The 55,795-nt window shown below is 61.0% G+C and carries 54 protein-coding genes (1 of these 54 cut by a window edge); 34 read left to right on the top strand and 20 right to left on the bottom strand.

Going from position 1 to position 55,795, the window contains the following annotated elements; translation table 11 throughout:
- From CRO18_RS17255 to CRO18_RS17230, 6 genes are all read right to left on the bottom strand, one after another.
- A protein-coding gene (locus CRO18_RS17255) for an SPFH domain-containing protein (RefSeq protein ID WP_097083038.1) crosses the window boundary here: on the bottom strand, positions 1 to 1,105 show its 5' portion. 23 nt of this gene lie to the left of the window's left edge; only the first 1,105 of its 1,128 coding nucleotides appear in the window; it begins with the start codon at positions 1,103 to 1,105; its stop codon lies off the left edge, out of view.
- A gap of 9 nt (positions 1,106 to 1,114) precedes the next feature.
- Positions 1,115 to 2,080, bottom strand: coding sequence for a DUF2927 domain-containing protein (locus CRO18_RS17250; protein ID WP_097083037.1), 966 nt, complete (start codon positions 2,078 to 2,080; stop codon positions 1,115 to 1,117).
- 2 nt (positions 2,081 to 2,082) lie between these two features.
- Entirely contained in the window at positions 2,083 to 3,243 is a 1,161-nt protein-coding gene (locus CRO18_RS17245; protein WP_097083036.1) for a toxic anion resistance protein, read from the bottom strand.
- A gap of 27 nt (positions 3,244 to 3,270) precedes the next feature.
- Complete coding sequence (locus CRO18_RS17240; RefSeq protein WP_097083035.1) at positions 3,271 to 3,972, bottom strand: hypothetical protein; 702 nt, start codon at positions 3,970 to 3,972, stop codon at positions 3,271 to 3,273.
- Positions 3,973 to 4,094: 122 nt separating this feature from the next.
- Entirely contained in the window at positions 4,095 to 4,988 is an 894-nt protein-coding gene (locus CRO18_RS17235) for a 5-bromo-4-chloroindolyl phosphate hydrolysis family protein (protein WP_097083034.1), read from the bottom strand.
- 203 nt (positions 4,989 to 5,191) lie between these two features.
- Positions 5,192 to 7,006, bottom strand: coding sequence for a pseudouridine synthase (locus tag CRO18_RS17230; RefSeq protein ID WP_097083033.1), 1,815 nt, complete (start codon positions 7,004 to 7,006; stop codon positions 5,192 to 5,194).
- Positions 7,007 to 7,125: 119 nt separating this feature from the next.
- On the opposite strand from CRO18_RS17230, the gene CRO18_RS17225 reads away from it, so the two are divergent.
- The gene (locus tag CRO18_RS17225; RefSeq protein WP_097083032.1) at positions 7,126 to 7,575 is read left to right on the top strand and encodes a nucleoside deaminase; all 450 of its coding nucleotides are present in this window, start codon (positions 7,126 to 7,128) and stop codon (positions 7,573 to 7,575) included.
- 51 nt (positions 7,576 to 7,626) lie between these two features.
- On the opposite strand, the gene CRO18_RS17220 is transcribed toward CRO18_RS17225, so the two are convergent.
- The 3 genes from CRO18_RS17220 to CRO18_RS17210 form a co-directional block, all read right to left on the bottom strand.
- Positions 7,627 to 8,391: an ABC transporter permease gene (locus tag CRO18_RS17220; protein WP_076484068.1), complete on the bottom strand. Its 765-nt coding sequence runs from the start codon at positions 8,389 to 8,391 to the stop codon at positions 7,627 to 7,629.
- On the bottom strand, positions 8,391 to 9,179 hold the full coding sequence (locus CRO18_RS17215; RefSeq protein WP_076484067.1) for an ABC transporter ATP-binding protein: 789 nt from the start codon (positions 9,177 to 9,179) through the stop codon (positions 8,391 to 8,393). Before CRO18_RS17215 ends, CRO18_RS17220 begins: the two co-directional genes overlap by 1 nt.
- A gap of 108 nt (positions 9,180 to 9,287) precedes the next feature.
- Entirely contained in the window at positions 9,288 to 10,292 is a 1,005-nt protein-coding gene (locus CRO18_RS17210) for an ABC transporter substrate-binding protein (RefSeq protein WP_097083031.1), read from the bottom strand.
- Positions 10,293 to 10,548: 256 nt separating this feature from the next.
- Between CRO18_RS17210 and nudC the strand changes: the two genes are divergently transcribed.
- The 3 genes from nudC to CRO18_RS17195 all read left to right on the top strand — a co-directional run bounded on the left by nudC (position 10,549) and on the right by CRO18_RS17195 (position 14,452).
- Positions 10,549 to 11,499 carry an NAD(+) diphosphatase gene (gene nudC, locus CRO18_RS17205; protein WP_249276097.1) on the top strand — a complete coding sequence of 317 codons (951 nt, stop codon included), beginning with the start codon at positions 10,549 to 10,551 and terminating at the stop codon, positions 11,497 to 11,499.
- A 75-nt stretch (positions 11,500 to 11,574) separates the two neighbouring features.
- The gene (locus CRO18_RS17200) at positions 11,575 to 12,033 is read left to right on the top strand and encodes an SRPBCC family protein (RefSeq protein WP_076484065.1); all 459 of its coding nucleotides are present in this window, start codon (positions 11,575 to 11,577) and stop codon (positions 12,031 to 12,033) included.
- 313 nt (positions 12,034 to 12,346) lie between these two features.
- The gene (locus tag CRO18_RS17195; protein ID WP_170952718.1) at positions 12,347 to 14,452 is read left to right on the top strand and encodes a hypothetical protein; all 2,106 of its coding nucleotides are present in this window, start codon (positions 12,347 to 12,349) and stop codon (positions 14,450 to 14,452) included.
- 59 nt (positions 14,453 to 14,511) lie between these two features.
- Here CRO18_RS17195 and CRO18_RS17190 read toward each other — a convergent pair whose 3' ends face one another.
- Positions 14,512 to 15,348, bottom strand: coding sequence for a prephenate dehydratase (locus CRO18_RS17190; RefSeq protein WP_083951998.1), 837 nt, complete (start codon positions 15,346 to 15,348; stop codon positions 14,512 to 14,514).
- Positions 15,349 to 15,575: 227 nt separating this feature from the next.
- On the opposite strand from CRO18_RS17190, the gene CRO18_RS17185 reads away from it, so the two are divergent.
- From CRO18_RS17185 to CRO18_RS17160, 6 genes are all read left to right on the top strand, one after another.
- The gene (locus CRO18_RS17185; protein WP_212710174.1) at positions 15,576 to 16,148 is read left to right on the top strand and encodes a cytochrome c family protein; all 573 of its coding nucleotides are present in this window, start codon (positions 15,576 to 15,578) and stop codon (positions 16,146 to 16,148) included.
- Between the two features lie 148 nt (positions 16,149 to 16,296).
- Entirely contained in the window at positions 16,297 to 18,189 is a 1,893-nt protein-coding gene (locus tag CRO18_RS17180; protein WP_097083028.1) for an extracellular solute-binding protein, read from the top strand.
- Between the two features lie 49 nt (positions 18,190 to 18,238).
- Entirely contained in the window at positions 18,239 to 19,390 is a 1,152-nt protein-coding gene (locus CRO18_RS17175; protein ID WP_097083027.1) for a microcin C ABC transporter permease YejB, read from the top strand.
- Positions 19,390 to 20,496 (top strand): ABC transporter permease, encoded by a 1,107-nt coding sequence (locus CRO18_RS17170; RefSeq protein ID WP_097083026.1) that lies wholly within the window; start codon positions 19,390 to 19,392, stop codon positions 20,494 to 20,496. Before CRO18_RS17175 ends, CRO18_RS17170 begins: the two co-directional genes overlap by 1 nt.
- Before the next feature lie 8 nt (positions 20,497 to 20,504).
- Entirely contained in the window at positions 20,505 to 22,094 is a 1,590-nt protein-coding gene (locus CRO18_RS17165) for an ABC transporter ATP-binding protein (RefSeq protein ID WP_097083054.1), read from the top strand.
- Positions 22,094 to 23,320, top strand: a complete 1,227-nt coding sequence (locus CRO18_RS17160; RefSeq protein ID WP_097083025.1) for a glycosyltransferase — start codon at positions 22,094 to 22,096, stop codon at positions 23,318 to 23,320. Before CRO18_RS17165 ends, CRO18_RS17160 begins: the two co-directional genes overlap by 1 nt.
- Positions 23,321 to 23,473: 153 nt before the next feature.
- Here the strand turns inward: CRO18_RS17160 and hemN are convergent, their stop codons facing one another.
- Complete coding sequence (gene hemN / locus CRO18_RS17155; RefSeq protein ID WP_097083024.1) at positions 23,474 to 24,829, bottom strand: oxygen-independent coproporphyrinogen III oxidase; 1,356 nt, start codon at positions 24,827 to 24,829, stop codon at positions 23,474 to 23,476.
- Between the two features lie 57 nt (positions 24,830 to 24,886).
- Between hemN and fnrL the strand changes: the two genes are divergently transcribed.
- Together fnrL and CRO18_RS17145 are read left to right on the top strand one after the other, a co-directional pair.
- On the top strand, positions 24,887 to 25,633 hold the full coding sequence (gene fnrL, locus CRO18_RS17150; RefSeq protein ID WP_076484056.1) for a transcriptional regulator FnrL: 747 nt from the start codon (positions 24,887 to 24,889) through the stop codon (positions 25,631 to 25,633).
- On the top strand, positions 25,605 to 25,991 hold the full coding sequence (locus CRO18_RS17145; protein WP_212710168.1) for a DUF4087 domain-containing protein: 387 nt from the start codon (positions 25,605 to 25,607) through the stop codon (positions 25,989 to 25,991). The genes fnrL and CRO18_RS17145 overlap by 29 nt, the downstream gene beginning before the upstream one ends.
- A gap of 120 nt (positions 25,992 to 26,111) precedes the next feature.
- Here the strand turns inward: CRO18_RS17145 and CRO18_RS17140 are convergent, their stop codons facing one another.
- Positions 26,112 to 27,938, bottom strand: coding sequence for a M3 family oligoendopeptidase (locus CRO18_RS17140; RefSeq protein ID WP_097083053.1), 1,827 nt, complete (start codon positions 27,936 to 27,938; stop codon positions 26,112 to 26,114).
- Between the two features lie 214 nt (positions 27,939 to 28,152).
- Here CRO18_RS17140 and CRO18_RS17135 point away from each other — a divergent pair, with 214 nt between their 5' ends.
- The 4 genes from CRO18_RS17135 to CRO18_RS17120 are packed head-to-tail and all read left to right on the top strand — an operon-like array spanning position 28,153 to position 32,097.
- The gene (locus tag CRO18_RS17135) at positions 28,153 to 29,565 is read left to right on the top strand and encodes a circularly permuted type 2 ATP-grasp protein (protein ID WP_076484054.1); all 1,413 of its coding nucleotides are present in this window, start codon (positions 28,153 to 28,155) and stop codon (positions 29,563 to 29,565) included.
- A gap of 4 nt (positions 29,566 to 29,569) precedes the next feature.
- Positions 29,570 to 30,523 (top strand): alpha-E domain-containing protein, encoded by a 954-nt coding sequence (locus CRO18_RS17130; protein ID WP_076484053.1) that lies wholly within the window; start codon positions 29,570 to 29,572, stop codon positions 30,521 to 30,523.
- The gene (locus CRO18_RS17125) at positions 30,520 to 31,332 is read left to right on the top strand and encodes a transglutaminase family protein (protein ID WP_076484052.1); all 813 of its coding nucleotides are present in this window, start codon (positions 30,520 to 30,522) and stop codon (positions 31,330 to 31,332) included. Before CRO18_RS17130 ends, CRO18_RS17125 begins: the two co-directional genes overlap by 4 nt.
- A gap of 39 nt (positions 31,333 to 31,371) precedes the next feature.
- A complete protein-coding gene (locus tag CRO18_RS17120) occupies positions 31,372 to 32,097 on the top strand; it encodes a proteasome-type protease (RefSeq protein WP_097083022.1) in 726 nt (241 codons plus the stop codon).
- Positions 32,098 to 32,116: 19 nt separating this feature from the next.
- Here the strand turns inward: CRO18_RS17120 and CRO18_RS17115 are convergent, their stop codons facing one another.
- Positions 32,117 to 33,076: an alpha/beta fold hydrolase gene (locus CRO18_RS17115; protein ID WP_097083021.1), complete on the bottom strand. Its 960-nt coding sequence runs from the start codon at positions 33,074 to 33,076 to the stop codon at positions 32,117 to 32,119.
- Positions 33,073 to 33,360, bottom strand: coding sequence for an SCP2 sterol-binding domain-containing protein (locus tag CRO18_RS17110; RefSeq protein WP_076484050.1), 288 nt, complete (start codon positions 33,358 to 33,360; stop codon positions 33,073 to 33,075). Before CRO18_RS17110 ends, CRO18_RS17115 begins: the two co-directional genes overlap by 4 nt.
- Positions 33,361 to 33,421: 61 nt before the next feature.
- Between CRO18_RS17110 and CRO18_RS17105 the strand changes: the two genes are divergently transcribed.
- The 5 genes from CRO18_RS17105 (at position 33,422) to CRO18_RS17085 (ending at position 38,469) form a co-directional block, all read left to right on the top strand.
- The gene (locus CRO18_RS17105; protein ID WP_097083020.1) at positions 33,422 to 33,982 is read left to right on the top strand and encodes a tetratricopeptide repeat protein; all 561 of its coding nucleotides are present in this window, start codon (positions 33,422 to 33,424) and stop codon (positions 33,980 to 33,982) included.
- Positions 33,983 to 34,014: 32 nt separating this feature from the next.
- Positions 34,015 to 36,831 carry a helicase-related protein gene (locus tag CRO18_RS17100; RefSeq protein WP_097083019.1) on the top strand — a complete coding sequence of 939 codons (2,817 nt, stop codon included), beginning with the start codon at positions 34,015 to 34,017 and terminating at the stop codon, positions 36,829 to 36,831.
- 3 nt (positions 36,832 to 36,834) lie between these two features.
- Positions 36,835 to 37,131 carry an RNA-binding S4 domain-containing protein gene (locus CRO18_RS17095; protein ID WP_076484048.1) on the top strand — a complete coding sequence of 99 codons (297 nt, stop codon included), beginning with the start codon at positions 36,835 to 36,837 and terminating at the stop codon, positions 37,129 to 37,131.
- A 136-nt stretch (positions 37,132 to 37,267) separates the two neighbouring features.
- Complete coding sequence (gene fdxA, locus CRO18_RS17090) at positions 37,268 to 37,606, top strand: ferredoxin FdxA (RefSeq protein WP_097083018.1); 339 nt, start codon at positions 37,268 to 37,270, stop codon at positions 37,604 to 37,606.
- Between the two features lie 353 nt (positions 37,607 to 37,959).
- Positions 37,960 to 38,469, top strand: a complete 510-nt coding sequence (locus CRO18_RS17085; RefSeq protein WP_076484046.1) for a CarD family transcriptional regulator — start codon at positions 37,960 to 37,962, stop codon at positions 38,467 to 38,469.
- A 148-nt stretch (positions 38,470 to 38,617) separates the two neighbouring features.
- On the opposite strand, the gene groL is transcribed toward CRO18_RS17085, so the two are convergent.
- A complete protein-coding gene (groL, locus tag CRO18_RS17080; RefSeq protein WP_097083017.1) occupies positions 38,618 to 40,261 on the bottom strand; it encodes a chaperonin GroEL in 1,644 nt (547 codons plus the stop codon).
- A 47-nt stretch (positions 40,262 to 40,308) separates the two neighbouring features.
- The gene (locus CRO18_RS17075; protein ID WP_076484044.1) at positions 40,309 to 40,596 is read right to left on the bottom strand and encodes a co-chaperone GroES; all 288 of its coding nucleotides are present in this window, start codon (positions 40,594 to 40,596) and stop codon (positions 40,309 to 40,311) included.
- 270 nt (positions 40,597 to 40,866) lie between these two features.
- Here CRO18_RS17075 and CRO18_RS17070 point away from each other — a divergent pair, with 270 nt between their 5' ends.
- Entirely contained in the window at positions 40,867 to 41,787 is a 921-nt protein-coding gene (locus CRO18_RS17070; protein ID WP_097083016.1) for a manganese-dependent inorganic pyrophosphatase, read from the top strand.
- Between the two features lie 138 nt (positions 41,788 to 41,925).
- Here CRO18_RS17070 and CRO18_RS17065 read toward each other — a convergent pair whose 3' ends face one another.
- Positions 41,926 to 43,503 carry a DEAD/DEAH box helicase gene (locus CRO18_RS17065; RefSeq protein WP_097083015.1) on the bottom strand — a complete coding sequence of 526 codons (1,578 nt, stop codon included), beginning with the start codon at positions 43,501 to 43,503 and terminating at the stop codon, positions 41,926 to 41,928.
- 284 nt (positions 43,504 to 43,787) lie between these two features.
- Between CRO18_RS17065 and argS the strand changes: the two genes are divergently transcribed.
- From argS to CRO18_RS17035, 6 genes are read left to right on the top strand one after another with little or no spacing between them, the layout of a single operon-like run.
- The gene (argS, locus tag CRO18_RS17060) at positions 43,788 to 45,533 is read left to right on the top strand and encodes an arginine--tRNA ligase (RefSeq protein WP_097083052.1); all 1,746 of its coding nucleotides are present in this window, start codon (positions 43,788 to 43,790) and stop codon (positions 45,531 to 45,533) included.
- Between the two features lie 59 nt (positions 45,534 to 45,592).
- Positions 45,593 to 46,585: an SPOR domain-containing protein gene (locus CRO18_RS17055; RefSeq protein WP_249276096.1), complete on the top strand. Its 993-nt coding sequence runs from the start codon at positions 45,593 to 45,595 to the stop codon at positions 46,583 to 46,585.
- Positions 46,582 to 47,580, top strand: coding sequence for a beta-N-acetylhexosaminidase (gene nagZ / locus CRO18_RS17050; protein ID WP_097083014.1), 999 nt, complete (start codon positions 46,582 to 46,584; stop codon positions 47,578 to 47,580). The genes CRO18_RS17055 and nagZ overlap by 4 nt, the downstream gene beginning before the upstream one ends.
- Positions 47,573 to 48,376, top strand: a complete 804-nt coding sequence (locus CRO18_RS17045) for a ScpA family protein (RefSeq protein ID WP_076484040.1) — start codon at positions 47,573 to 47,575, stop codon at positions 48,374 to 48,376. The genes nagZ and CRO18_RS17045 overlap by 8 nt, the downstream gene beginning before the upstream one ends.
- Entirely contained in the window at positions 48,369 to 49,010 is a 642-nt protein-coding gene (gene scpB / locus CRO18_RS17040) for an SMC-Scp complex subunit ScpB (RefSeq protein WP_097083013.1), read from the top strand. The genes CRO18_RS17045 and scpB overlap by 8 nt, the downstream gene beginning before the upstream one ends.
- 3 nt (positions 49,011 to 49,013) lie before the next feature.
- On the top strand, positions 49,014 to 49,223 hold the full coding sequence (locus CRO18_RS17035; protein WP_097083012.1) for a hypothetical protein: 210 nt from the start codon (positions 49,014 to 49,016) through the stop codon (positions 49,221 to 49,223).
- Between the two features lies 1 nt (position 49,224).
- Here the strand turns inward: CRO18_RS17035 and CRO18_RS17030 are convergent, their stop codons facing one another.
- Complete coding sequence (locus CRO18_RS17030; protein WP_097083011.1) at positions 49,225 to 50,013, bottom strand: enoyl-CoA hydratase; 789 nt, start codon at positions 50,011 to 50,013, stop codon at positions 49,225 to 49,227.
- 53 nt (positions 50,014 to 50,066) lie between these two features.
- Between CRO18_RS17030 and CRO18_RS17025 the strand changes: the two genes are divergently transcribed.
- On the top strand, positions 50,067 to 50,501 hold the full coding sequence (locus CRO18_RS17025) for a PaaI family thioesterase (protein ID WP_097083010.1): 435 nt from the start codon (positions 50,067 to 50,069) through the stop codon (positions 50,499 to 50,501).
- On the opposite strand, the gene CRO18_RS17020 is transcribed toward CRO18_RS17025, so the two are convergent.
- Complete coding sequence (locus CRO18_RS17020; protein WP_097083009.1) at positions 50,498 to 51,958, bottom strand: DASS family sodium-coupled anion symporter; 1,461 nt, start codon at positions 51,956 to 51,958, stop codon at positions 50,498 to 50,500. The genes CRO18_RS17025 and CRO18_RS17020 overlap by 4 nt on opposite strands.
- Before the next feature lie 280 nt (positions 51,959 to 52,238).
- Here CRO18_RS17020 and rplM point away from each other — a divergent pair, with 280 nt between their 5' ends.
- From rplM to pssA, 5 genes are all read left to right on the top strand, one after another.
- The gene (gene rplM / locus CRO18_RS17015) at positions 52,239 to 52,703 is read left to right on the top strand and encodes a 50S ribosomal protein L13 (protein WP_076484034.1); all 465 of its coding nucleotides are present in this window, start codon (positions 52,239 to 52,241) and stop codon (positions 52,701 to 52,703) included.
- A gap of 2 nt (positions 52,704 to 52,705) precedes the next feature.
- Positions 52,706 to 53,203 carry a 30S ribosomal protein S9 gene (gene rpsI / locus CRO18_RS17010; protein WP_076484033.1) on the top strand — a complete coding sequence of 166 codons (498 nt, stop codon included), beginning with the start codon at positions 52,706 to 52,708 and terminating at the stop codon, positions 53,201 to 53,203.
- Between the two features lie 129 nt (positions 53,204 to 53,332).
- A complete protein-coding gene (locus CRO18_RS17005; RefSeq protein WP_097083008.1) occupies positions 53,333 to 53,683 on the top strand; it encodes a hypothetical protein in 351 nt (116 codons plus the stop codon).
- Positions 53,684 to 53,732: 49 nt separating this feature from the next.
- Positions 53,733 to 54,512, top strand: coding sequence for a phosphatidylserine decarboxylase (locus CRO18_RS17000; protein WP_097083007.1), 780 nt, complete (start codon positions 53,733 to 53,735; stop codon positions 54,510 to 54,512).
- A 12-nt stretch (positions 54,513 to 54,524) separates the two neighbouring features.
- Positions 54,525 to 55,259, top strand: coding sequence for a CDP-diacylglycerol--serine O-phosphatidyltransferase (gene pssA / locus CRO18_RS16995; protein WP_076484030.1), 735 nt, complete (start codon positions 54,525 to 54,527; stop codon positions 55,257 to 55,259).
- Positions 55,260 to 55,476: 217 nt separating this feature from the next.
- On the opposite strand, the gene CRO18_RS19040 is transcribed toward pssA, so the two are convergent.
- Positions 55,477 to 55,795: hypothetical protein (locus CRO18_RS19040; RefSeq protein ID WP_212710166.1), on the bottom strand; the 319-nt coding region annotated here is incomplete at its 5' end.

The following is a 55,795-nucleotide window of genomic DNA, read 5'->3' as shown; positions in this document are numbered from 1 at the left end:
GGGGCGCAATGGTGAAGAGCTGCGCCAGTTCGGGCACCATGCCCGCTTTTTGCCAGCCGTCTTGCCCCGCGGTCCAAACAAGCGTGTCGCGGCTAAAGCTGCCTTCGCTCACCATGCGGCCCAGATGGCCCCGGCCATAAGGCCCTTGCGTTTGCCCATTCACGGCCAGATGCCAGACCTTTTCCACCGGCGGCGGGGGGGGTGGTGGCGGGGCCATCGCAGGCGCCGTCACAGGCTGCGCGGCGGCAGGTGCCCCCCAAGGGCCCGCGGCCATTGCACCAATTCCGGCGGCCATGCCCGCACCCATCGTGGCGCCCATCGTCGCCCCCATGGCCGAGCCCGGCTGGGCCAGCGCTTGGGCGGCGTTGAACTGCATATAACGGTTGAGATCGCCCACCACCCCCATCGAGGTGCGTTGATCCAGAACCGCTTCCACCGCCTCGGGTAGGCTGATGTTTTCGATGTAAAATTCGGAAATCGACAGCCCATAGGCCGCCACCAGCGGGTCAATCGCCTTGGTCACGAGCCGCCCCAAATCGGCGGTGTTGGCGGCCATGTCGAGCACCGGCACCCCGGCGCTGGCCAGCACGCGTGAAAACTCTTGCACGATCACATTGCGGATCTGGAAGGAAATCTCATCCGACGTGAATTCGCCATCGGTGCCCACGATTTCAGTGAGGAACTTAGCCGGGTCCGTGACCCGCATCACATAGGTGCCAAAGGCGCGCAGCCGCACCGGGCCAAATTCCGGATCCCGGCAGATGATCGGGTTTTTCGTGCCCCATTTCTGGTCGGTGAACCGGGTCGTGTTGATGAAGTAAATTTCGGATTTGAAGGGCGAGTTGAAACCATGATCCCAATGCTGGAGAGTGGTCAGCACCGGCATGTTGTTGGTTTCCAACATATAAAGGCCGGGGCCAAAGACATCCGCCAATTGCCCTTCATGCACGAAAACGGCGGCTTGCCCCTCGCGCACGGTGAGCTTGGCGCCGTATTTGATTGCATGGCCCTCGCGCTCAAACCGCCAGACCATGGTGTCGCGGGTGTCATCGGTCCAGTGAATGACGTCGATGAATTCGCCGGTGAGAAAGTCGAAAATGCCCATCTGGTCCTCTTAGCTGCCGCCCATCAATTCTCTGGCGATGGTGGTCACGATCGGGCGCGCCTCGGCCTCGGCCATGCCGGGGCGCAGACGCGGGTCGTAAAGCATGCGCAACAACAGCTCATCATGGCGGGTGAGCAGTGCGAATTCTTCGTCATCATTGAAGATCGAGGGGCGGGCATGGGGGTAATCATTGGCAAGGCCAAGGCCTTGGGCCAGTTCCTCATGCACGCAAGAGCGGCGCAGCGTGGGCGGATGCTCTGCCCGGATCACGGCAACAGCGCGCGAATAGGCCGGGGCCGCCCCTTCCGAGAAGGCAAAAACCACGCAGAAGGTGGAGGGGGCAAGATTGGTGATCGCATCGACCGACCCCGGGTCGATGCCCGGCACCAACTGCTGTAGCCGTGGGCCAAGGTCGCGACGCTCATCTTCATTGACGACAAAGACGGTAAAGTTGCCGCCTGCGGGAACCACTTGCACCGGGTGGCGGCTGGCGCTTGCCAATTGCCCGGCATAGGCGGAAATCACCGCATGGTCTTGGCTGCGCTGTTCCAGCGGCACCGAGGCGCCAAATTCCACCGACATCCGCACCGGCACCTGCCAGCGCCGTAGCCGCGAGGGCGTTGGGCGGGCAATATAGGTGCCGCCGAAAGAGGAATATTCGTCATAAAGTGCGATATGGATGAAATCATCGATCAGCTGATGCGTGGTGATCGGCGCATCGCGCGGGGCGACATCGGTGCGCAACAGCCCGCGGCCCTTCAGCGTGTCTTCAATCTGCTGGTAATAAGCGGCCACGGCCAAGCTTTCGGGGCTTTGCGGGGTCACAACATCGGGCGCGGGGGCGGGGCGGGGCGATTGCCGCATTCCCCCCTGCCCGAAAGGCGCCTCGATACAGCCCGCAAGCGCCAAGCAAAGCGCCGCAGTGCTTACGCCCCGGCCCAAAGCAGAAATGCGCCCCCGCGCGCGCTGTTGCATGATCAGCCCTGCACCGGCTTTGCGCGCGCCGAGGCGAGCGTGTCGCGCAAAGCGCCTTCGAGCCGCACAAGTTCGGTTTCCGCCTCGGCCCGCTTGCGCTTGCCTTCATCGGCGATCCGCAGACTGTCCTCGATCGTCGCGATCAACTCTTCATTCGCGGCTTTTACGGCCCCAATATCGAACACGCCGCGTTCCATTTCATTGCGCACCATCTGGTTGGCCGAGCGCAAGGTTTTGGCATTTGCGGTCAAAAGCTCGTTCGTCAGATCAGAGGCTTCCTTCACCGCCGAGGCGGCCTCAGCCGAGCGTTGAATGGTCACCGCCTGTGCCAGTTGCGTTTCCCACAGCGGCACGGTGTTGACCAATGTGGAATTGATCTTGGTGATCAGGCTCTTGTCGTTTTCTTGCACAAGCCGGATCGAGGGCAGGGATTGCATGGTGACTTGACGCGTGAGCTTCAAATCATGCACCCGGCGTTCAAGGTCGTCGCGTGCAGCGCGCAGATCGCGCAGTTCCTGCGCACGCAGCACTTGCTCGGCTTCCGGCGCGGCGGCAACGGCCGCCTCTTTGGCCGGGATCATTTCAGCGTCAACTTCGGTCAGCTTCGCCTCGCCCGCTGCGATGTAAAGCGCGAGTTCATCGTAGAATTTCAATGTCTTGTCATAAAGCCGATCAAGCGCTTTGATGTCGATCAGCAGCCGTTGTTCATGGCTCAAGAGCGTATCGGTGATCGTGTCGATCTGGCCCTGCACCGCTTCGTAACGGGCGAGGAACCGGGCAAAGGGGGCGGCGCGCCCGGTGATTTTTTCCCAAAGCGAACGCTCCCGGCGCACGTCCAATTCGCCTTCGGAAAAGCCGCGCAAAGCGCTGACCATTGCGCTCAGGCTATCGCCCGCTGCGCCAAGGTCTTTCGCTTTCACATCCGCCAGCATTTCTTGGCTGATCGCTTGTAAATCCGTCTGCGCCCGCGCGCCAAATTGAATGATCGAGCCAGTATCGCTGAGGTCAATTTCCGCCATCCGGTTGCGAATATCTGCGGCCACAGGCGCGGGCGCGGCCTCAAGCGGCACAAGATCCGCTGTTGGTTCCGGCAATGTCAGCGCGGCAACGGCTTCAATTTCAGCCCCGGCCTGCGCAGCCTGCACGCGGATCGTTTCGGTCATGCTTCACCCCCATTTGGGGGCGGCCTGTCAGGCGTGATGCGCCTCGCCCCCGATCTGCATCCCCTGCGGCGCCCCCTTGGCATGGGCGCGTAGCGCAATCAGGCAATCTAATGTGTCGCCCGTCACTTTTTCGAGCGTATCCACGAAGTTGCCAAACGTATGTTCCTTCGTCGCGTCGTCAAGAACAAGCGAAAGTTTGCGCGTTGCCGTCTCGATCTGCACCAACCCGCCGATCAGCATCCGCTCGGCCTCTGGCAGGCCCTCTTCATGCTGCCGGGCTTGAGACAAAAGGCGGGCCTGTGCGGCGCGACAATCAGCAAAGACGGGCAACAATTCGGGCGCACGCGCGCGCAACTGCCGATGGACTTCGGTCATGCGCAATTTCACCTCATGGTCGATGTGACCACCTTGGGCGAGGTGTTTCGCCGGGGCGAGGGGCGTGGGCTCATCGACTGGGGCTGGGCGTAATGCCGAGGCGCGGATCGACACGCGCAGAATGAGCGCATGCGCATGGCTGATCAGGTTGCGGTGCCAAAACAGCATCGCCAGTGCCACAGGGGCCACAAAAAACACTGCCGCACTGCGCAAAAAACCAAAAATTGCGCTGGGAAGATTGGCCAGCGTGTCCGCCTCGGTGCTGGCGGAGGCTTCGGCATCCAATGCCACAAAGGCGGAAAGCGCCAGTGCAAGAGCAACGGAAACGGCGGGGGGCGGAAGGGTCTTCAACATGGTTCACCTGCTACGATTTTTCGTAAACTTACGGCCAAGCGGGGCCAGATTATGGCTTGGACAGGGTGAATCCTTGAGGGATGAAAAACGCTCGGTTTCCGGCTTGGAAACGGAAATCGCGCTTAGGCAGTATGGTCCGATGCTGGGGTAAGGCCCTCGCGTGCCAACCGCTCGCGTAGAACTTCTATTTCAATTTCAAGACCTTCGCGCCCATCTTCCAAAAGCTGTGCGGTGCGGGCCGTGTAATTGGCCTCCAGATCATCCAAAAGCGCCTCAAAGTCTGCGCGGGCTTTGGCATCTTGGCGGCTTGCCCAAAGATCGGCAAATTTCTCCGCGGCGGCGCGCGCGCCAGACAGATACACCGTCATATAGCGCCGCGCGGCATTGAGATCGCCGGGGTCTTCCTCAACGGCCCGGAAGAGCTTCCGTGCCGTCTGCGCAAAATCGGCCACGCGAGCGGTCAACCGGGCATCGCCTGCGCGGGCGATCGCGTCATTAAGCGCCGCGAGCTGTTCTTCGCCAGCGGCCACCACTTTGGCGACGCGATCTTGCTGAAACGGGTCGATCCCTTCCATACCCTTGTCGCGCATCGGGTCGAGGCCAAAGGCAAAAAGGCTCAGCGCTGCGCCAATCATGCCAATCACGGCGGCCCCGATGATCCCAATTTCCGGGGCTTGCGCGCCGGTGGCGAGGCCAAGGCCCAAGATCACCGCGCCAAGCGCCTTGCGGGGCAGGGCGGGGCGGCGGGCCACTTTGCGCGCGGCCCAAGCGGCCTCGGCCTTGAGCCCTTCGCGGATCAGCACCACCGCGCCTGCCACCAGTGCAAAACCGCCAAGCCCACGAGCAAGCGCCACCGGCCCCCCGCCAAAGGCATTGAATAAAAACGGCACCGCCGCGACGCCCACCCAAACGAGGCGGCGGGTCATCGGATGGCTGGGCGCGGTTTCCGGCAACCGGTCGGGGGCCACCCCCGCATAGCCTTTGGGCGAGTATTTGCCGCCAAAACGCTGCGCCATTTTAGACCGTGCCTTTCAGCGCGACCGAGAAGGTCAGCGCAAGCAGCAGGTAAAAAGCAATGCTCTGAAGCGTCTTGCGCGACATGGGGCCTCCGGTTTTCGGGCGCTTTCCTCAAAGGTAAGCGCAGCCGCCGCGCAGGAAAAGGGGCCGCGACAAACAAAGGGCGGGGTATTGCCCCGCCCTTGTGCTTTAAATGCTGCTCTTAGCCCCGTTTCGGGCCGGGTTTGCCGCCTTTCGGCCCGCCTTTGAACCCGCTCGGTTTGAAGTCTCCGCCTTTGCGGGCCCCGTCGCCGTGGCTTTTGAACCCTTCGGACCGCGGCTTGCCGCCGGGTTTGCCACCGTGGCTTTTGAAACCGGCCGATTTGAAGCCCGGCTTGTCCCCGCCCGAACGGCTACCAAAGGGCTTACGGTCGCCATCTTCCCGGCGGGCATAAGGCTTACGATCCCCGTCGTCACGGCGCGGGTAGGGCTTGCGGTCGCCGTCTTCGCGTTTCGCGTAGGGTTTGCGATCTCCATCCTCGCGCTTGGCGTAAGGTTTGCGGTCCCCGTCTTCGCGGCGGGCATAGGGTTTCCGGTCGCCATCTTCACGCCGGTTGAAGGGCTTGCGATCCCCATCGTCGCGCTTGCCATAGGGTTTTTTCTCGCCATCAAAACGCGGCTTGAAGGAGCGATTGCCTTCGCCGTCTTCGCGGCGCTGGTAAGGCTTCCGGTCACCGTCTTCGCGTTTGGCATAGGGCTTCCGGTCACCATCTTCGCGGCGCGCATAGGGTTTGCGATCCCCGTCTTCGCGACGGTTGAACGGTTTGCGCTCGCCATCCTCACGCCGACCGAACGGTTTGCGGTCACCGTCATCGCGTTTGCCGAACGGTTTACGATCCCCATCGTCACGCTTGCCGAAAGGTTTTTTCTCGCCGTCAAAGCGCGGTTTGAACGGGCGTTTGCCCTCGCCATCTTCGCGGCGGCCAAAGGGTTTGCGGTCCCCATCGTCCCGACGGGCGAAGGGCTTGCGGTCCCCGTCCTCGCGGCGCGCGAAGGGTTTGCGATCATCATCGTGATGCGATTTCGAGCCAAACGCGCGCGGCTTGCGCGCCTGCGGCTCCGCGCCTTCCGAGAAATCGCGCTGGCGGCCAAAGCCTTTTTTCGGGGCCTCGCCATCTTCGCCACGCGCGTCACGCGGTTTGAACTCGCCTCTGCCGCCCGGTTTCGGGCCACGACGGGCGCCGCGCGCCTCTTCACGCTCAGCGCGGGAGGGTTTGCCATCTTCAATGCCAAACAGTAGTCGGTCGCCCAACTGATCGCGCAGCAATTTGCGCTTCACTTCCATCACATCGCCGGGCTGCATGTCATTGAGGCGGAACGGGCCGTAGCTGACCCGGATCAGCCGGTTCACCGTCATCCCCACCTCGGCCATGGCGCGACGAATTTCGCGGTTTTTGCCTTCGCGAATGCCCACGGTTAACCACGCATTCGCGCCTTGCTGACGGTCGAGCGAAACTTCCATCGGTTGGAAATCTTCGCCCTCAATCGTCAGCCCTTCGCGCAGCGGGTTGAACGTGTCAGACAGCGGGCGGCCATTCACCCGCACGCGGTATTTGCGCAGCCAGCCGGTTTCGGGCAGTTCCAACCGGCGCTTCAGCCCGCCATCATTGGTGAGCAGCAGCAGCCCTTCAGAGTTGAGGTCGAGCCGGCCCACATTCAACACGCGCGGCATACCCTCGGGCATTTCATCAAAAATCGTGCGGCGGCCTTGTTCGTCCTTTTCGGTCGTCACAAGGCCAAGGGGTTTGTAATAAAGCCACAGCCGGGTTTCTTGCGGCGCATCAATCGGCTTGCCGTCAATCGCCACTTTGTCATTGGGCAGTACGTCAAGCGCGGGGCTTTCGATCCGCTTGCCATTCACGGTAACGCGGCCTGAGAGAATCATTTTCTCAGCATCGCGGCGCGAGGCCACACCAGAGCGGGCGATCACTTTGGCAATACGTTCAGCGGATTCGGGGAGATTGGGGGCATCAGCCATATCTGATCCTTCAAGGGGAGGGGGCGCGCGACCATCGCGGGCGAAGGTGCCTCCCTACACCTTTCGCGGTGACTTGGAAAGCGGCTTGATGGGGAATGGTTTGCGCGCGATGAAGGGGGATGAATTTTCGCAGCTATATGGATGAGGCGCTGGCCGAGGCGCGCGCGGCGGCAGAGCGGGGCGAGGTGCCGGTGGGCGCGGTGGTGGTTGCGCCATCGGGCGTGGTGGTCGCGCGCGCAGGTAACCGCACGCGCGAACTTTGTGACCCCACCGCCCATGCCGAAATTCTTGCCATGCGCGCGGCTTGCGTGGCAGCGGGCTCTGAGCGGCTGCCGGGGCATGATCTTTATGTGACGCTGGAACCCTGCCCGATGTGCGCGGCGGCGATTTCAAACGCCCGGATCGCGCGGGTTTATTATGGCGCGGCGGATCCAAAATCGGGCGGCGTCGCGCAAGGCCCGCGGATTTTTGCGCATTCCCAATGCCATCATGTGCCAGAGGTCTATGACGGCATCGCCGCTGAGCCCGCCGAAAAGCTGCTCAAAGATTTCTTCGCCGCGAAACGTTAAGGCCCGAGCGAAGCGCCCGGGCCTTAGTGTGTTTGTTCTTTGGCGTGGGGATCAGCCCGGATTGCGCTCTGCCCAGCCTGCAAAGATCCGCTCCAGCGCGACCACGGCGTAATAAAGCACGATCCCAAGTGCGGCGAGCGCGATCAGCACCGCAAACATCAGCGGATAGTCAGAGTTTGTTTGGCCAGAGAGGAACAGCGCCCCGAGGCCGCGCCCATGCGGGCTGACAATTTCCACCAGATTGGTGCCGATGAAAGCGAGCGTGACCGAAACCTTCAGCGCGCCAAAAAATTCTGGCAAGGTTTTGGGCAGCGCGATCTTACGAAAGATCGTGAATTTGGAAGCCCCGAGGGCTGCCAGAATATCGCGATATTCGGGTTCGAGCGTCGAGAGGCCGATGCCGACAGAGACCGCAATCGGGAAGAACGAAATCAAGAACGCCATCAAGACGGTGTTGAAGTCATATTGCCCAATGAACACCAGCGCGATCACCGGAACGAGTGTCGCCTTCGGGATCGCGTTAAAGCCCACAAGCAGCGGGTAAAGCCCGGCGCGGGCAATACGCGAAAAGCCCATGACCATGCCAAGCCCGGTGCCAAAGATCACGGCAAGCACCAGCCCCGCGACGGTGCGCCAAAGCGTTTCCCATCCACCCGAGATAAAGAGCGCCTTATATTTCATGAAGGCAGGCGGCAGGTCGGAGGGGGAGGCCATTTTGTAATCTGGCCAATTGTTGATCCAGACCAGCGCCTCCCACAGACCCAAAAAGATCAAGATCGCCAAGAGCGGCACAAGGATTTTTTGCGCGGTTTCCATCAGTGCATGTCTCCGTCGCGGCCCTGTGCCATGCGGATTTGGTCGCGCAACAGGTGCAGCATCTCCACGGCTTTGGGTTCGTACAAAATATCAATCGTGCGGTCGGCGGGCAGATCAACGTCGAGCACATATTGCGTGCGCGCAGGCCGTCCCGAAAGCACCACCACTTGGTCGCCCAAGAACACGCTTTCGCGCAGGTCATGGGTGATCAGCACGCAGGTGAAAGGCTCTGCCGCGCGCAGATCGCGCATCGTTTGCCACAAGTCTTCACGCGTGAAGTTATCCAGCGCGCCAAAGGGTTCATCCATGATGAGAACTTGCGGTTTATGCACCAAAGCGCGGCACAGGCTGGCACGTTGGCGCATCCCGCCCGAAAGCTCAGAGGGTTTCTTGTTCTCAAACCCTTTCAGCCCCACCATGTCCAGCAAATGCGCCGCGCGGCCCTCAGCCTCCGCTTTCGCCATGCTGGGGGCGACGATTTCCAGGGGCAGCATTACGTTTTGCAAGATCGTGCGCCATTCCAGCATGACCGGGTTTTGAAACGCCATGCCCACCGTTTTGCGCGGGCTTGCCACTTCTTCACCGGCCAGCACCACCGCGCCGCTATCGGGCTTCATCAGCCCCGAAACGAGCCGGGTGAGGGTGGATTTCCCGCAGCCCGAGGGGCCAACAACGGCGCAAAACGTGCCTTCTGGCACCTCGATATCCAGCCCGTCCAGCACCGGAAGCGGGCCGTTCTTGGTGCGATAGGCGTGCTTCACGCCTTTGATGTCTATGAATTTTGTCATGTAAGCCCCAAAGGCAACGGGCGCGCTTGACGCGCGGCCCGGAATTCGTCGGGGCGACACAGCGGAAGGAACAAGGCCGTGCCGCCCCTATGACCACATCCCGTGGTCTTATTGCAGGTTCAGGCTGCCATCCGTCGGCAAGAAGGAGGCGTCAAAGATATCGCCCATCGACGGTTTGGTGGTGAACTCATAGGTGGTCGAAAGCTGGTCGATCGCTTTGGCAAAGCGCTCGGCATCCACGCCGCCCAGACCGTGCTCTTTAACGTAATCGGTCAGCACGTTGCCCGAGATCGCCAAGCCAAGACGACGTTCCTCAAGGCTCGCATCGGCAGCGGGGTTTTTGCCCACCAGTGCCTCCACGGCCGCCGCCGGGTCTGCGATGGCATCTTTCCAGCCCATCGCAGTGGCGCGGAGGAAGCCAGTCACTTCGGCCGGGTGGTCCGCGGCGAAATCGGTGTTGACGATGATCGCATTGCCGTAAAGCGCCACGCCATAATCGGCCATCAGGATCAGGCTCACATCATCCGCGGGCACGCCCAGACGCTCTGCATTCAGTGTCGAGGTGAAAGAAAAGCCGGTGATCGCAGCGACCTTACCTTCGGCCAGCATCGGTTCGCGCACCGGGAAGCCAACGGGTTCCACGGTGATTTTGCTCATATCGAGGCCGTTTTCGGCGGCAAAGATCGGGAATTGCGCCCAAGCGCCATCCGGCGGCGGTGCGCCAAGCACTTTGCCTTCCAAATCAGCGGGGGCTTCCACGCCCAAAGATTTACGGCCCACCACGGCAAAAGGCGGCTTGTCATAGATCATCATGATCGCTTTGACCGGCGCGCCGGGGTTTTGGTCCAAAAACTTCATCAAGCTGTTGATGTCGGTGAAGCCCACCGGATAGGCGCCTGTGGCCACTTTCGGAATCGCGTCAAGCGAGCCCGCGCCTTCGGTCACGGTCACGTCCAGCCCTTCGGCCGCGTAATACCCTTTGTCGGCGGCCAGCACATAAGGCGCGGCCGGGCCCTCGAATTTCCAGTCGAGTGCGAAGGGCATGGCGGTTTCGGCGGCAAGCGGCGAGGCGGTCAGCAGCAGCGCCGCGCACAGGCCAAGGCGGTGGAACATAATGTATCCCCTATTGGTTTTTGTTCGGGCAATGCTTGCCCGTGGCTGCGGAAGTCGGAAGAGGGCGCTGCCTCAAGAAGCAGCAAAAGAGGAGAGAATGTGCGGCCTGCGGGCAAAAACGCGGCGGCTGCCTGATTTTTGGGCCATTCGGTAAAAGTTATGCGGAATTCGCCGACGAATCTGCGCCGGGAGGGGCTCTGGCCAATGCGAATGCGAAGTGCCACAAGACGTCAGATTGACGTGAGGGCAGAACGATATGGCGGCGCAGCAAAAAGAGGCGATGGCTTTTGTCGGAGCAAGCGACGAGGCCGGGCTAGAGCGCGCGGCGCATCTGCGCAACGATACGGTGGCCCTTGCGGAGATGGCGGCGCAGCCTAGGGCGCGGTTTGTGGCTTTTTGCCAAGGTGCGGCGTTGCTGGCTCCCGAAGGTGCTGCGCCCGACAAGGTGGTTGGTGCGGGGCTTCAGGCGCTCGGCCCGGAAGATCGCTTGGTTCAGGGCGCGGGCGCGCCGATATTTTTGGGACTGGCCGAGGGTGCGCCGGTTTTCGTTCTCAATTTGCCTGAGGGCACCGCTGCGCCCGAAGGTGCCGACTGGGCCGACTTGCGCGGGGTGTTGCCACGGCTCGACCCGCGCGCGGGCGAAATTGCCGCCACGGCGCGCGCGCTGATCGCTTGGCATCAATCGCATCAGTTTTGTTCAACCTGCGGCGGCCCAAGTGTATTGGCGCAGGGCGGTTGGCAGCGGCTTTGCCCGAGTTGCGGGGCGAGCCATTTCCCGCGTACCGACCCGGTGGTGATCATGCGCATCACGCGCGGCGATAGCGTATTGCTCGCCCGCTCGCCTGGATGGCCCGAAGGGATGTATTCTTGTCCGGCGGGGTTCATGGAGCCCGGCGAAACCCCGGAAATGGCGGTGCGGCGAGAGGTGTTGGAGGAAACCGGGGTGCAGGTTGGCACCGTGCGGTTTTTGGCAGCGCAACCTTGGCCGTTCCCCGGTTCGCTGATGCTCGGCTGCGCGGGCGAGGCGACAAGCGAAGCGATCACCCTTGATCCGGCTGAAATCGAGGCCGCGCTTTGGGTGCCGCGCGATCGACTTGCGCGCATCTATGCAGGCGAAGACGCAGAGATCCGCGCCGCGCGCCTCGGCACCGTGGCGCGGTGGATGCTGTCAGATTGGCTTTTTCCAGATGTGACGGCGGACAATTGACACCAGCCCCTCGCTTGGGCCAAGCACGGGGGCAGAGCATGCCGCGCGAGCGTGCGCGCGCATTTGGAGACAGCCATGAAATTTTCGAACCGCGTCGATGTGGCCTTGAGCGCCGATCAGCTTTTTGAGCAACTGACGGATCTGGCGGCAATCGAGCGTGCCGCACGGCGCAAGGGCGTTTCCATGCGCCGCTTGGATACGCTGCAAGCCAAAGGCGCGGGCATGTCTTGGGATGTGGGCTTCATGCTGCGTGGGCGCGCGCGGCAGATGATTGTCGATGTGACCCGGTTTGAGCCAGCCGCGTTGGTCGATTACGCGGGCACTTCGTCGAGCTTTGAATTGACGCTTTCGCTTGGCTTCACCACCCTTGCGCCGAACCGTACCCGGCTGACCACAGGGCTAGAGGTGCGCCCGCGCACCTTGGGCGCGCGGCTCTTGCTGCAATCGGCGCGGCTTGGGCGGGCCAATCTTGATCGCCGCTATGACGAGCGGATCAAATCCTTCCTGCGGGAATTGGAGACCCGGGCCGTTTAAGGTCTGAAATTCTCTCACATTAATCGGCACGCGTGCACGCCGCGCGTGTGCTTTTGTGCGCCGTGTCAACTGGTGGCGCTGCGTCATCTTGTCCGGGCAACACCGGGGTTCCTTCGGGTTTAGGCTAAACAAAAGTTTAAAATGCTGCGCTTTCGCGCAAGTTTCATTGCTTTTGCGCAGTCCTGTCGGCGGTTTGCCGGCGCTCTCGCCAAGTCGACAGGTCTTGGCGGCAGAAAGGAGCAAGATGATGCAAGACCTATTTCACCAGTCAACCCGCCGATTGTCAGCACCGCCGCGCCGCCCGCTTAAAGGCTTGCTCCTCGCATCCATCTTGGCCTGTAGCCTGCTGCCCGGACTATCGTTCGGGCAGGCGGCCCCGATCACCATGACCGAACTTGAGGCACTCGATAATTCTACGACTGATGCCCTGGCGGTAAGCGCCGATGGGTCGGTGATTGCGGGCACAAGCTTCGGGGGCACACCGTCTATCAGATACGCCGTGCGCTGGACCAATGGCGCGAATGTCACAGCGCTTGATCACTTGGGATCTCATGCGATGGTCAATGGCGTCAGCGCGGACGGCAGCACAATTATCGGCGCAAGCTATAATTCTTCGGGTCGGTTTCACGCGGTCCTCTGGCGCGGCACGGGCGTGACAGATTTAGGCCTACTAGAGACCGGAGAGTTTTCTACCGCGACGGATGTAAGTGCCGATGGCAGTGTGGTGGTCGGGCAAAGCAGGATAAATTCCACCTCAATTTATCACGCCTTTCGATGGCAAGATGGGGTGATGACCGATCTTGGCGTGATGAACGGTAATGGCTCTGAAGCCACTGCGGTTAGTGCCGACGGTGCTGTTGTGGTCGGCAATCTCCATAACGTTCTTCCAAATTATAATACACGTGCTTTTCGGTGGGATTCTAGCGGGATGGTCGAGCTTGGCACATTTGGAGGCAATGAGTCCCGGGCTTTTGACGTGAATCTAGATGGCAGTGTTATCGTAGGCGAAGCGCAGATCGCTTCGGCGCAATATCGTGCGTTCCGTTGGGAAGGCGGCGTGATGGGCGATCTTGGCACTTTGGGCGGAGACGGCAGCCGCGCTCTTGTTGTGAGCAGCGATGGATCTGTGGTGGCAGGGTGGAGCTACACAGTTGGCTCATCTCAGCAACATGCGTTTCGGTGGACGCAAGCGGAGAATATGGTGGATTTGGGCACCCTTGGCGGGCTGACTTCCGAAACCACCGACATGAGCGCGGACGGGGCTGTGGTTGTGGGGAACGCGCTCACGAGCGGAAATCAGACGCACGCCTTTCGTTGGGTTGATGGGGTGATGACCGATCTGGGGGTGCTAAATGGCACGTCTTATTCTTACGCGCGCGCGGTCAGTGACGATGGGACCACCGTTGTCGGTCTAAGCGGAACGCGCGCCTTCATCTACCGCGACACCTCGGGGATGCTTGATCTGGAGAATACCGGCGCGTCGATGGCTGCGACGGCGGGCGATTTGGGCGCCGCTGGGGCGCAGCAATTGATGAAAGTTGCGCAGGTTGGCACCAATGAAATTCGGCTGATCAACGCCGGGCCGCGGCTTTCGTCGAAAGGGGTGGCAGGTGTGGCGCCGGTGCCGGTCGGGCTGCGCCTTGGGGCTGGTGTGGTGGATGCCTCTGGCTCCGGCACGCTCAGCTTTGGCGATATCGGGGTTGCGGCGGCCGTCGCGCCCGGTTTCACGCTTGGTGGCGCGCTGAGCCTGTCGAGCGGCTCGTCCGATATTGAGACCGTCGATTATGACGGGCAAATGGTGGCGGGGGCGCTGTATCTGCGCCATGAGCCCGCCAATGGTCAGGGGCTGACGTGGAAACTCGCGCTGGCGCATGGTGCGGGCGATGTCGAGGTGATGCGCCCGGCCACGCTTTCCAACACCGAGGCGGGCCATGGGACGACCCGGTTGAGTGCCTCGACGGCGGCGGTTGAACTTGGCTGGCGTAAGCCGCTTGCCCAAGGTGAGGTGACGCCGTATCTGCGGCTTGAGCGCAGCCGGATGAAACGTGCGGGCTATACTGAGGCGAATGATATTGGCTTCCCGGTCACGTGGGAGGGGCAATCGGTTGATCTTTGGGCGGCGACGCTCGGCGTCTCTGGCCGCCAAGTGCTGAGCCCGCGTGACACACTGCGCTACGATATCGGCTTGTCTGTCGATCTGGATCGCGATGCCGATGATATCAGTGGCACGAGCGGCGCCGGGGCGATCACCGCGCCGGCGCTTGCAGTCAATCACAAGGCGCGGCTTGAGGCATCAATTGGCTATGACCACCGTCTTGCGGCGGGCGGGACCGTCAATCTTGATCTGGGGGTGGCACAAACCGCTTATTCGGCAGGGCTGACGAAGACGCTACGCATCGGCTACGAGACCCGGTTCTAAGCCGCTTAAAGCCAATTATTCATTGGGGTTTTGAAAAGAAAAGGGGGCTTCGGCCCCCTTTAGTCATAGCGTTTGGGGTCTGCCGGATAGGTGCCCAGAATATGCATATGCGAGGTGAAATAGCGCAATTCGTCCAGCGCGAGTTTCACATTCGCATCGTCGGGGTGGCCTTCGATATCGGCGTAAAACTGCGTCGCGGTGAAGGAGCCATCCAGCATATAGCTTTCCAGCTTGGTCATGTTAACGCCGTTGGTCGCAAAGCCACCCATCGCCTTGTAGAGCGCGGCGGGAATGTTGCGCACTTCAAAGACGAAGGTGGTCATCATCTTGTCCGCACGGGCGCGTGGATCGGGTTCGCGGCCCATCACCAAAAAGCGGGTCGTGTTGTGGCCGTGGTCTTCAATATCGCGGGCCAGCACCTCTAACCCGTGGATGCCAGCCGCGAGTTCGGAGGCCAGAACCCCCTCTCCGGGCGTGCGGGTTTGCGCCAGATCGGCCGCAGCGCCCGCGCTATCGGCCGCTGCAAGCCCCGTGATTCCATGGGTTTTCAGGAACCGGGCCGATTGCGGCAAAAGCACCAAATGCGCGCGGACGGTCTTGACCTCTTCAAGCTTGGTGCCCGCAAGGCTCATCAACGCAATCCGCACCCGCAAGAAATGCTCGTCGAGAATATGCAGGCCCGATTCCGGCAGCAAACGGTGAATATCGGCCACCCGCCCGTAGGTGGAGTTTTCAATTGGCAGCATCGCTAGATCGGCACGGCTCGACCGCACGGCCTCGATCACCTCTTCAAAGGTGGCGCAGGGCAGGGGGGCAAAGCCCGGACGGGCGCGTTCTGCCGCTTCATGCGAATAAGAGCCAAGCGCCCCTTGAAAGGCGATGAGACCTTGGTTCATCTTGTCCATGTGCTTCTCCCGTTGCGATCGCCTCTCTTAATGGCGCAAGCTGCGCGGCAGGAAAAGCGCGATTAACTGCATAAAAGGCGCCAATCGGTTCTATTTGACGCAGCCGATTCTGGCGCGAAGCGTATATGATCCTTGAAATCTCGTGCCTGACGGGCGTAGATGCGCGCAACGGCAAATAGAATGAAAATCGCGGGGGAGCCATGCTCAAGACGCATATGATGAAGTTGGGAGCCACGCTGTTCGGTGTGGTTCTGTTCTATGGATTGATCTCCTTTACCTCGGCGACGCTGTTTAACACGCGTCCCGCAACCTCGGTGCCGATCGACGAAAACGGCCGTGCGATCGCCATGGATCCCAATGTTGTGCTCGCCGAAGCCGCGCCGGCCGCCTCGGCCGCGCCCGCCCCGGCTGCTGCGCCCGAAGAAGTGGAAGAGGTCGTTGAACTCGATCCCTTCACCGAAATCGATCCGGCGACGATCGTAGGGGATGCCACCGCGGGCGAAGCGGTGTTCCAAAAGAACTGCAAAACCTGCCACAAAGTTGACGGCAAAAACGCTGTTGGTCCGCACCTCGACGGTGTTGTGGGCCGCGCCACCGGCACGGTGGAAGGCTTCAAATACTCGAAAGCGATGAAAGGCCACACCGGTTACTGGACCGCTGACCGCCTGACCGCTTACCTGACCGAGCCGAAAGCCGAAGTGCCGAAAAACAAAATGGCCTTCGCGGGCTTCAAAGACGACACCCAGTCGATGCAAGACGTGATCGCTTATCTCTACTCTGTGTCGCAATAAGCGCTAAGAAAACCAATTCCAGGGTTTGCAAGGGCTGCTCCAATGGGGCGGCCCTTTGCTTTTGCGCGCTCCAACGCACGGCTCACACCATTGCAACTTGCCCCCGCCGCCCGGACGCCCTTTAGTAGTCGCAAAGAGGGAGATAGGCATGGCACGAGTAGCGGTTGCGGCACGGCAGATCGAAGAACGCGGGCGGTTTTTGAGCGCTTTGGGCGCGGGGCTTGTGGCTTTGGCGCTGGCGGGTGGCGTTGCAACGCAGGTGCGGGCGGCGGATACGGTTTCTGTTGCGGCGATTGCGACCTTGGGGGATGTCAAATACGACTCCGGTTTTTCGCATCTTGATTACGTCAACCCCGAGGCCCCAAAGGGCGGCGAAATCTCCGAATGGGCGCCGGGGGCCTTTGACAATTTCAACCCCTTCACGATCAAGGGCCGCGCTGCGGCGCTGGCCTCTGCGCCTCTTGAAACCATGCTCACAGGCACTGCCGACACGGTGGGGGAGGCGTATTGCCTGCTGTGCGAGAGCTTTGAATACCCCGAGAGCAAGGATTGGGTGATCTTCACCCTACGCGATGGGATTACCTTCTCCGATGGGACGCCGCTCACCGTGGCTGATGTGCTCTTTTCCTATGAGCAAATGCGCGACAAGGGGCTTTCGAGCTTCCGCGCGGTGGTGGCGCAGCAGATTGCGGGCGCCGAGGTGCTCGATGACCGCCGGATCAAATTCACCTTCACGGCCGACGCGCCGCGCCGTGACATCATCCAACTGGCGGGCGGCTTGCCGGTATTTTCCAAGGCGCAGTTTGAAAACGCTGGGCTCGCATTGGACGAGCCAAGCCAAGTGGCGCTGATTGGCTCGGGGCCATACGTGTTCGACAGCGCCAAAGATGGGCGGACGGTCGTGTGGAAGCGCAACCCCGACTATTGGGGCGAAACCCTGCCGATCAATGTGGGGCGCAACAACTTCGACCGGATCCGGGTGGAATATTACGGCGATTACCAAGCCGCGTTTGAGGGGTTCAAATCGGGCAGCTACACGTTCCGAAATGAAACCAGTTCTATCATCTGGGCCACGCAATATGACTTCCCGGCGATGACGTCTGGCCATGTGGTCAAAGATGAGTTGCATGATGGCAATGTGGCGAGTGGCCAAGCTTTTGCGATCAACCTGCGGCGCGAGAAATTTGCCGATATCCGCGTGCGCGAAGCGATTGGGCTGATGTTCAACTTCGAATGGTCAAACGAGTCGCTCTTTTACGGGCTTTATGCGCGGATCAATTCGATTTGGGAAAACTCGCCCCTCGCTGCCAGCGGCGCGCCGGGGCCAGAGGAACTGGCGCTTCTTGAACCCTTCGCGGCGGACCTTCCCGAAGGTGTGCTGAACGACGAGGCCGTGATGGCCCCGGTTTCGGGGGCGCGCCAACTTGATCGGCGCAACATGCGCCGTGCGGCGGCGCTATTGGATGAAGCCGGTTGGGAAGTGGGCGATGACGGGATGCGCCGCAATGCGCAAGGCGCGCTTCTGACCGTTGAGTTCCTCAATGACAGTCAAAGCTTTGACCGGGTCATCAACCCCTTTGTCGAAAACCTGCGCGCACTGGGCGTGGATGCGAAAATGGCCCGCGTGGATGATGCGCAATATGAAGCGCGCCGCCGCAGCCATGACTTTGACCTGATCACCACCCATTTCGGGCAGGACCTGATCCCGGGGTCTGGCTTGCAGCAATACTTCGGCTCGGGCGCGGTGGGGGATGTGTTCAATGCGGCGGGGCTGGCGAACCCCGCGGTGGATGCGCTCATTCGCAAAGTGGAAGAGGCGCAGACGCAAGAGGAACTGCTGCCGCGCGTCCAAGCGCTTGATCGTGTGTTACGCGCGCTTCGGTTCTGGGTGCCGCAATGGTACAAAGACAAATACACCGTCGCTTACTATGACATGTATGAGCACCCCGAGACCTTGCCGCCCTATACGCTGGGCGAGACGGACTTCTGGTGGTATAACGCCGAAAAAGCCGCAAAACTGAAAGCGGAAGGGGCTATCTAAGCCCAATACCCTTCGGATTTGTTGAAAAAGTGCAAGGCAGAAAGAGACGATGGGCGCCTATATCCTGCGGCGGTTGATGCTGGTTTTGCCGACGTTGTTCGGCATCATGCTGATCAACTTTGCGCTGACGCAATTTGTTCCCGGTGGGCCGATTGAGCAAATCATAGCCCGTGTGCAGGGCGAGGCGGATTCCACCCGCAATATCACCGGTGGCGCCGATGCGGGGCAGGGCCAAGGCATGGAAGACAGCACCTATCAAGGTGCGCGCGGTATTTCGCCTGATTTGCTCGCGCAGCTTGAGGTGCAGATGGGCTTTGCCCGTATCACCTGTGAAGACGGCTTTACCGGCACGCCAGACCTCAAAGACCCGGCCTGCGGGACCGAAAAAATCTCTGCGACCGAACGCTTCGTCACGATGATGGGCAACTACCTGCGGTTCGATTTTGGCACCTCGTTCTTCAAGAACAAATCGGTGGTGGAACTGGTGATCGATAAGCTGCCGGTCTCGATCTCGTTGGGGCTGTGGTCGACGCTGTTGGCCTATCTGATCTCGATCCCGCTTGGCATCCGCAAGGCGGTGAAAGACGGTACCGCCTTTGACACTTGGACCTCTGCCGCGATCATCGTCGCTTATGCGATCCCGACATTGGTCTTTGCGGTGCTGCTGATGGTGCTTTTTGCCGGTGGCAGTTTCTTGAGTATTTTTCCGGCGCGGGGGCTGACCTCGGATGACTGGCATACGCTCAGCCTCACTGGAAAAGCGGTCGATTACCTTTGGCACATTGTCCTGCCAACGGTGGCGATCACGCTTTCTTCCTTTGTTACACTGACGCTGCTGACGAAGAACTCCTTCTTGGACGAGATCAACAAGCAATATGTCATGACCGCCCGCGCCAAGGGCCTGACCGAGCGGCGCGTGCTTTACGGCCATGTGTTCCGCAATGCGATGCTGATCGTTATCGCGGGTTTCCCGGGGCTGTTCCTGAGCGTTTTGTTCTCCGGCTCGCTGATCATTGAAACCGTCTTCTCGCTCGATGGGCTGGGGCTCTTGGGCTACCAAGCAGCGGTGGAGCGGGATTACCCGCTTGTCTTCGGCTCGCTTTACGCCTTTGGCCTGATCTCGCTGGTGATCGGGATCGTGTCGGACATCACCTACACCCTTGTCGATCCGCGGATCGACTTTGAGAAGAGGGCGGGCTGATGGCACTGTCTCCGCTTGCCCGCCGCCGCTGGCGCAACTTCCGCGCCAATCGCCGTGCGTTCTATTCGCTGCTGATTTTCAGCGTTCTTTTTATCGCCTCGCTGTTTGCGGAATTCATCGCCAATGACCATCCGCTGGTGGTGAAATATCGCGGTGAATATTTTTACCCGGTCACCAACTTTTACCCCGAAACCGCCTTTGGCGGCGATTTCCGGACCGAGGCGGTTTATTCTGATCCGGGCGTGCAATGTCTGATCATCTCGGGCGGGGCAGAGGCTTGTTGGGATGACCCCGAGGGCATCATGGAAGAGGTGCAAAGCCAAGGCACGGTTGAGGGCGCGCCCGTGGAGGAGGGCTGGATTCTCTGGCCGCCGATCCCCTACCATTATCGCACCATCAACAATGTGGGCACCGCGCCTTCGGCCCCTGATGCCGATCATTGGCTCGGCACCGATGACACCGCGCGCGATGTGGCCGCGCGGGTGATTTATGGCTTCCGTATCTCGGTGGCTTTCGCGCTGATCGTGGCGGCGGCTTCGTCGGTTCTGGGTATCGCGGCGGGGGCTGTGCAGGGCTATTTCGGCGGCAAGGTCGATCTGATCTTTCAACGTTTGTTGGAGATCTGGTCCTCCACCCCCTCGCTTTATGTGATCATCATCCTGTTCGCGATCTTGGGGCGGTCGTTCTGGCTGTTGGTGTTTGTCACCATCCTCTTTGGGTGGCCCGCGCTCACAGGCGTCGTGCGCGCCGAGTTTTTGCGCGCGCGTAACTTTGAATATGTGCGCGCGGCGCGGGCGCTTGGCGTTTCGGATGCGGTGATCATGTTCCGCCATATCCTGCCCAATGCGATGGTGGCGACGCTCACCATGCTGCCCTTTGTGATCACCGGCGCGATCTCTGGCCTAGCTACGCTGGACTACCTTGGCTATGGTCTGCCCTCTTCGGCACCCAGCCTTGGGGAGTTGGCGCTGCAAGCCAAAAACCACCTGCAATCGCCGTGGCTCGCCTTCACCGCATTCGTGACCTTTGCCACCATGCTCTCGCTTTTGGTCTTTATCTTCGAGGGGCTGCGCGACGCCTTCGATCCGCGCAAGGTGTTCAAATGAGCCGCCCCATGGAAACTGTTCTTTCTGTTGAAAACCTCCGTGTCAGTTTCCGCCAAGAGGGGCGTCAGATCCCGGCGGTGAAAGGGGTGAGCTTCACCGTTGCCAAGGGCGAAACCGTTGCCTTGGTGGGGGAATCTGGCTCGGGCAAATCGGTCACGGCGCTTTCGACCGTGGCGCTTTTGGGCGGCAATGCGCAGACCGAGGGCTCGGTGCGCTATTTGGGCCGCGAGATGGTGGGGGCGGAGGAGCGGGTGCTGCGCGATGTGCGCGGCAATGACATCAGCTTCATCTTCCAAGAGCCGATGACCTCGCTCAACCCGCTGCACACGATCGAAAAGCAATTGGGCGAGAGCCTGAGCATCCACCAAGGGCTGACCGGTCCCGCGGCACGCGCGCGGATCATCGAGTTGTTGCGGCATGTGGGGATTGCCAATGCAGAAACCCGGCTTGCCGACTATCCACACCAGCTTTCGGGCGGGCAGCGTCAGCGGGTGATGATTGCGATGGCGCTCGCCAATGGGCCGGAACTGCTGATCGCCGATGAACCGACAACCGCGCTGGATGTGACGATTCAGGCGCAAATCCTCGACCTGCTGGCGGATCTGAAGCGCGATCTTGGGATGAGCTTGCTCTTTATCTCGCACGACCTTGGGGTGGTCCGCCGGATCGCCGATAAGGTCTGCGTGATGAGCCAAGGCGAGATCGTCGAGCAAGGCCCGGTCGATCAGATTTTCACCAATCCGCAGCACCCCTATACCAAAAAGCTGCTGGCGGCTGAACCTAAAGGCATCGCCGATCCGGTGCCCGAAGGCGCACAGACATTGTTGGAGACCGAGGCCCTCAAGATTTGGTTCCCGGTCAATCGGGGGCTTTTGCGCCGTACGGTCGGCCATGTGAAGGCGGTGAACGGGGCTAGCCTGTCGCTGCGCGCGGGCGAGACGCTGGGGATTGTGGGGGAAAGTGGCTCGGGCAAAACCACGCTTGCGCTCGCGCTGATGCGGCTGATTGCGAGCGAAGGGCCGATCCACTTTGACGGGCAAGATATCTCGCGCTGGCAATCCAAGCAGTTGCGGCCCCTGCGGCGCGATATGCAGATCGTGTTCCAAGACCCTTTTGGCAGCCTGTCTCCCCGCATGACGATTGAACAGATCATCGCCGAGGGGCTTACGGTGCATGGGCTGGAGCCGGGCCGCAACCGCCGCGAAATGGTGGCTGCGATTATGGAAGAGGTGGGGCTCGATCCCGCCGCCATGAGCCGCTACCCGCATGAGTTTTCGGGCGGGCAGCGCCAGCGCATTGCGATTGCCCGCGCGATGATTTTGCAGCCGCGTGTGGTGGTGCTGGATGAGCCGACCTCGGCGCTTGATATGACCGTGCAGGTGCAGATCGTGGAGTTGCTGCGCGACTTGCAGCGCCGCCATGGGCTGGCTTACCTTTTTATCAGCCACGATCTGCGCGTGGTGCGTGCGCTTTCTCACAAGATCATGGTGATGAAATCGGGCGATGTGGTCGAGGCGGGGCCTGCGGCAGAGCTTTTTGCCGCACCCAAAACAGACTATACGCGCGCTCTGTTGGCGGCGGCACTTGGGGAGGTCTGATGAAGATCCTGTTCGTGCATCAGAACTTTCCCGGTCAGTTTCCGCATTTGGCCCCAGCGCTTGTCAAACGCGGCCATGAGGTGCTGGCCCTGACCTCTGAAACGAACAATCGTCCCTCGCCCGTCCGGGTGGTGAAATACCGCAAACCTGAGGAGGTGAAGCTCGAGCCGCGGCTGACGAAAATGTATGCCGAGGTAAGCGAGCGCGGTGTGAAAGCGGCGCGCGCGGCACGGCAATTGCGCGATCAGCACGGTTTCGTGCCGGATGTGATCTTTGGCCATCCGGGTTGGGGGGAGACGCTTTACCTGCGCGAGGTGTGGCCCGAGGCGAAGCTGCTTGTCTATGCGGAGCTAATGTACAAAACCACCGGGCTCGATACCGATTTTGACCCTGAATTTGCCAAGGGTACGCTGGAAGGCCGCATCGCCACTACCGCCCGGTCTGCGCATCTGATCCAGACCTTGGTGCAGGCCGATGCGGCGCTTTCCCCCACCGAGTTTCAGGCCTCGACCTTTCCGCCAGAACTGCGCGCGAAGATCACCATCTGCCATGATGGGGTGAATACTGCGCGGCTCACACCGAACCCGCAGGCCAGTTACACCGTTCCGGGCAAGGACCTGACGCTGCGCGCGGGCGATGAGGTGCTGACCTTCATCAATCGCTCGCTGGAGCCTTACAGGGGCTATCACAGCTTCATGCGCGCGCTTCCTGATGTGCTGGCGGCCCGGCCCGAGGCGCAGGTGCTGATCATCGGGGAGGAAGGGCAAAGCTATGGCGCGGCCCCGCCGGAGGGCAGCTGGAAGCAAAAATTCCTCGATGAGGTCAAAGACCGGCTCGACCTAAGCCGCGTGCATTTTCTGGGGCGTGTGCCTTACGCCGATTTTGTCTCGATCATGCAGGTCGGGCGGGCGCATGCCTATCTGACATATCCCTTCGTGCTGAGTTGGTCGCTGATGGAGGCGATGTCGGCGGGCGCGATGGTGGTGGCCTCTGACACCGCGCCGCTTCGTGAGGTGATCACCGATGGGGTGAACGGCAGGCTCGTTGATTTCTTTGATATCAAGGGCTGGTCCGCAGCGCTGACCGAAGCGCTGGCGCATCCGGAGCGCTATCAAGCGATGCGGCAGGCCGCGCGTGCCTCGGTGGTTGAGAAATACGATCTAGAGACCCATTGCCTGCCGCGGCTGATTGAGTTTGTCGAAACGGCGGGCGGCACGCTTGGCTAAGTAGCCGAGCGCTGTTCTCGTCTGCGACGCAGACGTTCCTTGGGGTTTGGGAAAGCCCCGAGAGCAAAGCACCCGGAGCGTCGTGCCTTCGTGGACGAAATGAAAAGGGCGCCTCGCGGCGCCCAGTCCTGTTTCCGTGGTGGCAAATTGCCGTCAGATCGCCGAGCTGTGCCCGGCTTTCGACAGATCGTAAGCGTCGAAATGGCGCGCGATCATCCGCGTGAGCGGGCGGCCCGGTTCGGGAATCGCGATCCCGCCCTCGGTGATCTCGACCATATCGCCGAATTTCTCCACGCAAGCAGCGAATTCGCTGTCGAGTTGCGCGCCATCGGCGCCCCATTCCTCGACCAGCTCCTTCTTCGAAGCGGCGAAATCGCACATCAGCATCTCGATCAGCCGCGCGCGCATCAGGTCTTCTTTGGTGAAGACGTGGCCGCGGTGGGTCGAGAAGTTGCCCTCACGAATGGCCGAGGTATGCGCGCCCGTGGCGGATTCGTTTTGCGCATAGCCTTGCGGGAATTTCGAGATCGACGAGGCGCCGATCCCCACCAGCGCTTCGGCCAGATCATCGGTGTAGCCTTGGAAGTTGCGGCGCAGTTTGCCTGCACGCAACGCTTTCGAGAGCCCATCGGTGGGCAGCGCGAAGTGGTCGATACCGATGATGTCATAACCCGCTTCGGTGAACAGCTCTTGCGAGCGTTCAAAGAGGCCAAGGCGCGATTGCGGCGTCGGCAGCTGGTCCGCCGGGATCAGCGTTTGACGGCGCGCCATCCACGGCACGTGGGCATAGCCATAAAGCGCCACACGGTCGGGTTTCAGCGTCAGCACCTTTTCGATGCTTTCGGTGATCTTCTCTTTGGTCTGATGCGGCAGGCCATAGAGAATATCGGTGTTCAGGCTGTCGATGCCGCGGGTGCGGATCATATCGACGACCTTGGCGGTCACTTCATAGCTTTGCTCGCGTCCGATCACCGATTGGATGAAGGGGTCGAAGTCTTGGATGCCGATCGAGGCACGGTTCATGCCCGATTGCGCCAGCGCATCCATGCGTTCGTCATCAATCTCATTGGGGTCAATCTCGACCGAGAATTCACCGTTCTCGCCCAGATCCACCGCATCAAAGACGGCATCGGCGACTTTGCGCATGCTGTCGGCGGGCAGCAGGGTTGCGGTGCCGCCGCCCCAATGCAGGCGCGACAGTTTCACGCCCGGCGCGAGGTGCTTTTTCAGCATCCCAAGCTCGGTCACCAGCGTGTCGGCATAAGCCTTCACCGGCGCATCGGTTTGCGTGCCTTGCGTGCGGCAGGCGCAGAACCAGCACAGCCGGCGGCAGAACGGCACGTGGATATAGAGCGAGATCGCGGCTCCGGCCGGAATCGCCTCGATCCATTCGATAAATTTCGACGCGCCCACAGCATTCGAGAAGTGCGGCGCAGTCGGATAGCTGGTATAACGGGGCACCCGAGCGTCGAATAGACCGAGCCGGGCGAGTTGCGATTCATGTTTCATAGGCGTATTCTATCCTTCAAGACGCGCACCAGGATTTGACCCATATCAAGCAAGGCAATGTCTCACGACGACGTGTATCCTGCCTCGTTGCAATGCGGAGATTGCCCGATTCGACATCGGGCCGTCTGTGCGCGTTGCGAGGCCAACGAACTAGATGAACTCGAATCGGTCAAGTACTACCGAAGCTTCGAGGCGGGTCAGACGGTGATCTGGTCAGGCGATAAGATGGACTTTGTGGCCTCTGTCGTCTCCGGAATCGCGACCCTCACACAGACCCTGGAAGACGGTCGGACTCAGATGGTCGGACTGCTTCTTCCCTCTGATTTCGTGGGTCGCCCGGGCCGGGACCGGGCCGCCTACAACATCACCGCAACCACCGATATTCTTATGTGTTGCTTCCGTCGAAAGCCCTTTGAAGAGCTGATGGATCGCACCCCGCATATCGCCCAGCGGCTGCTGCAAATGACCCTCGATGAGCTGGATGCCGCGCGGGAGTGGATGCTGCTTTTGGGGCGTAAAACGGCACGTGAGAAAATCGCGTCACTGCTATCCATTGTCGCACGTCGGGATGCGTCGATACGTCACCGGGGAAATGGCAACAGTTTGACCTTCGATTTGCCTCTGACGCGCGAAGCGATGGCCGATTACCTCGGTTTGACGCTCGAAACCGTCAGTCGGCAGATTTCGGCGCTCAAACGCGATGGGGTGATTGAACTCACGGGCAAGCGTCATGTGATAGTGCCCGATATGGAGCGGTTGCTCATGGAGGCGGGGGATGACAGCGATGGCGGGCTGCTTACCTAAAGCGCTTTGCGCGGCGCTTGTCGTGTTGGTTCCGGTGGTGGCTGCCGCCGAAACCCGCTGCGGCTGGTTTGCCAACCCGACGCCCGGAAACTTCTGGCTGACCGATGCCGATGCCACATGGGAACTGTCCGTGCAGGGCATGGGCGGCGTGCCCGGCTGGGATGATCTGGATTGGGGAGAAGCCGATTTCACCGCGCGCTGGGTCGAGGTGAATGGCCATTACGGCTATGGCTGTGCCTGCATCGAAGGCAGCTTCGGCGCGGCAGCCGAGGGCACGGTGCTCCGTATCACGCGGTTGCGCGCCCTGCCGCTGAGCAAATGCGAAAACGACCCGGCCTTGGCGGGGCCGGGGGAATAAGCCCGAAACCGCCTGTTTTAGGGACCGGACCGCAGGCCGCTTTCCGATGATGAACCATGCAAAAGGGCCGCTCCTTCTGGGCGGCCCTTTGTCTGTTCGATCTTCAGGCGGCGCAGGCCCTCAGTCCTCCATCGCCTCCAGCTCATCAATGAAGCCCGCGATCATATCGAGACCTTTGTTCCAGAATGCCGGGTCCGAAGCATCAAGCCCGAACGGCGCCAAAAGCTCTTTATGGTGTTTCGAGCCGCCCGCTTCGAGCATTTCGAAATACTTGTCTTGGAACTCCGGCAGGCCATCGGCATAGGTCGCGTAAAGCGCGTTCACCAGTCCGTCGCCAAAGGCATAGGCATAGACGTAGAAGGGCGAATGCACGAAATGCGGGATATAGGTCCAGAAAGTCTCATAGCCCTCCATGAATTCAAATGCCGGGCCGAGGCTTTCGCCCTGCACAGACATCCACAGCGCGTTGATATCTTCGGGCGTGAGTTCGCCTTGGGCACGGGCTGCGTGCAGCTTGCATTCGAAGTCATAGAACGCGATCTGGCGCACGACCGTGTTGATCATGTCTTCGACCTTACCCGCGAGCAGTTGCTTGCGCTCGGCGGGCGTCTTGGCGCCATCCAGCAGTGCGCGGAAGGTCAGCATCTCGCCAAAGACGCTGGCTGTTTCGGCCAGTGTCAGCGGCGTGTCGGAAAGCATCGGGCCTTGCTTCGCCGCCAGCACTTGGTGCACGCCATGGCCAAGCTCATGCGCGAGCGTCATCACATCGCGCGGTTTGCCCAAGTAGTTCAACATCACATAGGGGTGCACGGTCGTCACGGTCGGATGGGCAAAGGCGCCGGGCGCTTTGCCGGGCTTCACGCCCGCATCAATCCAGCCCTTGTCGAAGAAGGGCAGCGCAATCTCCGCCATACGAGGGGCAAAGCCTGAATAGGCATTCAGCACCGTCTCACGGGCTTCTTTCCACATGATCTTGCGCGGCGTCTCGGTGGGCAGCGGCGCGTTGCGATCCCAGATTTGCAGCTTCTCAAGACCCAGCCATTTGGCTTTGAGCGCATAGTAACGGTGGCTCAATCGCGGATAGGCGGCGACCACTGCATTGCGCAAAGCCTCCACCACCTCGGGCTCGACATGGTTTGACAAGTGCCGCCCGGTTTGCGGCGTCGGCATCTTGCGCCAGCGATCCTCGATTTCCTTTTCCTTGGCGAGCGTGTTGTGGACGCGGGCGAAAAGCTTGACGTTGTCACCGAACACACGGGCCAATTCGCGCGCCGCCGCTTCGCGTTTGGTGCGGTCATGGTCGCTCATCAGCGTGGTCGCAGCCTCTAGGCTAAGCTCTTCGCCATCAATGGTGAAGGTGAGCGCGGCAGAGGTTTCATCAAACAGCCGATTCCAAGCGGCCGCCCCCACAACGGATTGGTCATGCAGGAACTTTTCCAGCTCATCGGAAAGTTGGTAGGGCTTCATCGCCCGCATCCGGTCAAACACCGGCTTGAAGCGCGCGACCTTTTCATCAGCAAAGACAGCGTCGTATTGCGCGTCTTCGATGCGGTTGAATTCAAGGCTGAAGAACACCAAAGGCGTGGTGAAATTGGTGATCTTGTCTTGCGCATCGGCCATGAATTTGGCGCGGGTCGCATCGGTGGTGCATTGGTAATAGCGCAGCCCCGCGTAAGACATGATCCGCCCGGCGGTGGTCTCAATCGCCTCATAGCGCGTGATACATTCGGCCATCGCTGCCGCATCAAGGCTGGCGAGTTTGCCCTCGTAATCCGTGGCGAAATCGGCGCAGGCCTTTTCAAGCCACTCCATATCGCGGGCAAATTCCGGTGCATCCGGCGCGGGGTAAAGGTCAGTCAGATCCCAATCGGGCAGGGCGCCGAAATCTCCGGCACCTCCTTGCGCGGGCGTGGCATCCAAAACGGGGGCGGGAAAGCTGCGGATCATGAACATCTCCTTCGGTCGGATCAGAGATAGGGCGCAGGTTGGACCCGTGCAAGCATCACCGTTTCCGGGCGACGACGGGCTGTTGCTTAAATTTTCAGCGCTCGCATAGTTTGGCGGCGCTAACGCCCAGTTTCCCCCGGTTTTTCGCCGGGGGCCGCTTTTACTCCCCCAAGGCGCTGCCTAAGCTTTGGACAAGGCCGGAGGAATCACGCGTATGACTGAGAATTTCAACGAAATGTATCAAGGCGGCAAAGTCCGGGAGCCCTACAGGCGGCTTGAAGACTGGACAAATGCTATGCCAACAGAGCTGCGCGCGATGAAACAGGCCGAGGCCGAGGCTTTGTTTCGCCGCATCGGCATCACTTTTGCTGTCTATGGCGAGGGCGGCGACCCGGATCGGTTGATCCCGTTTGACATGTTCCCCCGCGTGTTCACGCAAGATGAATGGCGCAAGCTGGAACGCGGTATCAAGCAGCGCGCGCGTGCGCTCAATGCCTTTTTGCTCGATGTCTATGGCCGCGCCGAAATTGTGCGCGCGGGCAAAATTCCGGGCCGTTTGGTGTTTCAAAACGAGGCTTTTGAACGCGCAGTGACCGGCTTCACGCCGCCGCGCGGGATTTACAGCCACATCGTCGGCATCGACATTGTGCGCACCGGGCCGGATGAGTTTTTCGTGCTGGAAGACAACTGCCGCACGCCCTCGGGTGTGTCTTACATGCTCGAAAACCGCGAGATCATGATGCGGATGTTCCCGCAACTGTTCCGTGAAAACCGGATTGAGCCGGTGGATGGCTACCCCGATGCCCTGCGGCGCACTTTGGCCTCGGTCGCGCCCGCGAAATGCGACCGGGAACCCAATATCGGCATCCTGACGCCCGGCCATTACAACTCCGCCTATTACGAGCACAGCTTCCTGGCCGACTTGATGGGGGTTGAACTGGTCGAGGGGCAGGATCTGTTTGTGGAAGGCGGCTTTTGCTGGATGCGCACTACCGAAGGGCCGAAAAAGCTTGATGTGATCTACCGGCGCATTGATGACGCTTTCCTTGATCCGCTGTGTTTCCGCCCCGATTCCATGCTCGGTATTCCCGGCTTGATGGATGTTTACCGCTCGGGCGGGGTCAGCATTTGTTCCGCCCCCGGCGCGGGCGTCGCCGATGACAAGGCGGTCTATACCTTTGTTCCCGAGATGGTGCGCTTCTACCTTGGCGAAGAGCCGCTGTTGAACAACGTGCCCACATGGCAATGCGCCAAGCCCGATGACTACAAATACGTTTTGGAGAATATGGCCGAACTGGTGGTGAAAGAAGTGCATGGCTCGGGCGGCTACGGCATGTTGGTGGGCCCGAAATCCACCACCGAGCAGATTGAAGCCTTCCGCAAAAAGGTCGAGGCCCATCCCGAAAACTATATCGCCCAGCCGACGCTCGCGCTTTCGGCCACGCCGACCTTCGTGCAAGAGGGGATCGCGCCGCGCCATGTGGATTTGCGGCCCTATTGCTTGGTTGGCGAAAAAATCGAGCTGGTGCCCGGCGGGCTGACCCGCGTCGCGCTAAAGGAGGGCTCGCTTGTTGTGAACTCCTCCCAAGGGGGCGGCGTAAAAGACACTTGGGTTTTGGCGGAGTAAGATCATGTTGAGCCGGACCGCAGAAAACCTGTTTTGGATTGCGCGCTATATTGAGCGTGCGGAAACCATGGCGCGCCTGTTGGAAGTGGGCGCCCGGATCGCGCTGATGCCCTCTGCCGGGCATGGCTATCGCAGCGAATGGGAAAGCATCTTGCAAGCCTCGGGCACGGCGGAGGGGTTCTCTGCCAAATATGGCGACCCGGTGCAGCGCAATATCGAAAGCTATCTGTTCTTTGACCGCGACAACCCATCCTCCGTTGTTTCTTGCCTTGAGCGGGCGCGGGAAAATGCGCGCATCGTGCGCACCGCGTTGACCAGCCAAGTTTGGGATGCGCTCAACAGCGCATTTCAAGAAATGCGGCGGCTTGAGCGGATGCCGCGCTCTGAGCTTGAGGTGACCGAACTTACCGAATGGGTGAACCGGCAAGCGGCCTTGGTGCGCGGCGCGATGGATGCCACGCTTTTGCGCAATGATGGCTATAGCTTCCTGAACCTTGGTTTTGCGCTCGAACGCGCCGACAATACCGCGCGGCTCATCGACGTGAAGTATTTCGTGCTTCTGCCCAGTGTCGATTTCGTTGGCTCGGGGCTCGATAACTACCAATGGCAAACGCTTTTGCGTGCGCTTTCGGCGCATCGTGCCTTCCATTGGGCCTATGGCGGCGACATCACCGCGGCAAAGATCGCGCATTTCTTGATCTTGAACCCGCAATCGCCGCGCTCGCTCATCACCGCAGTGACGATGGCGATGGATCACCTTGATGCTTTGGCGCGCGGCTATGACAAATCTGGCCCGGCGCAAATGCGCGCCCGCGCGCTTGTGGGCGAAATTTCGGAGACCCGCGTCGAAGAGATTTTCGACGAGGGCCTGCATGAGTTTCTGACCCGGTTCATTCGCGATGTCAGTGAACTGACAGAGATGGTGCAGGCAGCCTATTTGAGCGGAGAAGCGCGATGATCCTCACGGTCAATCATGTCACCACCTATGAATACGACGCGCCGATGCGCGGGGCGGTGCAATCGCTGCGGCTGTTTCCGGCGCGGTTTGACGGGCAGCGCACGATCCGCTGGGATGTAGAGGTGCTGGGCGGCACGCGTGGCGGCAGCTTCCGCGATGGCGCAGGCGATAAGGTCGAGGGTTGGTCGATCCGGGGCCCGGTGAGCGAGGTCACAATCTCGGTCGTGGGGCAGGTCGACACAACCGATACCGCAGGCGTGTTGCGCGGGCATCGCGAAACCGTCTCCCCCCTTGCTTACATGCGCGAAACCACGGCGACGTGGCAAAGCGCGGAAATCCGTGATTTGGCGCATCAAGCGGTTGAGGGCGCGAGCGATACGCTGGATCGCGCGCACAGGCTTTCGAATGCGGTGGCGGAGGCGATTGCTTATCGCCCCGGCGTGACCCATGCCCATACCACGGCGGCAGAGGCTTTGGCGCAGGGGGAGGGGGTCTGCCAAGATCACGCCCATGCGCTGATTGCTTGCGCGCGCGCGCTGGGCCTGCCGGCGCGCTATGTCTCGGGTTATCTGTTTGCCCGCGAGGATGGGGAGGCGCATGAAGCCGCGCATGCTTGGGCCGAGATCTGGATCGAAAGCATCGGCTGGATCGGTTTTGACCCGGCCAATCAATGCTGCCCTGATGCGCGGTTCATTCGGCTGGGGTCTGGCCTTGATGCGCGCGAAGCCGCGCCGATCAAGGGCGTTGCCCAAGGCGAGGGTGCAGAGCGACTTGAGGTAACGGTTGCCTTGGAACAGGTCCAGCAATAGGGTGCCGCTGGCGCTGTGCCGGGGGGCAGGGAATAAGACATGACTTACTGCGTAGGCCTTCTGCTCGACGAGGGCATGGTGCTTTTGAGCGACACGCGCACCAATGCGGGGCTCGACAATATTGCGACCTATCGCAAGATGTTCGTCTTTGAAGAGCCGGGCGAGCGGGTGATCACCATCCTCACCGCGGGCTCGCTTTCTGTTACGCAAACCGCGCTGGCGCGGCTGCGTGAGGCGATCGACCAGCCAGAGGCGAACGAAGAAACCTCGATCATGCGCGCGCCCACCATGCTGAAGGTGGCAGAGATCATTGGCAACACGCTCGCCAGCGTGCGCCAAGACATCGAGCATAAGATGAACGCGGCCAAGGTCTCGGTCTCGGCCTCGATGATCGTGGCGGGGCAGCGCAAAGGCGGCACGATGCGGTTGTTCCTTGTCTACCCGGAAGGCAATTTCATTGAAGCCACGGAAGACACGCCGTTCTTGCAAATTGGCGAGCATAAATACGGCAAGCCGATCTTGGATCGGGTCGTGAGGGTCGCCACCACGCTTGAAGATGCGCAAAAGGCGGTGCTGCTTTCTATGGATTCGACGCTGCGCTCAAACCTCTCTGTCGGGATGCCGCTCGATCTGGCGGTGATTGCGCGGGATGAATGCCGGGTGACGATGAAGCGGCGGATCGAAAAAGACGATCCGCAATTTGCACAGATGTCACAAGATTGGTCTGAGGCGCTGTGCCAAGGGTTCAGCAAGATCACGCTCTAGGTTCAGCGCCCTAGCGCGCTTAGCCGATAGCGTGAAAATGCTCTGACGCGCCCGCAAAGCAAGCGACGCAGCCGTCATAAAACCGACGGCGGCGTTCTTCGCTTTCCATCATCAATTCGTGCTCGGCACCTTCAAAAATCTCAAGCCGCCCTTTCGGCCAGCGGTGCATCCGGTCAAAGACGGCGCTGGTTTCAATGATCCGTTCATTGGAGCCAATCGCGCAGTAGCAGGGCAGATCGGGCGAGGGATGCTCGTCAAGATCTTCGCATTCCAAGATCCCTTCGCAGACCCATTGCAGGCTGGGGCCGGAAAGCGTGATCGCGGGCAGTTCATGCAGGTGGTTGAGCATGAAGGCCCACATGCCCGCATCTTTGGTCAGCTTGTTGTCGAGAAACGGCGCGCGCAGAACATAGCTTTGCGCGCTGAACCCCGGCGGATAGATCATCGACAAGGGACCGTTGCGCAGAATTTGCGCAAGCGCCGGGCCAATGGGTTGGATCAGTTTTGGCAGGCCAATTTCCCACATCGGTGCCGAAAAGGCGGCTGCGGTAAACGGATGCGTGCCCATGATCCGGCGCAGGCCAATCGCCCCGCCCATCGAATGGCCGAGCACAAACCAAGGCCGGGGCAGGCAAAACCGTGCGGCGGCGTCCAAGACCGCGTCAAAGTCGCGCTGATAGTCGCCAAATTCGGCGACATGCCCCTTCACCGGATCGGCGCAAAGCCGATCTGCCAGCCCTTGCCCGCGCCAGTCGATGGCGAGCATGGCATAGCCCCGCGCCAGAAACTCGCCGGCTGCGGGGCCATATTTTTCGATATATTCGGTGCGTCCGGGCAGCAGGAAGACCGTGCCCTTCGACCCCGCCTTTGACCAAACCGCTAAGCGAATGCGCACCCCGTCAGCGGCCTTGAGCCACCAAGCAGAGCCCCCTTCGGGGCCACGTGCGAGGTCGTTGTAAAGCGGGGCCTCTTCGATCACGAAAGTGCCGCGCCAAGCTGCATCGCCAGCCCCATCGAGCCGTCGATTTTCAGCTTGCCCTGCATGAAGGCCATCGTCGGGTTCACATCGCCCGAAAGCATCCCGCGGAAGGTGTCCGTGTCGGCGGTCAGCGTCACTTCGGCATCGTCGTCGCCTGCGCGCACGCCATCTGGGTCGGCAATGATCGAGCCTTCGCCCTCAATGACGAATTTCGCAGTCGACGAGAAGCCGTTGGGCAGCTTTTCCGACAGTTGTTCCACGGCCTTTTCGATGACGATGCTCATGTTCCCTCCGAATGTGGTTTGGCCTCTCGCTTTTCACAGCAGATGGCTTACATTTCAGTATATGAAGGTCCTTGCGCTCCGAAACAAATATATCGTTGCGGCAGTTGCCGTCTTCGTCAACTTCTGTGGTGTCGCACATGCCGAGACCGCAGGATTGGATCGTGCCTTCGAGGAATTGTCCGATCCCGGCTATGCGGGATGGGAGCGCGCCGAATCAGATATCCGGCGTGCGTGGTCGCGCTCTGGCTCCGCAGCGATGGATTTGTTGCTCAAGCGCGGCGAAGACGCGATGGACGCAGGCGATGTGCCCGCCGCCATCGAGCATCTGACCGCGCTGACCGATCATGCCCCCGATTTTGCCGAAGGCTGGAATGCCCGCGCGACGGCTTATTTTATGGCTGGGCTCTATGGGCCTTCGATTGCCGATATCGCGCAAGTGCTGCGGTTGGAGCCGCGTCACTGGGGGGCTTTGTCCGGGCTTGGCATGATTTACGCCGACATGGGCGACACGCAGCGGGCACTAAAGGCGTTTCGCGCCTCTTTTGCCTTGAACCCGCATCAACAGGATGTGAAAGACGCGATTGCGCGGCTGGAAAAGGAGCTTGCGGGCGTCAGTCTTTGATGGCCGCTTGAGAATGCGATGATGGCCAAAAAATGACTGGGCGGATCACCGCGGTCCTTGGGCCGACCAACACCGGCAAAACCCATTACGCCATTGAGCGGATGCTGGCGCATCGCACTGGGGTGATTGGCCTGCCTTTGCGGCTTTTGGCACGCGAGGTCTATGACCGGATCGTGGCGGCGCGTGGCCCTTCGGTCGTGGCGCTGGTGACGGGCGAAGAACGCATCGTGCCCGAACGCGCGCAATATTGGGTTTGCACCACCGAAGCGATGCCGGAACTCGGCGCCGATTTTGTGGCGATTGACGAGATCCAGCTTTGTGCCGACCCCGAGCGCGGGCATGTGTTCACGGATCGGCTTTTGTATATGCGCGGGTTGCATGAAACGCTGTTTCTGGGCTCGGAAAGCATGAAAGGCGCGATTGCTGCGCTGGTGCCCAAGGTGCAATTCACCCGCCGGGAGCGATTCTCTAAGCTAAGCTGGTCGGGATCGAAAAAAATCTCGCGGATGAAACCGCGTGCGGCAATCGTCGGTTTTTCGGTCGACAACGTTTACGCGATTGCCGAGCTGCTGCGCCGCCAAAAGGGCGGGGCGGCGGTGGTGATGGGGGCGCTTTCTCCCCGCACTCGCAATGCGCAGGTCGATATGTATCAAAATGGCGATGTGGATTACCTCGTCGCCACCGATGCAATCGGGATGGGCCTCAACCTCGATATCGAGCATGTCGCCTTTTCCGCGACGGCGAAATTCGATGGCCGCCGGATGCGGCATCTATTCCCGCATGAGCTTGGGCAGATCGCTGGGCGGGCAGGGCGGCACACGCAAGATGGCACCTTTGGCGTGACCGGCGAGGCGCATGCTTTGCCCGAGGATGTGATTGAAGCCATTGAAGAACATCGCTTTGCGCCGATCCAGCGGCTGCAATGGCGCAATCCGCGGCTTGAATTTGGCACCGTGGCGCGACTGATCCGCGCGCTTGAGGAAAATCCGCAAAACCAATGGCTCACCAAAGGGCGCGAGGCGGATGACCTTCTGGCGCTCAAGGCGCTCTCTGAATTCCCCGAAATTCGCGATAAGGTGCGTGCCCCCGCCGATGTGCGGCTGTTGTGGGATGTGTGCCGGATTCCGGACTTCCGCTCAATTTCGGAGACCGAACACGCCACACTTTTGGCGCGCATCTTTGGCTTTTTGCAAACCGGTAAGGGGGTGCCTTCTGACTGGTTGGCCGGTCAGATTGCGCGGATCGACCGCACCACCGGAGATATCGACACATTGTCGAAACGTCTCGCCTTCATCCGCACTTGGACCTATGTTGCGCAGCGCAAGGGCTGGGTGGATGATGAAACCCATTGGCGCGGGGAAACCCGCGCTGTAGAAGACCGTCTGTCAGATGCGCTGCATGGCGCGCTGACCCAACGATTTGTGGACCGGCGCACATCTGTGCTTTTGCGCCGGCTCAAGCAGAAGGAGACCCTCGTGGCCGAGGTGAACGACAAGGGCGAAGTCACGGTTGAAGGCGAATTTGCCGGCCGTCTCGAGGGGTTCCGGTTCCGTCAGGACGGCACTTCCTCCCCCGACGAGGCAAAGATGCTGGCGCGTGCCGCCTATGAGGCGCTCAAGCCCGAATTCAGCCTGCGCTCGGACCGGTTCTATAATGCGCCGGACACAGAGATGGATTTCACCGAGCAAGGGGGCCTGATGTGGGGCGAACTTGCCGTGGGCAAGCTTGTGAAGGGCACCGAACCGCTCAAGCCCGCCGTCGAGGCGTTCGTTGACGAAGAAGCCGGGCCTGAGGTGGTGGAAAAAGTCCGTCGCCGTCTGCAACATTTCATCGACCGCAAAGTTGCTGCGCTCTTTGAACCGCTTTTGGCAATGAGCCGGGACGAAGCGCTGACCGGGCTTGCCCGTGGCTTTGCGTTCCGTCTGGTTGAAGGCATGGGGATCCTCCCGCGGGAGGGCGTTGCCGCCGAGGTCAAAGAGCTGGATCAAGACGCCCGTGGCAGCCTGCGCAAGCATGGTGTGCGCTTTGGCCAATATACGATCTTCCAGCAAGCGCTTCTCAAGCCCGCGCCGACCCGGTTGCGGCTGGTGCTGATGTCGCTGTGGGAAGGTCTTGCGGAATTCCCCGAAAGCCCGCCTCCGGGTCTGGTGACGATCCCGAATATCGCGGAAGTGCCAGCGTCGGCCTATACGCTTTCGGGCTATCGCCCGGCGGGGTCGCGCGCGATCCGCATCGACATGCTGGAACGTCTGGCCGATATTCTGCGCACGCAAGACAGCAAGGGCGGCTTTGAAGCCACGCCCGACATGCTCTCGATCACGGGCATGACGCTGGAGCAATTCGCCGATTTGATGTCGGGTCTGGGCTACAAGGCCGAAAAGGGCGAGCGCCCGAAGGCCCGCCCGGTGGCCGAGGTCGAGGCGACCCCTGTCGCGCCGACCGAAGGCGAAGCGGCTGCCGAAAACCCGATCCCCGAGGAAAGCTCGCCTGTGGCGGAGGCTGAGGCCGAAGCCGCCGCGCAAGCCGAGGCGGAGCCGGAGCTTGAAATCTTCTACACCTTTGCTTGGGCGCCGCGCCCGCGCGCCGAGCGTGGCCCGCGTCGTGGTGGCGAGGCCAAGCACGGCGGCGGCAACAAAGATCATCGCGGCGGTGGCGACAAGGGCGGCAAGCCGCGTCGTCACGACGGTGAGGGCAAGCCGGGTGGCAAGCCCAAGGGCAAGCACGGTCACAAGGGCGGCAAGCCCGAAGGCGGCCGGGGCTTCGAGTCGCATCCGCCGCGCAAAGAGAAGAAGATCGACCCCGATAACCCCTTCGCCGCCGCGCTGATGGGGCTCAAGGGCAAGCTCTGAGCCGTGGTCGATACCCACGACCGACTTCGCATTGATAAATGGCTTTGGCAGGCACGCTTTGTCAAAAGCCGCCCTTTGGCCGTCACCTTGATCAGTGGCGGCCATTTGCGGGTCAATGGTCAGAAGGTGATCAAGCCGGGCCGCGCTGTCGGCCCGGGCGATGTGCTGACCTTTGCGCTGCATGGGCAGGTGCGGGTGGTGCGGATCTTGGCCTGTGGCACGCGCCGCGGCCCCGCCAGCGAAGCCGCCACCCTTTATGAGTTGATCGAGGGCCGTGCGCCCGAGACCGAAAACGCCTGATCCAGCAAGCTTTGGGCCTTGCGGTGCGGGGCACCTCTGCCACATCGCCGCAGTTTGTTATTTATGTATCTCTTTCCCTTGATTGCGACTGTTTCGGCGGATAGGTAAATCCAGCGTCGAAGATTGGGGTAACGAAATGACCTATGTCGTCACCGACAACTGCATCGCCTGCAAATACACCGACTGTGTCGAGGTTTGCCCGGTTGATTGCTTTTATGAGGGCGAAAATACGCTGGTGATCCATCCGGATGAATGCATCGATTGCGGTGTGTGTGAACCCGAATGCCCCGCTGATGCGATCCGCCCGGATACCGAACCGGGGATGGAGGATTGGGTGGAATTCAACCGCCAGTATGCCCAGCTCTGGCCGGTGATCACCATCAAGAAGGATGCGCTGCCCGACGCCAAGAAATACGATGGCGAGACCGGCAAGCGCGAGAAATACTTCTCGCCCAACCCGGGCACCGGGGATTGAGCCAAAGGCAGGCTGGGCTGCGACTCAGCTTGTGAAGGCGATTCTTTGCGCGGGGGCCGAGATCGGTCCCCGTTTGCTTTCCGGCCCGGTTTTGTGTCGCGCGACAAAATAACAGTCACGTTTAAGCAAGGTTAACGACCGGAATCGCCCTGATCACAGGCTTGTGGCGGGCCGCGATGCTATGAATCGGGCAGTTTTTATGCTATCGTTCTGTTACAAAGGAGCAAGCCCCCGCGCAGATCTGCTCGTCTGTGGGGAAATTTCAGATCAAGACAAGACATCGCGGCACAGTCTGTGCCGTGGGTGTTTTGTGCGCTGAAACGGGGGCAGCCCGGCTGCAAGGAAGCGACTGAATGACCAAAATGAAGAAAACCGAGTTTCGCCCGGATGATTTCGTTGTCTATCCCGCCCATGGCGTCGGCAAGATCATGTCGATCGAGGAGCAAGAAATTGCGGGGCTGCGGCTCGAGTTGTTCGTGATTTCCTTCGAAAAAGACAAAATGACCTTGCGTGTGCCGACGCACAAGGCGGCCGATGTCGGGATGCGTGGCCTGTCCACCCCCGATGTGGTGACCAAGGCGCTGGAAACGCTGAAGGGCAAGGCCAAGGTCAAGCGGGCGATGTGGTCGCGCCGCGCGCAGGAATACGAGCAAAAGATCAACTCCGGGGATCTGCTGTCGATTGCCGAGGTGGTGCGCGATCTGCACCGCGCCGACGATCAGCGCGAGCAATCCTATTCCGAGCGTCAGCTTTATGAAGCGGCGCTGGAGCGGCTCACCCGCGAAGTGGCCGCTGTCTCGGGCACCGATGAGGCGGGCGCCGCCAAAAAGGTGGACGAGGTTCTGGTGGGCCGCGCGGCCTAAGCCATCCCTGAGTAAAGTTCTGACGGGCCCCTTCGGGGGCCCGTTTTTTTACGCCCTGAGCGCCGGGCCTTGCTTGGGGTAGGGGATGATGGGGCAAAAACAAAAAGGGCGCCCTAGGGGCGCCCTTTCCGCTGTTCTGAGGCAAGGCTTACATCATGCCGCCCATGCCGCCCATGCCGCCCATGTCGGGGGCACCGCCAGCGCCTTTCGGCTCCGGCTTCTCGGCGATCATGCATTCGGTGGTGATGAGCAGGCCAGCGATCGAGGCCGCATCTTCGAGCGCGGTACGGGTCACTTTGGCCGGGTCGATCACGCCGAAGGCGAACATGTCACCATATTCTTCGGTTTGCGCGTTGAAGCCGAAGGCCACATCGCTCGACTCGCGGACTTTGCCCGCCACCACGGCGCCGTCGACGCCCGCGTTTTCAGCGATCTGACGCAGCGGCGCTTCGAGCGAACGACGCACGATCGAGATACCGGCGTTTTGGTCGCTGTTGGCGCCTTCGAGGGCTTCGAGGGTTTTCGCGGCTTGCACCAGCGAAACGCCACCGCCGACGATGATGCCTTCTTGCACGGCCGCACGGGTCGCGTTCAGGGCATCGTCCACACGGTCTTTGCGCTCTTTCACTTCGACTTCGGTCATGCCGCCAACGCGGATAACGGCAACACCGCCAGCCAGTTTGGCCACGCGCTCTTGCAGTTTTTCACGGTCGTAGTCCGAGGTGGTTTCCTCGATTTGGGTGCGGATTTGCGCGACGCGGGCGTCGATTTCCGCTTTGTCGCCAGCGCCGTCGACGATCGTGGTGTTCTCTTTCGAGATCGAGATCTTCTTGGCGGTGCCGAGCATGTCGAGGGTGACGTTCTCGAGCTTCATGCCGAGGTCTTCCGAGATCACTTGGCCACCGGTCAGGATCGCGATGTCTTGCAGCATGGCTTTGCGACGGTCACCAAAGCCCGGGGCTTTGACGGCAGCGATTTTCAGGCCGCCACGCAGTTTGTTGACCACGAGGGTGGCAAGCGCTTCGCCTTCCACGTCTTCGGCGATGATCAGGAGCGGTTTGGTCGATTGGATGACCGACTCGAGCAGCGGGACCATCGGTTGCAGCGACGAGAGTTTTTTCTCGTGCAGCAGGATGTAGCAGTCTTCGAGATCCGCGATCATTTTATCGGGGTTGGTCACGAAGTAGGGCGACAGGTAGCCACGGTCGAATTGCATGCCTTCGACCACTTCAACTTCGGTCTCCATGCCTTTGTTTTCTTCGACGGTGATGACGCCTTCGTTGCCGACTTTTTGCATCGCGTCAGCGATGAAGCGGCCGATTTGCGCTTCGCCGTTGGCCGAGATGGTGCCGACTTGGGCGACTTCGTCGCTGTCTTTCACCGGGCGGGCGGCGGCTTTGATCGCGTCGACGACTTTGGCGGTGGCCAGGTCGATGCCGCGCTTGAGGTCCATCGGGTTCATGCCAGCGGCCACGGCTTTCATGCCTTCGCGAACGATCGCTTGGGCCAGCACTGTGGCGGTGGTGGTGCCGTCGCCGGCTTCGTCATTGGTGCGCGAGGCGACTTCTTTCACCATTTGCGCGCCCATGTTTTCGAACTTGTCGGCCAGTTCGATTTCCTTGGCGACCGAGACACCGTCTTTGGTGATGCGCGGGGCGCCGAAGGATTTTTCGATCACCACATTGCGGCCTTTCGGGCCGAGGGTGACTTTGACCGCATCCGCGAGGATGTTCACACCGGCCAGCATCCGGTCGCGGGCATCGGTGGAGAATTTGACTTCTTTGGCTGCCATTCTTGAGGCTCCTTGAATATTCTGTGGGGATCAGGGTCGTCTCGCGATTACGAGATGATCCCCATGATGTCCGACTCTTTCATGATCAGCATTTCGACGCCGTCGAGGGTCACTTCGGTACCCGACCATTTGCCGAACAGGACGCGGTCGCCCACGGCCACGGAGGGGGCGATCAGTTCGCCAGAATCTTTGCGCGCGCCTTCGCCCACAGCAACCACTTCGCCTTCAGCGGGCTTTTCTTTCGCCGAATCGGGGATGATCAGGCCGCCTTTGGTTTTTTCTTCGCTTTGCACGCGCTTGACCAGCACGCGGTCATGAAGCGGTTTGAATGCCATCTGGGTCACTCCCTAAGGTTCCAGGTTGTCGCTTTTAGCACTCACATCCGGTGAGTGCCAACGCACAGGGAGTTAGTCACGCCCTCGCGGCCTGTCAACATCCGGCCCGCGAAAAATTTTGCAGATTTTTTGTGACAGCCGTGTAGGGGCACGGCGGCGGCAAAGCCTTGCTGCACGTGCGAAATCAGACGCCCAAGACGTGACAAGAGCCAGCGCAGCGCCTATAACCCCCGCAAATTTCCAAACTGCCACAGATCACCCGAGGAACGCATGACCACCAAGGTTTTCGGCCACAAATCCCCCGATACTGACTCCACCGGCTCGCCCATCGCTTGGGCTTGGTACATGAGCGAAGTGCTTGCCACGCCGGCGACCCCGGTGCTGCTGGGCGAGCCCAACACCGAAGCGGCCTTTGTGCTGGAACATTGGAACCTGTCCAAGCCCGAGATTATTTCGGACGTGGCCGAGGGGGAGAAAGTGGTGATCGTCGACACCAACAACCCCGCCGAATTGCCCGCTGGGATCAACAAGGCCGATATCACCGCGATCATCGACCACCACAAACTGGTGGGTGGGCTGGAAACCAAAGGCCCGATCGACATCACGATCCGTCCGCTCGCCTGCACCGCCACCATCATGTATGACCTGATGGGCGGCGCGATCGCCAAAGCCCCGCGCGGCATCAAGGGCGCGATGCTCTCGTGCATCCTTTCCGACACGCTGGAATTCCGTTCGCCCACCACGACCGAGCATGACAAAGCTGTGGCCGAGGCGCTGGCCGCCGATCTGGGTGTGAACATGGGCGAATTGGCGGCGGCGATGTTTGAAGCCAAATCCGATGTATCGGCGTTTTCGGATGCCGAGCTTCTGCGCATGGACAGCAAAGAATACACTGTCGACGGCAAAGAACTGCGCGTCTCGGTGCTGGAAACCACTGCGCCGAAGCTGCTTTTGGACCGCAAAGACAGCCTGATGGCTTCGATGGTGGATGTCGCCAAAGAAGACGGGGCCGATCAGGTGCTTTTGTTCATCATCGACATCTTGAACGAAGAAGCCACGCTTTTGGTGCCGAACGATTTCGTCAAAGCGGTGGCCGAGGCCTCGTTTGGCTGCACCGTTTCGGGCGATACCGTGGTGCTGCCCGGCATCATGAGCCGTAAAAAGCAAATCATCCCGGCGCTGAAAGTCTAAGAACTGTTTCACCTTGGGCTTAGCCCAAGGCGACTCGTCGGGGTGGTTTGAACCTCGCCGAAGGTCGGCCATTTGCCAAAGAAAAAGCCCCGGAGCCGATGCTCTGGGGCTTTCTTTCTGTTTGGCGCTTGCGCAGCCTCAGCTTTCTGAGGCTTCTTCCACTTCCGGCGCCGTGGTCTCGTTGCTGGCTTTGTCGGCGCTTGCGGTTTGTTTCGTGTTGGGACGGAACGAGCGCAGCAGGAAGTCTGGCACATGATCGCCCATGCCGACCACCGCCGGACCATTGTCACGGTAGCGGCGGTTGTCTCGACGGTCATCGCGGCGCGGTTCGGGGCGTTTCGCCTCCGGAACTTCGACGATCAGATCCTCTTCAACCTCGACTTGCGGTGCGGCTTTGGCCTCGACGACGGTTTCCTTCTCGGGACGGTCCTTTTCCGGGCGCGCGCTGCGCTTGTCATCGCGGTCGCGCCCGCGACCCCCACGGCCACCGCGCGAACGGCTGCCACGGCCGCCCTTGTCATCGTCATATTTCTTCGGCTCGCGATGCGCAGCTTCGGAAAGCGCAAACCCCTCGGGCGCTTCGGCGCGGGGGATTTCCATTTTCACCAACGCTTCAATCGCGGCGAGGTATTTCGCATCGCCGGGGGTGCCGATCGACATCGCGGTGCCTTTGCGGCCCGCGCGACCCGTGCGGCCAATGCGGTGCACGTAATCCTCGGCATGGCTCGGCAGGTCATAGTTGAACACATGGCTCACGGCGGGAATATCAAGTCCGCGCGCGGCGACATCCGAGGCCACCAGCAGCTGCAGACCGCCATCGCGGAACGCATCAAGTGTGCGCATACGCTGGCTTTGGTCCAGATCGCCATGGATCGGCGCGGCGTTGAACCCATGCGTTTTGAGCGATTTCGCGACAATATCCACATCCGTCTTGCGGTTGCAGAAGATGATCGCGTTGGTGCAGGTTTCGCCTTCCGCCGAAATCAGCGCGCGCAGCAGTTCGCGCTTGGCTTTCGCGGTCTGGTCACGGCGCGGCGGGGCAATTTCCACCAGCGTCTGGGTGATCGTTTCCGAGGTGGTGGCCTGACGCGCGACCTCGATGCGGGCGGGCGTGTGCAGGAACGTGTTGGTGATCCGCTCGATCTCGGGTGCCATCGTGGCCGAGTAGAACATCGTTTGCCGGGTAAAGGGCGTCAGTTGGAAGATGCGCTCAATATCAGGGATAAAGCCCATGTCGAGCATCCGGTCGGCTTCATCCACCACCATGATCTGCACACCCGTGAGCAGCAGCTTGCCGCGCTCGAAATGGTCAAGCAACCGGCCCGGGGTCGCAATCAGCACATCGACGCCACGGTCAATCAACTTGTCTTGTTCGCCAAAGCTGACGCCGCCGATCAACAGCGCCTTCGTCAGCTTGGTGTATTTAGCATAGGTGTCGAAGTTCTCCGCCACCTGCGCGGCGAGTTCGCGCGTCGGGCACAGCACCAGCGAACGCGGCATCCGCGCACGGGCACGGCCCTTGGCGAGCATCGTCACCATGGGTAGCGTGAAAGAGGCGGTTTTGCCGGTCCCGGTTTGGGCGATGCCAAGCACGTCCTTGCCCTCGAGTGCATGGGGGATCGCGCCAGCCTGAATCGGGGTGGGCGTTTCATAGCCTGCCTCGGCGATCGCCTTCAGAACATCGGGGGACAGTTTGAGATCGGTAAACTTCGTCATGAGCGTCCTTGATCGCGCCGCCAGCGGGCTGGCGCGGGGTGGGGGGACGCTATTTCCGGGCGTCCCGGTCGATTGGTCGCACGGATTGCGACGCGCCTGCCCTACTTCATACGCGGGCGAACGTCAACAAACTGCCAAAAATGGGGCTGATTCGGCCTGCGACGCAGGGGCGCGGGGCGGTTTTTTGCCGCTTTCGTGGCGCCGCGCCCACGCGAGAGAGCCACTGCGTGAGTTGACGGGGGCGCAACGCTCTGGCAGGGGAAAGGCAACGAAGGATGCCGATCATGAACATTTTTGCCGATATCCGCTGCACGGTCATTGCGGCGCTTGAGGAAATGGAAGCCGAGGGCACGCTGCCCGCCGGGCTCGACACCGCCAACGTCTCGGTGGAACCGCCGCGTGATGCCGCGCATGGCGATATGGCGACCAATGCCGCGATGGTGTTGGCGAAGCCCGCCAAGATGAACCCGCGCGCCTTGGCGGAAGCTTTGGTGGAGCAACTTTCCGATGATCCGCGTATCGCCTCTGCCGAAGTGGCGGGGCCGGGCTTCATCAACCTGCGGCTGGCGCCGGAGATTTGGGACGAGGTGATCCGCGCCGCGCTCCAAGACGGGCGCGATTTTGGCCGCTCGGACCTTGGCCGGGGCGTGAAGGTGAACGTGGAATATGTGTCGGCCAACCCGACCGGGCCGATGCATGTCGGTCATACCCGTGGCGCGGTCTTTGGCGATGCTTTGGCCAGCCTGCTTGATTTCGCGGGCTACGATGTCACGCGCGAATATTACATCAACGATGGCGGCGCGCAGGTCGATGTGCTCGCCCGCTCGGCTTATGAGCGGTATCGCGAGGCGAATGGCCTTGAGCCGGAAATCCGCGAAGGGCTGTACCCCGGCGATTACCTGATCCCGGTGGGTGAAGCGTTGAAGGCCAAATACGGCGCAACCCTGATCGACAAGCCCGAGGAAGACTGGCTGGCCGATGTTCGCGAATTCGCCACCGAGGCGATGATGGAGATGATCCGTTGCGATCTCGCGCTTTTGGGCGTGAAGATGGACGTGTTCTATTCGGAAAAATCGCTTTACGGCACGGGACAGATCGAAGGCGCGCTGAAGCGGCTTGAGGATTTGGGCCTGATCTACGAAGGCGTGCTGGAGCCGCCGAAGGGCAAACTGCCAGAAGATTGGGAAGAGCGTGAGCAAACGCTCTTTAAATCCACCAACTATGGCGACGACGTCGACCGCCCGGTGAAAAAGTCGGACGGCGCTTGGACCTATTTCGCCCCCGATATCGCCTATCACTGGACCAAAATTGAACGCGGCTTTGACCTCTTGATCGACGTGTTCGGGGCCGACCACGGCGGTTACGTGAAGCGGATGAAAGCGGCCGTCGCGGCGCTAAGCGAGAATAAAGTCAGCCTTGACATCAAGCTGATCCAGCTCGTGAAGTTGTTCAAAAACGGCGAGCCCTTCAAAATGTCGAAACGCGCGGGCACATTTGTGACGCTGCGCGATGTGGTGGAGCAGGCGGGCGCGGATGTGACCCGGTTCCATATGCTTACCCGCAAGAACGATGCGCCTTTGGACTTTGACTTCGATAAGGTGCTGGAGCAGTCGAAAGACAACCCCGTTTTCTATGTGCAATATGCCCATGCCCGCGTGGCCTCTGTGCTGCGCAAGGCGGTGGAACTGGGCGTAGATGTGAATGATGCGGCGCTGGCGGGCGCGGATTTGACCCGCAACACCCATGAGGCGGAACGCGCTTTGGCGAAGAAAATCGCCGAATGGCCGCGCTTGGTGGAGATTGCCGCGCGGGCCAATGAGCCGCATCGGATCGCTTTCTTCCTTTACGAAATTGCCTCGGACCTGCATGCGCTTTGGCATCGCGGCAATGAGGAAACGGCGCTCCGTTTCGTGCAAGAAGACGACCTGCCGCTTACATCGGCGAAAATCGCCCTTGCCCGGGCCTGTGCCGTTGTGATTTCGGCGGGTCTTGGTATTCTTGGCGTCACCCCGGCTGAAGAGATGCGCTAAGCTCCTGCCGGGGCGCTGGACGTCCGCGGGGAGAACCCCCAACCGGCAAAGAGGCGAGCATGCAACATCCCGACCCCCGGATGGGCGGGTCACATGACATGACAGGCGGGGGCGGGGCCCCCGTGCAGCGCTGGGTCCAATGGGCGGGCGCTGCGAGTTCTGTTGCGCTGGTGATTGGCGTTGTGATCTGGGGCTATAAGCTTGCGGTGCGCGATGTCTCTGGCGTTCCAATCATCCGTGCGATTGAAGGGCCCGCGCGCGTGGCGCCGGAAAACCCCGGGGGGGATTTGGCCGCCCATGTTGGCCTTGCGGTGAACGAGGTGGCAGGTTCGGGCGTTGCCGCGCCGGGGCCCGACCGTGTGGTGCTGGCGCCCGATCCGGTTGAGCTTGCGCCCGATGATGCGCCGATGGCTGCGCTGCGCCCGCTGCCTGAGATCGCTCCGTCTGAATCCGAACAAGAGGATGTCGCGCCTGAGGCGGAGGAAGAGGTCGCCGCCTTGCCGGTGCCCGATTCCGCGCGCCCGACGCCCGAGTTGGAAGATCCGCCCGAACCGGGGATTGAGGCCGCTGTCGCCGCCGCCATGCAAGAGATCTTGCAAGAAGAGGCCGAAGGCGAACCGCCCGAGGACGCGCCCGAAACACCAGCCGCTGACATTATTTCTCCTGATGTGCCGGGGCTTGCCCGCTCGCCGCGCCCGGTGCCGCGCCCCGCACGGGATTTGCAGGCCGAAGCGGCGGCGGCTGCACGCGCGCAAACAGGCGATACAACCGTTATTGAAATTGATCCCGCAAGTCTGCCCGCTGGCACGCGCGTGGTGCAATTGGGGGCCTATGACAGCCCAGAGATCGCACGCGGCGAATGGGATCGGGCGATGCGCCAGTTTGAGCCGCTGATGGCGGGCAAGCGCCGCATCGTGCAAGAGGCGATTTCCGGCGGACGCAGCTTCTGGCGGCTCCGGGTTGAGGGCTTCGCCAACGTCGATGAAGCGCGCCAGTTCTGTGCGGCGTTGGTCGCCGAAGGCGCCAATTGCATCCCGACGGTGATTAAATGAGCCAGCCCGGCGCGACGATCTTGGGGCTTGAGGGGCTGGAGCTTCGGCCCGATGAGGCGGCGTTTTTGCGTGAGGCCGATCCTTGGGGTCTTATTCTCTTCGCCCGCAACGTGGAAAGCCCTGCGCAGCTTTCACAGCTGACGGCACAGGTGCGCGCTGCGCTTGGTCGGGATGCGCCGATTTTCGTTGATCAAGAAGGCGGGCGGGTGCAGCGGTTGCGCGCGCCGCATTGGCGCGAATGGCTGCCACCGCTTGACGAAGCCCGCGCCACCGGGCCGCGTGGGCTTTGGTTGCGCGCGCGGTTGCAAGCGGCAGAACTGCGCGCGGTGGGGATTGATGGCAATTGCGCCCCCACCTGCGATATCGCCGGGCCGCGCACGCATCCGTTTTTGCACAACCGCTGTATGGGCGAGACAGTGGCCGAGGTGGTGCAAAACGCCCGCGCCACGGCTGAGGGGCTCTTGGCCGGGGGCGTGCTGCCGGTGATCAAGCATATGCCGGGGCACGGCCGGGCCGAGGCCGATAGCCACAAAGACCTGCCCACCGTTGCCGCCACCGCCGATGATCTGCGCGCGAGCGATTTTGCCGTTTTTACAGCGCTAAGTGACCTGCCGCTGGGTATGACAGCGCATATCCGCTTTCCGGCCTTCGATGCCGCGCCTGCCACGCAAAGCGCCAAGATGATTGATCTCATTCGGCAGGAAATCGGCTTTGCCGGGCTTTTGATGACCGACGACATCACGATGCAGGCTCTCACGGGCAGTTATGCCGAGCGGGCCAAAGCCTCGCTCACGGCGGGGTGCGATGTGGTGCTTCATTGCAATGGCACGCGTGCAGAAATGGCCGAGACCGTGGCCGCTGCCGGGGCGCTGTCTCCCGCCGCTACTTTGCGAGCGGAAGCCGCTTTGCGCTGGCGTCATTCCCCCGAAGAGGTTGACTTGGATGCTTTGAGTGCCGAGTTTGAAAACCTCTCGCACGGGAAAATGGATGGCTGAAGAGACAAGCCTCTTTGAAAGCACCTCAGTCAGCGAACGGCTTGCAGCCGAGGCGCTGATTGTCGATGTGGACGGGTTTGAAGGCCCGCTAGATCTTTTGCTCACGCTCTCGCGCACGCAAAAGGTGGATTTGCGGCGCATTTCCGTTTTGGCTTTGGCCGAGCAATATCTGGCCTTTGTAGACCGCGCCAAAGCGCTGCGGATCGAACTTGCCGCCGATTATCTGGTGATGGCGGCTTGGCTGGCATTTTTGAAATCGCGCCTTTTGTTGCCGCCCGAGCCGGGAGAAGAAGGGCCCTCGGCCGAGGATATGGCCGCGCATCTGGCCTTCCAGCTTGAACGGCTTTCGGCGATGCGTGAGGCCGCCGCGCAGTTGATGGCGCGCGACAGGCTGGGGCGAGATTTCTTCGGGCGTGGGTTTGAGGAAAGCGTCGAGCGGGTGCGCAAGGTGCGCTATACCGCAAGCCTTTTGGAGCTGATCCAAGCCTATGCCCGCATTCGCACCCGCGACGAATTTCGCCCCTATGCCTTTGATCGGCGCGATGTCTTCACGATGGAAGATGCGCTCGACCGGATGCGCGGCATGATCGGTTTTGCGGGGGATTGGACGGAACTCACCAGCTACTTGCCCGAGGGCTGGGGGCTGGAGCCGAAGCGCCGCCGCTCTGCCACCGCAGCGACCTTTGCCGCTTCGCTCGAACTGGCCAAGCAAGGCCATATCGAAATTCGCCAAAGTGAAACCTTCGCGCCGATTGCGATCCGGGCGCGCACCACACCGCGAGCCACGCATGAGTGACAGCCGCTACGATCCAAACGAGAAATCGCTCTTTGAGGCGCCGCCTTTGGCGGAACAGGAGCGGATGGTGGAGGCGATCTTGTTTGCCTCGCCCGAGCCGGTGAGCGTGCGCGAAATGCAAGACCGGATGCCACATGGCTCGGATGCCACCGAGGCTTTGGCCTATTTGCAGCGTCGCTATGAGGGGCGGGGGGTGCATTTGGTCAAGGTGGGGAATGCTTGGGCCTTTCGCACCGCGCCGGACCTCGGCTTTTTGATGCAAAAGGAAACGGTGGAACTGCGCAAACTTTCGCGCGCGGCGATCGAGACGCTTGCGATTATTGCCTACCACCAGCCCGTCACCCGCGCAGAGATTGAAGAAATTCGCGGTGTGGCGGTGAGCCGGGGCACCATCGACCAGCTTTTGGAGATGGAGTGGATCCGCCTTGGGCGTCGGCGGATGACGCCCGGGCGGCCCGTGACCTTTATCGTGACCGAGGGGTTCTTGGACCATTTCGGGCTGGAATCGGCGCGCGATCTGCCCGGCATCAAGGAACTGCGCTCGGCGGGGCTATTGGACAACCGCCCGATGCCCGGTGCCGAGGACGACGAGGGCGATATGATCGGCCAAAGCGAATTGTTCGAAGAGGAGTGAGGGATGGACCTTGGCCGATTGGTGCAGATGATCGTGAATATGGTGATGCGACGCGCAATGCGCACGGGGATCAATAAGGGCATCGATATGATGGCCAGCAAAGGCAAACCTGCCGCACAGATGACGCCCGAGGAAAAGCAAGCCGCCGCCAAAGCCCGCCAAGCGGCACGGCGGGCGCGCCAAGCGGCGAATATCGCCCGGCGGCTGCGCTAACTTATTCGGCCCAGTCGGGTTTGCGCTTTTCAATGAAGGCTTGCACGCCTTCGGCAGTGTCACGGTAAAGCATGTTTTCTGTCATCACCGCGCCGGCATGGGCGTAAGCTTCGGCCAACCCCATCTCGATTTGCTCGTAGAAGGCGCGTTTGCCCACTTTGACTGCCGCACCGAGTTTGGCGGCCAAGGTTTCGGCCAATTGGCTGGTGGCGGCGTCCAATTCCTCATGCGGCACCACGCGGTTCACCAGCCCGACCTCCCGCGCCCGCTCGGCGCTGATAAATTCGCCGGTGGTCAGCATTTCAAAGGCCACTTTGCGCGGCACAGCGCGGGTCAGTGCGACCATCGGCGTGGAACAGAAAAGCCCGATATTGACGCCATTCACGCCAAAGCGGGTGCCTTCGGCGGCGACGGCGAGGTCGCACGACGCCACCAACTGGCAGCCCGCTGCCGTGGCGATGCCATGCACCTCGGAAATCACCGGCTGGGGCAGGGTGGGGATCATCTGCATTACCTCTGCGCAGCGGGTGAAGAGATCGGTGAAATAGCCCCGGCCCTTATCTTCCGCTTCGCGGCCCCGTTGCATTTCCTTCAGGTCATGGCCCGCGCAAAACACCTTGCCCGCGCCTTTGAGCACCACGACCTTGACGGAACTGTCGGCCCCCAGTTCCTCAAACCGGGCTTTCAACGCATGCAGCATCGCGTCTGAAAGCGCATTGAGGCTGCCGGGGCTGTTCAGCGTCAAATGCGCGATGACGCCACGTTTTTCCAACTCCACCAAATCGGTCATTGAACTTCCTCCCTTTGGGACGAAGTCTGAAAGGCCGTAGCCGCGAGGGGAAGATGCAACTGCAAATGGACGTAACGTCACTTGAGGCGTTCTTGGCGCAAGAGTTCCCGCAGGTGGCCGGGATGTTCGCGATTGAGCGGCTGGGCGAAGAATTGGTTGTGCGGCTTAAAGTCGATGACAGCCATCTGCGCCCCGGTGGCACGGTGTCGGGGCCGAGCATGTTCGCGCTGGCGGATGTCGGGATTTATCTGGCCATCTTGGCGCGGATCGGGCCGATCGCGTTGGCGGTCACCACAAATGCCAGCATCGACTTTTTGCGCAAACCCGCCGCTGGGGCGGATTTGCTGGCGCATGTGCGGGTGCTCAAACTGGGGCGCAGCCTCGCCGTGGGCGAGGCGCTGATTTATTCAGACGGGCAGGAGGCGCCGGTCGCGCGCGCCTCGATGACCTATGCGATCCCGCCGAAAGCGGTGCAGCCCGGCCCCTAAAGCCCAAAGACGATGGGGGCGAGCCAGAGCGTTGCCGCCCAAACGGTAACGATAGAGATCACATTCAGCACCACCCCCGCGCGGGCCATATCGGCGAGCCGAAGCCCGGTGTGGGAAAAGACAATCGCATTGGGGGGTGTTGCGACTGGCATCATAAACGCCATCGAGGCCCCAAGCGCCACGGGCACCGTGAGCCATTCCACCGCCACGCCCAAGCCCGCCGCGACCGCCGCGAGCACCGGCAAGAAGGTTGCGGTGGATGCGGTATTGGAGGTGATCTCGGTCAAGAACACGATTACCAGAGCCACCACCAAAATCAGCGCCCAAAGCGGCACGGCCTCCAGCCCCGCAACGCGCGCACCGATCCACCCGGCAAGCCCGGTCGCCTCAAAGGCTGCCGCAAGCGCGAGTCCACCGCCGAAAAGCAACAGCACGCCCCAAGGCAGGCTTGGTGCTACGGACCAGTCGAGCACGAAACCTTCATCACGCCCGAGAGGGATCGCAAACAGGATAACAGCCGCCAAAATAGCAATGCCACTGTCGGAAATGGGCAGGTTCAGCGCCGCGCGGAAGATCCAGGCAAAGGCGGCGAGCGCAAAGACAGCCGCCACAATTACCTCGCCCCGCGACATCGGGCCAAGGGCCTCAAGTTCCGCGCGGATCAGTGGGCGGACGGCGGCGAGATCGAGCCCCTTCACCGGAAAGATAACGCGGGTGAGCAAAAGATGGGTGAGCGGAAGCATCACCGCCACGACCGGTAGGCCCAGCTTCATCCACTGAAAGAAGCCAATCTCAATTTCATGGGTCTGCGCCAGAAGGCTAGCCAAAAGCGCATTGGGCGGCGTGCCGATCAGCGTGCCGACCCCGCCGATGGAGGCCGAATAGGCGATGGCGAGCATCAGGGCGACACCAAAGTTGCGCGCCTGTGCCGCCCCAAGACGGTTTGCCACAAAATCCACGACCGAGGCCCCAACAGCGACCATCATCACCGCCGTCGCGGTGTTCGAGATCCACATCGACAAAAACGCGGTGGCCAGCATGAAGCCCGCGATGATGCCACTGGCAGATCGGCCAATATTGGCGACGATGAAAAGTGCGATGCGTCGATGCAGCCCGTGGCGTTGCATCGCGGCCGCCAGAAGAAAGCCGCCAAGAAAGAGGAAGATCAAAGGGCTGCCATATTGGGCCGTGACTTCGGCGCTGGGCAAAATGCCAAGGCTTGGCATCACCACCACTGGCAAAAGCGCTGTGGCGGAAAGGGGGAGCGCTTCAGACAGCCACCAAATCACCATCCACGCCGCCACGCAGACAAGCTTCCACGCCTCCGGGGTAAGCTCAAACGGGGCGGGAAGCGCAAGCGCCGGGATCAGGCAAAGCGGGCCGAGAACTAGGGCAATCAGGCGCAAAAGGCCAATGCGTTTCGGTTTGGGCACGTCTTCTGATATGTCTTCTGCCATGATGTCCTCCCTCTCTCCGCGCTCCAGTCTAACATGAGCGCTGCGCGCGCGGGCCGCGACGCGATGTGCAGGGCGGGCATATTGTCCGGGGCGGGCTGTTGCGCGGCAAACGGGCCGGAATCAGGGCTGTTTTCCGTGCGGCGCGTGGGGTAAATAGATACCTATTTTTTAGGCTATTGAAAACGCTTCAAAAAATGCACATCAAGGCCCTTGATCTGCGCGCCGAAATCATCGAAAAGCCCGCATCCGAATTCCACAACCCTTCAAAGGGCGATCGACAATGAAAACCTATACCGCGAAACCGGCGGAGATCGAGAAGAAGTGGATCCTGATTGACGCCGAGGGCGTCGTTCTGGGCCGCCTCGCCACGATCGTTGCCATGCGCCTGCGTGGCAAACACAAGCCGACCTTCACCCCCCACATGGACATGGGTGATAACGTCATCATCATCAACGCCGACAAGGTGCAGATGACGGGCAACAAACGCGCCGACAAGCGCTACTACTGGCACACTGGCCACCCGGGCGGCATCAAGTTCCGCACCGCGCGTCAAGTGCTGGAAGGGGCTCACCCGGAGCGCGTCGTGATCAAAGCCGTTGAGCGCATGATCTCGCGCAACCGTCTTGGCCGTGCGCAAATGGCGAACCTGCGCGTTTACGCCGGTGCCGAGCATCCGCATGAAGCCCAGCAGCCCGAAGTTCTGGACGTGAAAGTCCTGAACAAGAAGAACACCCGGAGCGCGTAATCATGTCCGATATCAAATCCCTCGACGATCTGAAGTCGGCCGTGTCGGGCACCCCGGCTGCTGCCGAGACCGCCGTGACTGACGCCGCGCCCCGCGCCCCGGTGCGCGACGCCCAAGGCCGTGCCTATGCCACCGGCAAGCGTAAAAACGCTGTCGCCCGTGTGTGGGTCAAGCCGGGTTCGGGCAAGATCACCGTCAACGGCAAAGCGATGAACGAATACTTCGCGCGTCCGGTGCTCCAGCTCATCGTCAACCAGCCCTTCGGTGTGGCCGGTGTCGAAGGCCAATATGACGTGATGGCGACCGTTGTTGGCGGTGGTCTTTCGGGCCAAGCCGGTGCGGTCAAGCACGGCATCTCGAAAGCGCTGCAACTGCACGAGCCGGGCCTGCGCGCCGCGCTCAAAGCGGCTGGCTTCCTGACCCGCGACTCGCGTGTCGTCGAACGTAAGAAATACGGTAAAGCGAAAGCCCGCCGTAGCTTCCAGTTCTCGAAACGCTGATCTGTCAGATCACCTTTTGCACATTCGAATGGGCTCGCAGTTTTGCGGGCCCATTTGCTTTTGCGGCCTCGCCTCCTGTTGACAGGTGGGGGGAGGCTGGCAGGCTGGGGCGAAAGATGGGAGGGCAGGATGAAAACGATTTCTTTGGCTTTTGCAGCCTGTTTAACGGCTGTGTCGGTACATGCGGGGCCGTTTGACGGCGTTTATCATCCTGCCGGAGAGACGTGGGATTGCCGCAGCGATCAGATTGGCGGGGATGGCGGCGCGGTTGCGATCCTTGGGGAATGGCTTGAAGGGGTGGAGAGCCGCTGCCAGTTAACCCAGCCCACGCCCGTTCGCGACATGAAGGCCGTGCTTTATGATGCGGTTTGCAGCGAGTTGGGGGAGACCACGACCCACCGATTGATGATCCTGTCTCATGATCGCGGGGTCTATCTGATCCGGGATGGCTATGTCTCCGATTGGCGGTTTTGTCCTTAGACAGCCTACTCGCTTGCGCATCTGAGCCGCTCAAATAGGCCGCGACGGCATGTCGGGTCTGGGGCCGTTCCCTTTGCGGACGGGCTGCGGTAGAAGGCGGCAACGGAAAGACCAAAGAGAAAGGCTTGCGATGTCCGTTTCCATGCTTTCCACCTTCATCAAGCCAATGCACCCCGAGGGGCGCAAGTTCGTGGCCATTGCCGCCGCGATCACCTTGGTGCTGTTTTTGATCTGGGCCCCGTTGGGCTGGATCGGCACCGGCTTGACGGTTTGGGTTTATTACTTCTTCCGCGATCCGGTGCGGGTGACGCCCACACGCCCGGGGCTGATGGTTTCGCCCGCGGACGGGGTTGTCTCGCTGCTTGAGCCTGCGGTGCCGCCGATGGAACTGGGCTTGGGCGATCAGCCGATGACCCGGGTTTCGGTTTTCATGTCGGTGTTCAACTGCCATGTGAACCGTTTGCCGATGGCAGGTAAAATCACCAAGGTCGCCTATCATGAGGGGCTGTTCCTCAATGCCTCGCTCGACAAAGCGTCGAAAGACAACGAGCGTAACGGCCTTGCTGTCGAAACCCCCGATGGGCTGCGCTATGGCGTGGTGCAGATTGCGGGCCTCGTGGCGCGGCGCATTTTGTGCTTCGTGCGTGAGGGCGATAGCCTCGCTACGGGCGAACGGTTCGGGCTTATTCGCTTTGGCTCGCGGCTTGATATCTATCTGCCCGACGGGGTGGACCCGATGGTCTGCATCGGGCAAACGATGATTGCGGGCGAGACGGTTATTGCCGATCTGCTGAGCCGCGAAGCCCCGCGCGAAGGGCGCGGGCAATAAGAAAGACCGAAGATGAGCCTAGAGCCACAAGACCGCGAACGCATGCCGTTCCTGATGCTTCTGCCCAACCTTGTGACCTTGTCGGGGATGTGCCTTGGCCTGACCTCGATCCGATTTGCGATGGTAGGCAAATATGAAACTGCGGTCTTGTTGCTGCTGTTTTCCGCCGCGATTGATGGGCTGGATGGCTTGATTGCGCGCCGTCTCAAGGCCACCTCCGAATTTGGGGCCGAACTCGACAGCCTTTCTGACTTTCTGTGCTTTGGTGTGGCGCCGGGGGTGCTCGTCTATCGTTTCGCGATGGGGGAGGGGAATGCACTCGGCTGGGTCTTTGTGCTGGTCTATGCGGCGGCCGCCTGTTTGCGGCTTGCGCGGTTTAACGTGATGCGCGGGGAAGAGGGCTCGACCACGCATTTCACCGGGGTGCCCGCGCCTGCCGGAGCGCTTTTGGCGCTTTTGCCAGTTTTCCTGAGCTTTGAAGGTTGGGTCAATGCGCGCAGCGTGCCAATGCTGGCGGCGATCTGGCTTGGTTTTGTGGGGGTGCTGATGATCTCCCGTCTGCGCACCTTCTCTCCCAAGTCGCTCAAGCTCAAAGGGCTGGGGGTTGTCGCCACTTTGATGGGGACGGTGATCGGCGTCGGGCTTTTGGTGACGAAGCTGTGGGTGTTCTTGATCGTCGTCGATCTGCTTTACATCGCGGTGCTGATGCCAGGCATCTGGCGGATGAAGGGACGAATCTTACGCTGATCCTCTTCACATTCGATGAAAGGCCGAGTCGGAACGCTCCGACTCGGCCTTTTGGATTCTGATTTTGGCTCCGAAGCGGTGGGGTAGGGGGTCGACAGGCGACTCGGACAGCAGATTCGCGCTGGAATCGATGTTGATTCTCTGCCGGAAGGCGAAAGCCCACAGCGAAGGGTTGAGCAGATATCGTGGCTGCGTTTTCAAAATGCCCAAGTTTTCCTCAGGAAATCCGAGTGTAACGAAGAAAAATGACGTTTTCGCAAAAAAGCCTCTTGCGGCCCCCGGTCGAGATGCGTAGAACACCCCTCACCGAAGCGGCACACACCGCAGCGGGACGCGGAACGGCGCCAACGAAAGACGGCACAGGGAAGCAAAAAAAAACATAAGAGGTCAGGCAGCCTGAAACGCCATAGTAAGAATGGCGCTTCTGGTTCGTTTTTGCCTCTTGCTCTTTGACATTGATGGATATCTGAAGAGATATGTGGGCGGTTTGGGCGCGAATGCGACTGCGAACCGAGACATATCGGCGCTCTAGCTTC

It is taken from the genome of Rhodobacter sp. JA431 (assembly GCF_900217725.1).
GTDB classification, from domain to species: domain Bacteria; phylum Pseudomonadota; class Alphaproteobacteria; order Rhodobacterales; family Rhodobacteraceae; genus Rhodobacter; species Rhodobacter aestuarii.
This window is presented reverse-complemented; position numbering and strand designations above follow the sequence as displayed.

Bases quoted from the DNA above. Each gene is read 5' to 3' on its own strand.
- CRO18_RS17135 (WP_076484054.1), top strand. From the start codon at position 28,153: ATGACTGAGAATTTCAACGAAATGTATCAAGGCGGCAAAGTCCGGGAG.
- CRO18_RS17180 (WP_097083028.1), top strand. From the start codon at position 16,297: ATGGCACGAGTAGCGGTTGCGGCACGGCAGATCGAAGAACGCGGGCGG.
- CRO18_RS17035 (WP_097083012.1), top strand. From the start codon at position 49,014: ATGGACCTTGGCCGATTGGTGCAGATGATCGTGAATATGGTGATGCGA.
- CRO18_RS17125 (WP_076484052.1), top strand. From the start codon at position 30,520: ATGATCCTCACGGTCAATCATGTCACCACCTATGAATACGACGCGCCG.
- CRO18_RS17240 (WP_097083035.1), bottom strand. From the start codon at position 3,972: ATGTTGAAGACCCTTCCGCCCCCCGCCGTTTCCGTTGCTCTTGCACTG.
- CRO18_RS17165 (WP_097083054.1), top strand. From the start codon at position 20,505: ATGGAAACTGTTCTTTCTGTTGAAAACCTCCGTGTCAGTTTCCGCCAA.
- rpsI (WP_076484033.1), top strand. From the start codon at position 52,706: ATGTCCGATATCAAATCCCTCGACGATCTGAAGTCGGCCGTGTCGGGC.
- rplM (WP_076484034.1), top strand. From the start codon at position 52,239: ATGAAAACCTATACCGCGAAACCGGCGGAGATCGAGAAGAAGTGGATC.
- CRO18_RS17160 (WP_097083025.1), top strand. From the start codon at position 22,094: ATGAAGATCCTGTTCGTGCATCAGAACTTTCCCGGTCAGTTTCCGCAT.
- nudC (WP_249276097.1), top strand. From the start codon at position 10,549: ATGGCGGCGCAGCAAAAAGAGGCGATGGCTTTTGTCGGAGCAAGCGAC.
- CRO18_RS17170 (WP_097083026.1), top strand. From the start codon at position 19,390: ATGGCACTGTCTCCGCTTGCCCGCCGCCGCTGGCGCAACTTCCGCGCC.
- groL (WP_097083017.1), bottom strand. From the start codon at position 40,261: ATGGCAGCCAAAGAAGTCAAATTCTCCACCGATGCCCGCGACCGGATG.
- CRO18_RS17250 (WP_097083037.1), bottom strand. From the start codon at position 2,080: ATGCAACAGCGCGCGCGGGGGCGCATTTCTGCTTTGGGCCGGGGCGTA.
- argS (WP_097083052.1), top strand. From the start codon at position 43,788: ATGAACATTTTTGCCGATATCCGCTGCACGGTCATTGCGGCGCTTGAG.
- CRO18_RS17065 (WP_097083015.1), bottom strand. From the start codon at position 43,503: ATGACGAAGTTTACCGATCTCAAACTGTCCCCCGATGTTCTGAAGGCG.
- CRO18_RS17000 (WP_097083007.1), top strand. From the start codon at position 53,733: ATGTCGGGTCTGGGGCCGTTCCCTTTGCGGACGGGCTGCGGTAGAAGG.
- CRO18_RS17140 (WP_097083053.1), bottom strand. From the start codon at position 27,938: ATGATCCGCAGCTTTCCCGCCCCCGTTTTGGATGCCACGCCCGCGCAA.
- CRO18_RS17235 (WP_097083034.1), bottom strand. From the start codon at position 4,988: ATGGCGCAGCGTTTTGGCGGCAAATACTCGCCCAAAGGCTATGCGGGG.
- CRO18_RS17185 (WP_212710174.1), top strand. From the start codon at position 15,576: ATGAAGTTGGGAGCCACGCTGTTCGGTGTGGTTCTGTTCTATGGATTG.
- CRO18_RS17230 (WP_097083033.1), bottom strand. From the start codon at position 7,006: ATGGCTGATGCCCCCAATCTCCCCGAATCCGCTGAACGTATTGCCAAA.
- CRO18_RS17055 (WP_249276096.1), top strand. From the start codon at position 45,593: ATGCAACATCCCGACCCCCGGATGGGCGGGTCACATGACATGACAGGC.
- CRO18_RS17110 (WP_076484050.1), bottom strand. From the start codon at position 33,360: ATGAGCATCGTCATCGAAAAGGCCGTGGAACAACTGTCGGAAAAGCTG.
- CRO18_RS17245 (WP_097083036.1), bottom strand. From the start codon at position 3,243: ATGACCGAAACGATCCGCGTGCAGGCTGCGCAGGCCGGGGCTGAAATT.
- CRO18_RS17145 (WP_212710168.1), top strand. From the start codon at position 25,605: ATGACAGCGATGGCGGGCTGCTTACCTAAAGCGCTTTGCGCGGCGCTT.
- pssA (WP_076484030.1), top strand. From the start codon at position 54,525: ATGAGCCTAGAGCCACAAGACCGCGAACGCATGCCGTTCCTGATGCTT.
- CRO18_RS17200 (WP_076484065.1), top strand. From the start codon at position 11,575: ATGAAATTTTCGAACCGCGTCGATGTGGCCTTGAGCGCCGATCAGCTT.
- fdxA (WP_097083018.1), top strand. From the start codon at position 37,268: ATGACCTATGTCGTCACCGACAACTGCATCGCCTGCAAATACACCGAC.
- CRO18_RS17190 (WP_083951998.1), bottom strand. From the start codon at position 15,348: ATGAACCAAGGTCTCATCGCCTTTCAAGGGGCGCTTGGCTCTTATTCG.
- CRO18_RS17025 (WP_097083010.1), top strand. From the start codon at position 50,067: ATGCAACTGCAAATGGACGTAACGTCACTTGAGGCGTTCTTGGCGCAA.
- CRO18_RS17100 (WP_097083019.1), top strand. From the start codon at position 34,015: ATGACTGGGCGGATCACCGCGGTCCTTGGGCCGACCAACACCGGCAAA.
- CRO18_RS17075 (WP_076484044.1), bottom strand. From the start codon at position 40,596: ATGGCATTCAAACCGCTTCATGACCGCGTGCTGGTCAAGCGCGTGCAA.
- CRO18_RS17020 (WP_097083009.1), bottom strand. From the start codon at position 51,958: ATGGCAGAAGACATATCAGAAGACGTGCCCAAACCGAAACGCATTGGC.
- CRO18_RS17005 (WP_097083008.1), top strand. From the start codon at position 53,333: ATGAAAACGATTTCTTTGGCTTTTGCAGCCTGTTTAACGGCTGTGTCG.
- hemN (WP_097083024.1), bottom strand. From the start codon at position 24,829: ATGAAACATGAATCGCAACTCGCCCGGCTCGGTCTATTCGACGCTCGG.
- nagZ (WP_097083014.1), top strand. From the start codon at position 46,582: ATGAGCCAGCCCGGCGCGACGATCTTGGGGCTTGAGGGGCTGGAGCTT.
- CRO18_RS17175 (WP_097083027.1), top strand. From the start codon at position 18,239: ATGGGCGCCTATATCCTGCGGCGGTTGATGCTGGTTTTGCCGACGTTG.
- CRO18_RS17120 (WP_097083022.1), top strand. From the start codon at position 31,372: ATGACTTACTGCGTAGGCCTTCTGCTCGACGAGGGCATGGTGCTTTTG.
- CRO18_RS17220 (WP_076484068.1), bottom strand. From the start codon at position 8,391: ATGGAAACCGCGCAAAAAATCCTTGTGCCGCTCTTGGCGATCTTGATC.
- CRO18_RS17105 (WP_097083020.1), top strand. From the start codon at position 33,422: ATGAAGGTCCTTGCGCTCCGAAACAAATATATCGTTGCGGCAGTTGCC.
- CRO18_RS17070 (WP_097083016.1), top strand. From the start codon at position 40,867: ATGACCACCAAGGTTTTCGGCCACAAATCCCCCGATACTGACTCCACC.
- fnrL (WP_076484056.1), top strand. From the start codon at position 24,887: ATGTCTCACGACGACGTGTATCCTGCCTCGTTGCAATGCGGAGATTGC.
- CRO18_RS17215 (WP_076484067.1), bottom strand. From the start codon at position 9,179: ATGACAAAATTCATAGACATCAAAGGCGTGAAGCACGCCTATCGCACC.
- CRO18_RS17085 (WP_076484046.1), top strand. From the start codon at position 37,960: ATGACCAAAATGAAGAAAACCGAGTTTCGCCCGGATGATTTCGTTGTC.
- CRO18_RS17045 (WP_076484040.1), top strand. From the start codon at position 47,573: ATGGCTGAAGAGACAAGCCTCTTTGAAAGCACCTCAGTCAGCGAACGG.
- scpB (WP_097083013.1), top strand. From the start codon at position 48,369: ATGAGTGACAGCCGCTACGATCCAAACGAGAAATCGCTCTTTGAGGCG.
- CRO18_RS17130 (WP_076484053.1), top strand. From the start codon at position 29,570: ATGTTGAGCCGGACCGCAGAAAACCTGTTTTGGATTGCGCGCTATATT.
- CRO18_RS17225 (WP_097083032.1), top strand. From the start codon at position 7,126: ATGAATTTTCGCAGCTATATGGATGAGGCGCTGGCCGAGGCGCGCGCG.
- CRO18_RS17210 (WP_097083031.1), bottom strand. From the start codon at position 10,292: ATGTTCCACCGCCTTGGCCTGTGCGCGGCGCTGCTGCTGACCGCCTCG.
- CRO18_RS17030 (WP_097083011.1), bottom strand. From the start codon at position 50,013: ATGACCGATTTGGTGGAGTTGGAAAAACGTGGCGTCATCGCGCATTTG.